General features: G+C 60.1%; 46 protein-coding genes and 5 tRNA genes (1 of these 51 only partly in view). 37 read left to right on the top strand and 14 right to left on the bottom strand.

The annotated features are described in order from the left end of the window. Positions 1–129 precede the first annotated feature (129 nt). Positions 130–2,772, top strand: coding sequence for an ATP-dependent Clp protease ATP-binding subunit (locus DXD77_RS02580; RefSeq protein ID WP_117563800.1), 2,643 nt, complete (start codon positions 130–132; stop codon positions 2,770–2,772). A 214-nt stretch (positions 2,773–2,986) separates the two neighbouring features. Next, a complete protein-coding gene (locus tag DXD77_RS02575) occupies positions 2,987–4,444 on the top strand; it encodes an aminoacyl-histidine dipeptidase (RefSeq protein WP_117563799.1) in 1,458 nt (485 codons plus the stop codon). An 80-nt stretch (positions 4,445–4,524) separates the two neighbouring features. Here DXD77_RS02575 and DXD77_RS02570 read toward each other — a convergent pair whose 3' ends face one another. Then, positions 4,525–5,103: a manganese efflux pump MntP family protein gene (locus DXD77_RS02570; protein ID WP_117563798.1), complete on the bottom strand. Its 579-nt coding sequence runs from the start codon at positions 5,101–5,103 to the stop codon at positions 4,525–4,527. Between the two features lie 358 nt (positions 5,104–5,461). On the opposite strand from DXD77_RS02570, the gene disA reads away from it, so the two are divergent. From disA to DXD77_RS02535, 7 genes are all read left to right on the top strand, one after another. Next, positions 5,462–6,529: a DNA integrity scanning diadenylate cyclase DisA gene (gene disA, locus DXD77_RS02565; RefSeq protein WP_089572525.1), complete on the top strand. Its 1,068-nt coding sequence runs from the start codon at positions 5,462–5,464 to the stop codon at positions 6,527–6,529. Continuing rightward, positions 6,529–7,257: a 2-C-methyl-D-erythritol 4-phosphate cytidylyltransferase gene (gene ispD / locus DXD77_RS02560; RefSeq protein WP_117563797.1), complete on the top strand. Its 729-nt coding sequence runs from the start codon at positions 6,529–6,531 to the stop codon at positions 7,255–7,257. The genes disA and ispD overlap by 1 nt, the downstream gene beginning before the upstream one ends. Continuing rightward, positions 7,247–7,741 (top strand): 2-C-methyl-D-erythritol 2,4-cyclodiphosphate synthase, encoded by a 495-nt coding sequence (ispF, locus tag DXD77_RS02555; protein ID WP_006234975.1) that lies wholly within the window; start codon positions 7,247–7,249, stop codon positions 7,739–7,741. Before ispD ends, ispF begins: the two co-directional genes overlap by 11 nt. Before the next feature lie 3 nt (positions 7,742–7,744). Next, positions 7,745–9,211: a cysteine--tRNA ligase gene (gene cysS / locus DXD77_RS02550; RefSeq protein ID WP_117647641.1), complete on the top strand. Its 1,467-nt coding sequence runs from the start codon at positions 7,745–7,747 to the stop codon at positions 9,209–9,211. Positions 9,212–9,354: 143 nt separating this feature from the next. After that, positions 9,355–10,275, top strand: coding sequence for a 23S rRNA (guanosine(2251)-2'-O)-methyltransferase RlmB (gene rlmB, locus DXD77_RS02545; protein WP_117647639.1), 921 nt, complete (start codon positions 9,355–9,357; stop codon positions 10,273–10,275). 3 nt (positions 10,276–10,278) lie between these two features. Then, the gene (locus tag DXD77_RS02540; RefSeq protein WP_117647637.1) at positions 10,279–10,956 is read left to right on the top strand and encodes an NYN domain-containing protein; all 678 of its coding nucleotides are present in this window, start codon (positions 10,279–10,281) and stop codon (positions 10,954–10,956) included. A gap of 223 nt (positions 10,957–11,179) precedes the next feature. Continuing rightward, positions 11,180–11,254 (top strand) — tRNA-Thr (locus tag DXD77_RS02535). A gap of 547 nt (positions 11,255–11,801) precedes the next feature. Here the strand turns inward: DXD77_RS02535 and DXD77_RS02530 are convergent. Continuing rightward, positions 11,802–13,202 (bottom strand): PTS transporter subunit EIIC, encoded by a 1,401-nt coding sequence (locus DXD77_RS02530; RefSeq protein ID WP_117647635.1) that lies wholly within the window; start codon positions 13,200–13,202, stop codon positions 11,802–11,804. 9 nt (positions 13,203–13,211) lie between these two features. Next, positions 13,212–14,630: a glycoside hydrolase family 1 protein gene (locus tag DXD77_RS02525; protein ID WP_117647633.1), complete on the bottom strand. Its 1,419-nt coding sequence runs from the start codon at positions 14,628–14,630 to the stop codon at positions 13,212–13,214. Between the two features lie 151 nt (positions 14,631–14,781). Here DXD77_RS02525 and DXD77_RS02520 point away from each other — a divergent pair, with 151 nt between their 5' ends. The 11 genes from DXD77_RS02520 (at position 14,782) to rplA (ending at position 20,427) form a co-directional block, all read left to right on the top strand. Continuing rightward, positions 14,782–15,615 carry a MurR/RpiR family transcriptional regulator gene (locus DXD77_RS02520; RefSeq protein WP_158548907.1) on the top strand — a complete coding sequence of 278 codons (834 nt, stop codon included), beginning with the start codon at positions 14,782–14,784 and terminating at the stop codon, positions 15,613–15,615. A 430-nt stretch (positions 15,616–16,045) separates the two neighbouring features. Further along, positions 16,046–16,127: transfer RNA gene (locus DXD77_RS02515), tRNA-Tyr, on the top strand. A 10-nt stretch (positions 16,128–16,137) separates the two neighbouring features. Continuing rightward, a tRNA-Thr gene (locus DXD77_RS02510) sits at positions 16,138–16,213 on the top strand. A 3-nt stretch (positions 16,214–16,216) separates the two neighbouring features. Next, positions 16,217–16,293, top strand: a tRNA-Met gene (locus tag DXD77_RS02505). Positions 16,294–16,389: 96 nt separating this feature from the next. After that, complete coding sequence (gene tuf, locus DXD77_RS02500) at positions 16,390–17,580, top strand: elongation factor Tu (protein ID WP_117563790.1); 1,191 nt, start codon at positions 16,390–16,392, stop codon at positions 17,578–17,580. Between the two features lie 279 nt (positions 17,581–17,859). After that, positions 17,860–18,009, top strand: a complete 150-nt coding sequence (gene rpmG, locus DXD77_RS02495) for a 50S ribosomal protein L33 (RefSeq protein WP_022093895.1) — start codon at positions 17,860–17,862, stop codon at positions 18,007–18,009. 13 nt (positions 18,010–18,022) lie between these two features. After that, positions 18,023–18,098: transfer RNA gene (locus DXD77_RS02490), tRNA-Trp, on the top strand. Between the two features lie 76 nt (positions 18,099–18,174). Next, entirely contained in the window at positions 18,175–18,513 is a 339-nt protein-coding gene (gene secE / locus DXD77_RS02485; protein WP_089572519.1) for a preprotein translocase subunit SecE, read from the top strand. 3 nt (positions 18,514–18,516) lie between these two features. Beyond that, positions 18,517–19,053, top strand: a complete 537-nt coding sequence (gene nusG / locus DXD77_RS02480) for a transcription termination/antitermination protein NusG (RefSeq protein WP_006234984.1) — start codon at positions 18,517–18,519, stop codon at positions 19,051–19,053. Between the two features lie 120 nt (positions 19,054–19,173). Then, complete coding sequence (gene rplK / locus DXD77_RS02475) at positions 19,174–19,602, top strand: 50S ribosomal protein L11 (RefSeq protein ID WP_022093893.1); 429 nt, start codon at positions 19,174–19,176, stop codon at positions 19,600–19,602. Between the two features lie 117 nt (positions 19,603–19,719). Continuing rightward, entirely contained in the window at positions 19,720–20,427 is a 708-nt protein-coding gene (gene rplA, locus DXD77_RS02470) for a 50S ribosomal protein L1 (protein ID WP_022093892.1), read from the top strand. 125 nt (positions 20,428–20,552) lie between these two features. Here rplA and DXD77_RS02465 read toward each other — a convergent pair whose 3' ends face one another. From DXD77_RS02465 to DXD77_RS02420, 10 genes are all read right to left on the bottom strand, one after another. Beyond that, positions 20,553–21,263 (bottom strand): metallophosphoesterase, encoded by a 711-nt coding sequence (locus DXD77_RS02465; protein WP_117563789.1) that lies wholly within the window; start codon positions 21,261–21,263, stop codon positions 20,553–20,555. Then, a complete protein-coding gene (locus DXD77_RS02460) occupies positions 21,260–23,176 on the bottom strand; it encodes a BMP family ABC transporter substrate-binding protein (RefSeq protein WP_117563788.1) in 1,917 nt (638 codons plus the stop codon). The genes DXD77_RS02465 and DXD77_RS02460 overlap by 4 nt, the downstream gene beginning before the upstream one ends. A gap of 93 nt (positions 23,177–23,269) precedes the next feature. After that, entirely contained in the window at positions 23,270–24,037 is a 768-nt protein-coding gene (locus DXD77_RS02455) for a mechanosensitive ion channel family protein (protein WP_117647631.1), read from the bottom strand. Between the two features lie 128 nt (positions 24,038–24,165). Continuing rightward, positions 24,166–26,184 (bottom strand): bifunctional UDP-sugar hydrolase/5'-nucleotidase, encoded by a 2,019-nt coding sequence (locus DXD77_RS02450; protein WP_117647629.1) that lies wholly within the window; start codon positions 26,182–26,184, stop codon positions 24,166–24,168. Positions 26,185–26,341: 157 nt separating this feature from the next. Then, positions 26,342–27,136, bottom strand: coding sequence for an ABC transporter ATP-binding protein (locus tag DXD77_RS02445; RefSeq protein ID WP_117647628.1), 795 nt, complete (start codon positions 27,134–27,136; stop codon positions 26,342–26,344). Then, the gene (locus DXD77_RS02440; protein WP_099432089.1) at positions 27,129–28,052 is read right to left on the bottom strand and encodes an ABC transporter permease; all 924 of its coding nucleotides are present in this window, start codon (positions 28,050–28,052) and stop codon (positions 27,129–27,131) included. Before DXD77_RS02440 ends, DXD77_RS02445 begins: the two co-directional genes overlap by 8 nt. A gap of 204 nt (positions 28,053–28,256) precedes the next feature. Then, positions 28,257–29,237, bottom strand: coding sequence for an ABC transporter substrate-binding protein (locus DXD77_RS02435; RefSeq protein WP_117563784.1), 981 nt, complete (start codon positions 29,235–29,237; stop codon positions 28,257–28,259). A 160-nt stretch (positions 29,238–29,397) separates the two neighbouring features. Next, a complete protein-coding gene (locus DXD77_RS02430) occupies positions 29,398–30,183 on the bottom strand; it encodes a hypothetical protein (protein ID WP_117647626.1) in 786 nt (261 codons plus the stop codon). Positions 30,184–30,432: 249 nt separating this feature from the next. Beyond that, positions 30,433–31,836: an asparagine--tRNA ligase gene (asnS, locus tag DXD77_RS02425; protein ID WP_117563868.1), complete on the bottom strand. Its 1,404-nt coding sequence runs from the start codon at positions 31,834–31,836 to the stop codon at positions 30,433–30,435. A 180-nt stretch (positions 31,837–32,016) separates the two neighbouring features. Then, positions 32,017–32,580 (bottom strand): PTS glucose transporter subunit IIA, encoded by a 564-nt coding sequence (locus DXD77_RS02420; RefSeq protein WP_117563782.1) that lies wholly within the window; start codon positions 32,578–32,580, stop codon positions 32,017–32,019. Positions 32,581–32,826: 246 nt separating this feature from the next. Here DXD77_RS02420 and DXD77_RS02415 point away from each other — a divergent pair, with 246 nt between their 5' ends. The 6 genes from DXD77_RS02415 (at position 32,827) to DXD77_RS02390 (ending at position 40,023) form a co-directional block, all read left to right on the top strand. Then, positions 32,827–33,726, top strand: coding sequence for an alpha/beta hydrolase (locus DXD77_RS02415; protein ID WP_117563781.1), 900 nt, complete (start codon positions 32,827–32,829; stop codon positions 33,724–33,726). 47 nt (positions 33,727–33,773) lie between these two features. Beyond that, complete coding sequence (locus DXD77_RS02410; protein WP_117563780.1) at positions 33,774–34,094, top strand: hypothetical protein; 321 nt, start codon at positions 33,774–33,776, stop codon at positions 34,092–34,094. 121 nt (positions 34,095–34,215) lie between these two features. Beyond that, complete coding sequence (gene feoB / locus DXD77_RS02405) at positions 34,216–36,576, top strand: ferrous iron transport protein B (protein WP_117647625.1); 2,361 nt, start codon at positions 34,216–34,218, stop codon at positions 36,574–36,576. Positions 36,577–36,700: 124 nt separating this feature from the next. Next, positions 36,701–37,897, top strand: a complete 1,197-nt coding sequence (locus DXD77_RS02400) for an MFS transporter (protein WP_117563778.1) — start codon at positions 36,701–36,703, stop codon at positions 37,895–37,897. A 182-nt stretch (positions 37,898–38,079) separates the two neighbouring features. After that, the gene (locus DXD77_RS02395) at positions 38,080–39,456 is read left to right on the top strand and encodes an alpha-amylase family glycosyl hydrolase (protein ID WP_117647623.1); all 1,377 of its coding nucleotides are present in this window, start codon (positions 38,080–38,082) and stop codon (positions 39,454–39,456) included. Between the two features lie 3 nt (positions 39,457–39,459). Further along, positions 39,460–40,023, top strand: a complete 564-nt coding sequence (locus tag DXD77_RS02390) for a DNA-deoxyinosine glycosylase (protein ID WP_117647621.1) — start codon at positions 39,460–39,462, stop codon at positions 40,021–40,023. A 1-nt stretch (position 40,024) separates the two neighbouring features. Here DXD77_RS02390 and DXD77_RS02385 read toward each other — a convergent pair whose 3' ends face one another. Then, entirely contained in the window at positions 40,025–40,696 is a 672-nt protein-coding gene (locus DXD77_RS02385; RefSeq protein WP_117647619.1) for a hypothetical protein, read from the bottom strand. A 93-nt stretch (positions 40,697–40,789) separates the two neighbouring features. Here DXD77_RS02385 and DXD77_RS02380 point away from each other — a divergent pair, with 93 nt between their 5' ends. The 11 genes from DXD77_RS02380 to fusA form a co-directional block, all read left to right on the top strand. Beyond that, positions 40,790–41,926: a pyridoxal phosphate-dependent aminotransferase gene (locus tag DXD77_RS02380; RefSeq protein WP_117647618.1), complete on the top strand. Its 1,137-nt coding sequence runs from the start codon at positions 40,790–40,792 to the stop codon at positions 41,924–41,926. A 505-nt stretch (positions 41,927–42,431) separates the two neighbouring features. Continuing rightward, positions 42,432–42,953: a 50S ribosomal protein L10 gene (gene rplJ / locus DXD77_RS02375; RefSeq protein ID WP_089572500.1), complete on the top strand. Its 522-nt coding sequence runs from the start codon at positions 42,432–42,434 to the stop codon at positions 42,951–42,953. A 102-nt stretch (positions 42,954–43,055) separates the two neighbouring features. Further along, positions 43,056–43,433: a 50S ribosomal protein L7/L12 gene (rplL, locus tag DXD77_RS02370; protein WP_006235005.1), complete on the top strand. Its 378-nt coding sequence runs from the start codon at positions 43,056–43,058 to the stop codon at positions 43,431–43,433. A 314-nt stretch (positions 43,434–43,747) separates the two neighbouring features. Then, a complete protein-coding gene (locus DXD77_RS02365) occupies positions 43,748–44,656 on the top strand; it encodes a UTP--glucose-1-phosphate uridylyltransferase (RefSeq protein WP_035137509.1) in 909 nt (302 codons plus the stop codon). A 571-nt stretch (positions 44,657–45,227) separates the two neighbouring features. Continuing rightward, on the top strand, positions 45,228–48,656 hold the full coding sequence (locus DXD77_RS02360; RefSeq protein WP_006235007.1) for a DNA-directed RNA polymerase subunit beta: 3,429 nt from the start codon (positions 45,228–45,230) through the stop codon (positions 48,654–48,656). A 6-nt stretch (positions 48,657–48,662) separates the two neighbouring features. Further along, positions 48,663–53,138 carry a DNA-directed RNA polymerase subunit beta' gene (locus DXD77_RS02355; RefSeq protein ID WP_199408986.1) on the top strand — a complete coding sequence of 1,492 codons (4,476 nt, stop codon included), beginning with the start codon at positions 48,663–48,665 and terminating at the stop codon, positions 53,136–53,138. Positions 53,139–53,446: 308 nt separating this feature from the next. Then, entirely contained in the window at positions 53,447–53,965 is a 519-nt protein-coding gene (locus DXD77_RS02350; protein ID WP_187361806.1) for an RNA polymerase sigma factor, read from the top strand. Continuing rightward, positions 53,916–54,992 carry a DUF4179 domain-containing protein gene (locus DXD77_RS02345; RefSeq protein ID WP_117647614.1) on the top strand — a complete coding sequence of 359 codons (1,077 nt, stop codon included), beginning with the start codon at positions 53,916–53,918 and terminating at the stop codon, positions 54,990–54,992. The genes DXD77_RS02350 and DXD77_RS02345 overlap by 50 nt, the downstream gene beginning before the upstream one ends. A 451-nt stretch (positions 54,993–55,443) precedes the next feature. Next, the gene (gene rpsL, locus DXD77_RS02340; protein WP_006235012.1) at positions 55,444–55,821 is read left to right on the top strand and encodes a 30S ribosomal protein S12; all 378 of its coding nucleotides are present in this window, start codon (positions 55,444–55,446) and stop codon (positions 55,819–55,821) included. A 73-nt stretch (positions 55,822–55,894) separates the two neighbouring features. Further along, a complete protein-coding gene (gene rpsG / locus DXD77_RS02335; protein ID WP_006235013.1) occupies positions 55,895–56,368 on the top strand; it encodes a 30S ribosomal protein S7 in 474 nt (157 codons plus the stop codon). A 19-nt stretch (positions 56,369–56,387) separates the two neighbouring features. After that, on the top strand, positions 56,388–57,671 hold the 5' portion of the coding sequence (gene fusA / locus DXD77_RS02330) for an elongation factor G (RefSeq protein WP_022094183.1). Its footprint extends 816 nt past the window's final position; 1,284 of the gene's 2,100 nt are visible here — the first part of the coding sequence; the start codon lies at positions 56,388–56,390; the stop codon falls past the right edge of the window.

Here is a 57,671-nt window from a genome sequence, read left to right as displayed (position 1 = left end):
TTGTCGTATGGCTGCATGCGGAAAAGGCCCCAGCGGTTAACATATACTCCATATGGGTAAAGAGACCAAAGCGCCGCCACGAGTGGCGCTTTGCGTTTGAAAAAACTAGCTCGTCTAAGAGGAACTAGCATGTTAGACCGTTTTACCGATCGCGCGCGCAAGGTCATGTCCATGGCCAAGCAGGAGGCGCTTGATCTTCATTCAAATAAGGTGGGTACCGAGCATCTGTTGCTCGCGCTCGCCAAGGAGGACGAGGGCATTGCCGCTGAGGCGCTGCGCTCGCTCGATATCTCCTACGACGACATCATGGATACCCTCAAAGAGGTCCAGACCACGGTTCCCGAGCCCAGCGAGGAGACCGAGGCTGCCAAGCTTGCCTTTACGCCGCTCGTCATTAGCGTGATGGAGCGCTCCTTCCGCGTGGCGCGTGAGAACAACCAGACCTACGTGTCGACCGAGCACTTGCTGATCGGCATCGTCGAAGAGGGCAGCGGCATGGCCATGGACATCCTCATGCGCCTGGGTGTGTCGTCCGCCTCCATCAAAAAGGCTATCGAGAAACTCACCGCCAAGGATCAGGACAAGAAGCGTCCGCTCGCCGGAGCCGGCGCCGGTCGCCCCGGTGCGGGCTTGCCGTTCTTTAGCGGCTCGGATGCCTCTCAGCAAAGGGGGGGCGGCACCGACACGCTCAAGCAGTTCGCCACCAACCTCACGCAGAAGGCGCGCGACGGCGAGCTCGATCCCGTGATTGGCCGCGAAAAGGAAGTCCAGCGCATGATGGAGATCCTTTCGCGCCGCACCAAGAACAATCCGCTTATCCTGGGCGATCCCGGCGTGGGCAAGACGGCTATCGTCGAGGGCCTGGCGCAGCAGATTGCTGCTGGCAATGTGCCCGAGAATCTTATGAACCAGAATATCTGGACGCTCGATCTGCCGGGTCTTGTCGCGGGTGCCAAGTATCGCGGTGAGTTTGAGGAGCGCCTCAAGAACGTGATCCAGGAGGCAACCGAGGCCGACGACGTCATCTTGTTTATCGATGAGATGCACACCATCATCGGTGCCGGTTCTGCCGAGGGCTCCATCGACGCGAGCTCCATGCTCAAGCCCGTGCTCGCGCGCGGTGCCTTCCAGATTATCGGCGCCACCACGGCCGAGGAGTTCCGCAAGTACCTCACCAAGGACCCGGCCTTCGAGCGTCGCTTCCAGACCATCGATGTCGAGGAGCCGAGCGTCGAGGACACGGTCAAGATCCTGACCGCGCTCAAGCCGCGCTACGAGGAGCACCACCATGTGCGCTATACGCAGGGTGCTATCGAGGCCGCCGCGAACCTTTCCAACCGCTACATTCAGGATCGCTTCCTGCCCGATAAGGCCATCGACCTCATTGACGAGGCCGGTGCCCGCGCCCGAATCGCCGCCAACCGCGCGCCCGAGCCGGTGCGCGAGGCCGAGCATCGCATAGAGGAGCTCAAGGCCGCCGCGCAGGAGGCCACCGAGAGCGACGACATGAACAAGGCCGCCGAGATCACCGAGCAGCAGAAGGCTGCCGAGATTGAACTCGCCGAGGCCAAGGCTGCCTGGACCGCCGAGCTCGACGCCAGCCCGCTCACCATCGATGTGAGTCAGATCGCCGATATTGTGTCCGTGACTTCGGGCGTGCCGGTATCCTCGCTTACCGAGAGCGAGAGCCGGCGCCTGCTGCAGACCGAAAGCGTGCTCAAGACGCGCATCATCGGCCAGGACGAGGCCGTCGAGGCCGTCGCCAAGGCCGTGCGCCGCAGCCGCTCGCCGCTCAAGGACCCGCGTCGTCCCGGCGGCAGCTTTATCTTCCTGGGTCCCACCGGCACGGGCAAGACCGAGCTCGCCAAGACGCTCGCCGAGTATCTCTTTGGCAGCAAGGACGCGCTCATCAGCTTCGACATGTCCGAGTTCGGTAGCGAGTTCGAGGTCTCCAAGCTCATCGGTAGCCCTCCGGGCTACGTCGGTCACGACGAGGGCGGCCAGCTCACCAAGGCCGTTCGTCGCCACCCGTACTCGGTCGTGCTGTTCGACGAGATCGAGAAGGCGCACCCCGATATCTTCAACATCTTGCTGCAGGTGCTGGAGGAGGGCCGCCTGACCGATAGCCAGGGCAAGACGGTCGACTTCCGCAACACCGTGATCATCATGACGTCCAATGTGGGCGCCCGCGAGATTGCGCAGGATGCGAGCGTGGGCTTTGGCACCACCGGCGAGCAGGGTCTCACGTCGAGTGAGATCCGCGGCCGCGCGATGGGCGAGCTCAAGCGCCTGTTCCGCCCCGAGCTGCTCAACCGCATCGACGACATCGTGGTGTTCCAGAAGCTCTCGGGCGAGAATCTCACCAAGATCGCGCACCTGCTGGTGGACGACCTGCGCCAGCGTCTGATTGCCAACGGCATGAACATCAAGCTCACCGATGCGGCCTATGACAAGATCGTGGCCGAGGGCACCGACCTCACCAACGGTGCGCGTCCGCTGCGCCGTGCTATTCAAAAGCTCATCGAGGACCCGCTGTCCGAGGAGCTGCTGGCCGGCGAGTGGGGCGAGGGCGATACCGTCCTGTGCGACGTGGCCGATGGCAAGTTTGTCTTTAGCCACGGCACGGGCGAGATCCCGGCACCGCGTCTGGCGGGCACGCTCGGTGGTGATACCGCCCCGGCGGCACCGCACACTGGCAACGCCGCGCCCGTGAGCGGCGGCGTGACCTCGGGCCCCGGTGGCATGATGCAAGCCGGTTCCGGCGCGCTGTAGGGCGTGGCGACAATTTGATACGCGCAATCGAGGCGCTCCGGAAAGGGCGCCTCGATTTGTAGAGCTGCGGTAGTTGTGACCGTTACGCTATGCGGTCCACCGTTAGCCGATGATGCAAGGGCGCTCGGCGTTTTCGACTGGTTTATGCACGCAAAGTCTGGGAATATACAAGGCGCATGTCTTACTGTCTAACCAGTTGCGCCAAGGAGGCACCATGGATTACAAGATCACCGGCTACGAGCCCGCCCAGCTGTTCCATTTCTTTGAGGAGGTCAGCGCGATCCCCCGTGGGTCTGGCAACGAGAAGGGCATCAGCGATTTCCTGGTTGCGTTTGCCAAGGAGCGCGGCCTCGATGTGTACCAGGACGAGGTCTACAACGTCATCATTCGCAAGCCCGCTTCTGCCGGCGCCGAGAATGCCCCGACCGTGATGCTGCAGGGCCACATCGATATGGTGTGCGACAAGTTGGGCTCTGTTGAGCACGACTTTACGACCGACGGTATCGACCTGGTCGTCAAGGACGGCGTCCTCACCGCTAACGGCACCACCCTGGGCGCCGACAACGGTATTGCTGTCGCTCTGATGCTTACTGTGCTCAACGACGATTCGATTGCTCACCCCGCCCTCGAGTGCGTATTCACCACCGACGAGGAGACTGGCCTGGTCGGCGCCGAGACGCTCGACAAGTCCCAGATTAGCGCCCGCACCATGATTAACCTTGACTCCGAGGAAGAGGGCGTTGCCACCGTCAGCTGCGCCGGCGGCGTCGTTGTTACCTACACCTGCCCCATCGTGCGCGAGCACAAGACCGGCAGCACCCTCACGCTCGACATCTCCGGCCTACTGGGTGGTCATTCCGGCAACGATATCAACCTGGAGCGCGGCAACGGCAACCTCATCATGGCCCGCATCATCGACCGCCTGATGGTCGCCGGCGAGCCCGCCATCGTTAGCTTTAACGGCGGCACTAAGGACAACGCCATCAACCGTGAGTGCAAGGCCGAGCTGGTTTACGCCGACCACGCTGCCGCCGAGGCCGCGGCCCAGATCGCAAAGGACATCATCGCCGACGTCACTGCCGAGCTCGAGGTCTTCGACCCCGGCTTTACCTGCACCGTCGAGATTGCCGACGACGCCGAGGTCGAGGCCATGGATCAGAAGTCCGCGCTTGCCCTCATCCGCGCCCTGCGTCTTGCCCCTAACGGCGTGATTCGCCGCAACGTCGCCACCGACGGCTCCGTCGAGGTTTCCTCCAACATCGGCGTGGTCGCCACTTCCGACGACCAGGTCAAGATCATGCTGTCCCCGCGCTCCTCGATCACCTCGCTGCAGAACGAGTTCAAGGACCGCCTGCAGACGCTGGCCGATGTCTTGGGCTTCGACGCCAAGTTCGAGTTCGAGTATCCCGGCTGGAGCTATGCCGAGCATTCGCCGGTCCGCGACGTTTTTGTCGAGAGCTATCGCGAGCTCTTTGGCTCCGAGCTGCGCATCGAGTCCATTCACGCCGGCCTTGAGTGCGGCCTGTTTGCTGAGGCCCTGCACGGCCTGGACGCCATCGCCGTGGGCCCGACGCTCTCCGATGTCCACACCCCGGACGAGAGCATGGAGCTCGCTTCTGCCGAGCGCTTCTACGAGCTGCTCATCGACGTCCTCAAGCGCCTCGCTGCGTAAAGGTTGCTTTGGCTAAGCCGCTCTAAAACGGCTGGCTATGAAAACGGCCGCCTGGCGTAATGCCGGGCGGCCGTTATTCGCTACAGTGCGAGGATCCCAAGGTGCTCAAGCAAGATCTTAAGCCCGATGAGGATGAGCACGATGCCGCCCACGATGGTGGCAGGTTTTTCGTAGCGCGCGCCAAAGGTGTGGCCGATCGCTACGCCGGCGACGGAGAAGATAAACGTTGTGACGCCGATAAGCGATACAGCGGGAACGATGTCAACCGAGAGCGCCGCAAATGAGATGCCTACGGCTAGGGCGTCGATTGAGGTGGCGATGGCGAGGATCAGGTACTCGCCCAGGTCAATCTTTTCGGCATCCTTGCCGTCGCCTTCATTCTCGTCCTCGGTAAAGGCTTCCCACAGCATTTTGCCGCCGATAAAGGCCAAAAGGATAAAGGCGATCCAATGGTCGATGGGTCCGATGATGCCCATGAATTGACTGCCAAGCGCCCATCCGATTACGGGCATGCCGGCCTGAAAGCCGCCAAAGAACAGGCCGAGCACCGCGGCGACTTTAAGGTCGATCTTCTTCATGCCAAGGCCCTTGCAGATGGATACGGCAAAGGCGTCCATCGAAAGGCCAACGGCGAGCAGCACGAGCTCTGCGAGTCCCATAGTCTGACTCCCTCTCTGCGGGCGGGCCCGCGTGTACCTCTTGGGGGAGTAACAAAAAAGACCCGTGGCGTACGCGTTGCGCGCACAGCCACGAGTCTCGTTCATTAAGGCAAGCCAGGCCGCATCGGCCAGTGTGTTGACTTGCCGCGTCACCGGAGGCGAACCCGATCACGCGACTACTCCCTCATTTATGCGAATCCCGATGCTACCACATAAGCAGCTCATTTGGGTTGGGGCTCTTTTGACTACCCCAGCGGTGTTCGCTCATTCTGTAAGCATCGGATTTCGCAAGCGCTGCGGGGGCAAACCGTGAGAAACTATTTAGCGTTTATGGAGCGTATACGATGGGAGCGATGCCTTGGATAAGAACGAGCTGCAAAAGCGTATGGAACAGGCCATCCGCCTGACGGCACCTGGTCAGCCGATCCGCACCGCCCTCGACATGATCATCGCCGGTCACCTGGGTGCCCTTATCTGCGTCGGCGACACCGAAAACGTGCTCGCTGCCGGTAACGACGGCTTCCCACTCAACATTTCGTTCACCTCGAACCGCCTGTTCGAGCTCTCCAAGATGGACGGTGCCATCGTTATCGACGGCGACCTCACCCAGATCCTGCGCGCCAACTTCCACCTCAATCCCGATCCCTCGCTTGCCACGAGCGAGACGGGCATGCGTCACCGCACTGCCGCTCGCATGTCGGTGCTCACCGATGCCATCGTGATCTCGGTCTCGGCCCGTCGTGCCGTCGTCAACGTGTACGTTCACGGCAAGAGCTATGAGATCCAGCCCGTCACCACCATCATGAGCTCGGTCAACCAGCTCGTCGCCACGCTCCAGACTACCCGTCAGTCGCTCGACCGCTCCCTACTGCGCCTGACGGCCCTCGAGCTCGACGACTACGTTACGCTCGCCGACATTACCGGGATTTTCTCGAGCTTCGAGATCATGCAGCAGGCAAAGACCGAACTTAAGGATTGCATTGTCAAGCTGGGCAACCAGGGCAAGCTCGTGCAGATGCAGCTCGAGCAGCTCGCCGGCTCCAGCATGGATACCGAGTACGACCTGATGATTCGCGACTATGCGAGTGATTCCTCCGAGGCCAATGCCGAAAAGATCCGCGCCAACCTGAGCCGTATGACGCCTAAGGACCTGTCCGACCCACAGCATGTGGCGGCGGTTCTGGGTTACGACGACCTGGACGAGGACTCCGTCATGACGCCGCTGGGCCTGCGCACGCTTTCGCGCGTGTCCGTCGTGCGCGACGGCGTGGCCGAGAAGATCGTCGACGAGTACGGCTCGCTGCAGGAGCTCATGGATGACATCAGCGAGGATCCGGAGCGCCTGGGCGACTTTGGCGTCAACAACCCTGCCATTCTTGCGGACTCCCTGTACCGCATGAAGGGTACCAAACAGGGGAACGCATAATGGCGCCCGTATGCGCCGTGGTCGTTGCCGGTGGCAGCGGCCAGCGCTTTGGTAACCCCGGTGGTAAGCAGCTCGTCAATGTAGCGGGCCGTCCGCTTATGAGCTGGTCCATCCGCGCATTTGACCGTAGCAATAAGGTCGGCCACATCGTCGTGGTTTGCCCTGCCGAGCGTCGCGCCGAGATGCGCCGCCTGGCCATCGACCCGTATTCGTATAACACGCCCATCAGCTTCGCCGATGCCGGCGATACCCGTCAGGATTCCACCCGTGCCGGCGTGCATGCGGTTCCGGCGGGTTTCGAATATGTCGCCATCCACGACGGCGCCCGTCCGCTCATCACGACCGAGGCCATCGATCATGCGATCGACGTGCTTGTGGACGACCGCGCCCTCGACGGTGTCGTATGCGGTCAGCCCGCGATCGACACGCTCAAGATCGTCGACGGCGACAATATCGTCGAGACGCCGCCGCGTGAGCTCTACTGGGCCGCGCAGACACCGCAGATCTTTAGCGTCGACGCCATGAAGCGCGCCCACACCGCAGCTATCGCCGAGGGCTTTATCGGGACCGACGATTCTTCGCTGGTCGAGCGCATGGGCGGGCGCGTCCGCTGTGTCCAGAGCCCGCGCGATAACCTTAAGGTGACGGTGCCCGAGGACCTGCGTCCCGTAACCGCGATTCTGCTTGGTCGCATGGCCGAGGGAGAGGACCTTCCCCATGTTCAGTAACCTGCGCATTGGCCACGGCTACGACGTCCACCGTTTGGTGGAGGGGCGTCGATGTATCATCGGCGGGGTTGACATTCCCTACGAGCGCGGCCTGCTGGGCCACTCGGATGCCGATGTGCTCGCGCATGCCTTGGCCGACGCCATTCTGGGCGCCTGCCGCGGGGGAGACATCGGCAAGCTATTCCCCGATACCGACCCCGCCTATGAGGGTGCCGATTCGATGGTGCTGCTCGCTCGCGTGATGGACTACGCGCGCGAACTGGGCTTCGAGTTTGTCGATGCCGATTGCACCATTGCCTGTCAGCAACCCAAGATCACCCCGCACCGCGATGCCATGCGCGCCAACCTTGCCCATGCCCTGGGCGTCGACGTCGAAAACGTGGGCGTCGCCGCCACTACGACCGAAAAGCTCGGTTGGGAAGGTCAAGGCGAGGGAATTGGCGCCTGGGCCGTCTGCCTGCTACAGAAAACTGTTAAGGAGTAACGAATGCGTATCTACAACAGCGCTACCCATAAAAAGGAAGAGTTCCAGCCCATCGAGTCCGGCAAGGTCCGCATGTACGTGTGCGGCCCCACGGTCTACGACAACATCCACATCGGCAATGCCCGCACGTTCATCAGCTTTGACGTGATTCGTCGCTGGCTCATCGCGAGCGGCTACGAGGTCACGTTCGCCCAGAACCTCACCGATGTCGATGACAAGATCATCAAGCGCGCCAACGAGCAGGGCCGAACGGCCGCCGAGGTCGCGACGGAGTTCTCTGACAAGTTCATCGGCGTCATGCGCGCCGCCAACGTGCTCGATCCCGATGTGCGCCCCCGCGCCACCAAGGAGATCGGCCCCATGATCGCTATGATCAAGACGCTTATCGAGCAGGGCCACGCTTACGCAGCCGATAACGGCGATGTGTACTTTGCCGTGCGCAGCGATCCCAACTATGGTCAGGTCTCGGGCCGCAACATCGACGACCTTATGGTTGGCGCGCGCATCGAGGAGAACGAGGACAAGAACGACCCGCTCGACTTTGCCCTGTGGAAGGCCGCTAAGCCCGGCGAACCCAGCTGGCCGAGCCCCTGGGGCGAAGGCCGTCCCGGTTGGCACACCGAGTGCGCCGCCATGGTGCATCGCTACCTGGGCACCCCGATCGACATCCACGGCGGCGGCTCCGACCTTGCCTTCCCGCATCACGAGAACGAGTGCGCCCAGGCCACCTGCGCCTGGCACCAGGGCTTCTCCAACACCTGGATGCACACGGGCATGCTGCTGGTCGACGGCGAGAAGATGTCCAAGTCGCTCGGAAACTTCTTTACGCTGGCCGAGGTCCTCGAGCAGCACTCCGCTGCTGCCCTGCGCCTGCTGATGCTGCAGACGAGCTATCGCTCGCCGCTCGACTTTTCTTGGGAGCGCCTGGAGGGTGCCGAGAACTCGCTCACGCGTATCGCCGGTACGGTCGAGAACCTGCGCTGGGCCGCGAACCATGCGACGGCCGATGCCGATGAGGCAGCATCCGAGGCGTTTGCCGCCAAGGCCGCCGAGACCCGTGCCACCTTTAAGGAGTGCATGGACGACGACTTTAACACTGCCGGTGCCATGGGTGCTGTCTTTGGCTTTGTGACCGAGTGCAACCAGTACCTGGAGCAGGCGGGCGATGCTGCCGACAAGGCCGCAGTCCTGGCTGCCGCCGATACGCTGGCCGAGCTGCTCGATACGTTTGGCGTTGAGCTCCCCGAGCCCAAGGTCGAGCTGCCGCTGGGTCTGCTGGGCGTTGCCGCCGGCCTGGTCGCCTACACGGGCGACGACGTGGACGAGGCCGCTGCCAAGATTCTCGAGGCCCGCGCCGAGGCCCGTGCCGCCAAGAACTGGGATCTGGCCGACGCCATCCGCGACCAGCTCAAGGACCTGGGCCTGACGATTGAAGATACTGCCGCGGGTACTCGTATTAAGAGTCTCTAGTATTTGTCGACCGTTCGAGGTGCGGCAGATTGCCTTGAAAGAGGAGGGCATAGACCTGGTGGTCATGCCCGACGATTGAAAGGCAAAGCGCCGTGGCTCGGACGGTCGATTCTTGTTCGTTATCTATTTAAGGAGGTCGCTTTATGGCCGACAATCGCAAGCGTGCGCCTCGTGGTGGCAAACAGGCTGCTTCTGGCTCGCGCCCGATTCGCCGCAATGACCGCGCTGCCGCTTCCAAGGGCCAGCGCGAGCGCTCCCAAGCCCAGGCTGCGCGTCCGCAGCGAGATCGTAACCGCGACACTGTCCAGGCTCCCAAGGGCGAGTTTATCGAAGGTCGTCGTGCTGCCGCCGAGGCGCTGCGCACTGGTTTTCCCATCAAGTGCGCGCTCATCGCCGAGGGCGGGGAGCGCGATGCTGCTTTGTCTCGTCTGGTTGATGACCTCAACGCCGCGGGTGTCCGCATTAAGTATGTGCCGCGCGCGCAGCTCGATGTGCTGTCGAGCCATGGCGCTCACCAGGGTATTGCGCTCGAGGTTGGCAACTTCCCCTATGCCGATGTCGCCGATATCCTCGACCGCGCAGGCGAGGGCCCGGCGCTCGTCGTCGTGCTCGACCATGTGACCGACGATGGCAACTTTGGTGCGATCGTGCGCTCCGCCGAGGTCGTGGGCGCGGCGGGCGTCATCATTGCAAACAAGCGCGCCGCCGGTGTGACCGTGGGCAGCTACAAAACCTCTGCTGGTGCCGTCATGCACCTGCCCATCGCGCAGGTTCCCAATATCGCCCGAGCGCTTGACGACCTCAAGGCCGCCGGCTTTTGGGTGAGCGGTGCTTCCGAGCACGCCAAGGGCAGCTGCTGGGATGCTCCCTTTGAGGGCCGCGTTGCGCTCGTCATGGGCTCCGAGGGCGACGGCATCTCGCGCCTGGTGCTCGAGAAATGCGACTTTTTGACCAAGCTTCCCCAGCGCGGCATGACCGAGAGTCTCAATGTGGCCCAGGCGACCACCGCGCTGTGCTTTGAGTGGCTGCGCCGCAATGCCGGCGAGCTCATGGGGGAGGAGTAGCGCATGTCCAAGAAGAACCGCGCCAAGTCCAAGGCCAAGCGCTTTGGCGAGGGCTCGGCCAAGCCAATTGTTTCGGCCGCGACCTATGGCGTGGGCGGCAATGCGTTTGCGCAGGCTATCGCCGACCCGGTCTCGACGGTGCACTCCAATAAGCCTGAGCTTTTGGTGGTCGACGGCTACAACGTGATTCACTGCACGCCGCGCTACGAAAAGCTCGTCTACGACCATTCCGACGATCCATATTCCAGCGACGTCCACGATATGGCTCGTACTGCGCTTATCAACGATGTCGCGGCGTTTGCCCAGGGCCGTTACGAGGCCGTGATCGTGTTCGACGGCGCGGGCAACATCTCCAACGAGCGCCCCAACCTACCGGCCCGCGGCGTGCGCATCGAGTTTTCTCCGACGGGCGTATCGGCCGATACCGTGGTGCAAAAGCTCTGCATCGAAGCGCGTGAGGAAGGCCGTGCGTGCTCGGTGGTGTCGAGCGACGGCACGATTCAGGCCGTCGTGATGGGCAAGGGCGTCACGCGCATTTCGAGCCGCATGCTGGTGGACGAGCTTAAGCAGATCGACAACGACGTACACGAGGCCGAGGAAGCTCCGCAGATCAAGATGACCCTGGGCAGCCGCCTGAGCCCCGAGGCCTTGGCCAAGCTCAAGGCCCTGCGCGGTCGATAGGTAGACCTTCTATGGGGGCTGCTTTCTCGATTGACCAACAACCGGTTTGTAATCAATGGGTTGCGGGTCGGCATCGCCAAAACGAATAGTTTTTGGTTCTGGCGAACAGATAAAACTATTCGTTCTGACGAATAGTTTTGAGATGTGGTAGGTCGAAGGGTCTGTTGCGCCCCGTCCGTAATTCCTTTATTCTTAACAGGCTTCGCGCGAGAGCGCCAAGCGTGCCAGTGTGGCGCAACGGTAGCGCAACTGATTTGTAATCAGTGGGTTGCGGGTTCGATTCCTGTCACTGGCTCCATGAGAGTTTCGGGCTCTGTCTCCAAGAGGGACAGGGCCCGTTTCTATTTAGGTGGTGCGCCATCGGGTTAGCGCCCATCCCGTTTTTGGTTTGTCTCGTCCTCCAGTTTGTCTAAATCTGTAACACCAAGACCGATATTCGGCATCTAACTGTTACAGATTGAGATGAAACTTAGGGTGTTTTAGGAATATCTTGATCTGTAACATGTAGAAGCGGAATAGGCCTCTTGCTGTTACAGATCGAGACAAGGGTGGGCGCGGATCTGGATGTCCTGCTCGAGCGTGGATTTCTGGACACGCGAGCGAAGAAAATCTCCCGACCGGAGAACGAGCGTGGATAATTAACTTGGATAGGGAGCTAAGGTAAACACCGATTGTCTATCGACCATTGTCTATCGACGGCTTTAGAAACAACGACCCCGATTTCATTGTGGAATCGGGGTCGTTTGTGCCTCAGGAATCCGAATGGATTAATCGAGCTCCTAAGGAACTTCTTGGGTTCTTGCTAATGGTCTGCCGAGGATGTCCCCAATGCAAACAGCGGGCATTTACTCAATATAGCTGGGGTTCTTCTTGATGATCACGCGTGCAGCGATGAAGGAGACGACGATGGCGATGATGGCGACAACGCATGCCAGCACGAAGTTGCCCATGGACCCATCGGGAGCGATAAAGATGAGTGCCGAAAGAAGGCCGGGGCATGCTCCCGCAACATACTCTTTCAGAACAAAGATGCCTGCAGGGAGTCCAGCGCAGAGCGCGCCGATTGCCGTGCCGACAAGCAGGCGGGGACGCTCGATGAGGCAACCGTAGAACGCGGGCTCGGTTACGCCACAGAGTGCGGTGACGGCAACCGTGGTGACCATACCCCTCTTCTCTTTGTTTCCCTTCATGGCAGTTGCCAGGGCGAGGCTCGTGCCGCCAATGCAGAGGTTCGAGATGAATCCAAAGATAATGGGTGCCCAACCGAGCTGCGCCAGGCTCGTAACTTCGATTGCGATGTAAGCCTTATCGAGACCGAGCATGACGAAATAGGGGTTAAGGGCTGCCAGGATCGGAGTAGCGATAAATGCCACGTTGTCCATAAGCCACGTGACGGCATCGCTCAGCGCGTAGCCCATCATGCTGCCGGCGGGGCCAAGGATAATCAGCTCGACGGGCACGACGATGATCATGGTGAGCAGCGGCTTCAAGAACAGTTTGGTAACGTCGGGAATGATCTTCTGAAGGCCGCGGTCGACAAAGTACATGAATACAACGCCCAGCACGATGGGCGCTACCGTACTCGAATAGTCGTTCGTCGGGATGGGAATACCAAGAAAGTCGAGACCCTCGGCACCGCTAATGGACGAGCTGATCATGATCGCGCCCAGCAATGCGCCCATGATGGGCTGCATCTTCATGACGGCTGCGAGCTGATAACCAAGATAAACGGGCAAGAAGCTAAACGAAGCGCTAAAGATGGCCAACAGGACCTGGGCGGTTCCGCTATCGGTGCTCAATCCGCAATAATTGACCAGGAGATTCTTGATCGAAAGAATGAGTCCGCCAACGATGAGCGCCGGGACGATGGGCATGAATACCTGTGCAGAGACGTTCCCGAATTTCTCAATCAAGCCCATGGCGGTGTTACCGCTTTTAATGCCTTCTGCAAGGTCTTTGGCGGTTTGGGCATCGTCGGCAACCGTGCCACCGCCGACTTCGATTCCCGCGAAGTCGAGGAAGTCGTTGTAAGCCTCGGTGACGTTGGGGCCGATGATCACCTGAAGCTGGCCACCGCTGACTACTGCCCCGAGCGCCTGATCGGCCGATTTGGCGAGCTGGAGATCGATGATCGAGGTGTCTCGTGCGTCGATGCGAAGGCGCGTCGCACAATGAGTTACCGATGTAATGTTCTCTTTGCCGCCAACAGCCTTTAGGACTGTTTCGGACATTGCCTGATATTTCATCTCTTTCTCCTAACCTTCCTGCTCCTGATACTTCGAGATAAGGTCTCGGTACCAATACCAGCTCTTTTTGGGGGTGCGCTCCAGATTGTTCTCGAAGTCGATATGGACAAGTCCGTATCGTTTTTCGTAGCCGTTGATCCAGCTATACAGATCCATCGTCGACCAGAGGTAGTAGCCCTCAACGCGCGCGCCGTCGCGCTTAGCCCTCATCATGTGCTCGATGAACTGGCCTAGAAGCTCGATGCGGTCATCATCGTGGATCATTCCGTCTGCGTCTGGTTGCTCATAGGCGCCATGTCCGTTTTCCGTAATAAAGATGCGGGGCGCGTCATAGCGCTCGTGGACATCCATGATGGTTGAATACATGCAACCTGGGAGTATTTCGCGGCCCCATTTATTGCGGGGAACATTGCTGTCGCGGGCGCTTTCAAACAAGGGCGCAATGCATTTTCCTTCGACCTTTTTGCTCGAACCGCCCTTATTGTTCGCCGAAACGGCAAGCTCTCCACCGTGCCAGTCGGTTACATACTCTCGGCAATACACGTTGAGTCCAATAAAATCGACTTTACCGTCTCTGAATTCTTCTACGTCATTTGGGGATCGATAGAGCGAGACGCCAAGTTTTTCAAGGATTTCGTCCATTTCTGGCGGCAGTTGACCCTGAAGCGCTGGTGCCAGAATCATGCGATTGGCGAAAAAGTCTGCGTATCGAAATACGTCATCAGGTTGCTCGGTTGCCGGGTCGAGTTCGACAACGCCGCCATCGTGGACGGCGCCGATGATGCCGTCGTAGCCCATTTGACGATATGTTCGGACTGCGAGTGCGCTTGCGCGCATCAGGTTGTACTGAAACTGCATGTACGACTGAACGTCGAGCGATCGATTGGGGGGATAGTTGCCCAACATGTTTACGCAGTAGCTGTAGAAATGCGGCTCGTTAACGGTAGCCCAGATTTTGACGCGGTCTCCAAAGCGCTCAAAGCAAATCTTGGCGTATTTGCAGAACCACTCTGCCATGTCGTTGTTCAGCCATCCGCCTTTGCAAGCAAGCGTGAATGGTAGATCGTAATGGAACAGCGTAACGTTGGGCTCTATGCCATTTTCGAGGCAACAATCAATGACCCGATTATAAAAATCGATGCCCTCTTCATTCACTTCGCCGATACCCGTGGGGATGATTCGACTCCATGAAAGAGAGAAGCGATAGGTGTTTTGTCCGCCTTCTTTCATCATGCGGATATCTTCTTCATAGCGATGGTAGAAGTCGCAAGATACATCACCGTCAACATGGTTGATGTTCTTATTGCTTGTGTGGCTAAAGAAATCCCACTCGCCAAGGCCTTTGCCGTCTTCGTTCCAGGCACCCTCGCACTGATAAGACGCTGTGGCGGAACCCCAGAGAAACGGCATGTTGTTCACGTTGCCCATGAATCCCCTTTCCATCATTCAACACGGTGGATACGTGTGGCGGAATTACGATTAAGATGACGTCAACTGATTTGAATCATAGGAGAACGACCAAAGCTGTTTGATTCAATAAATGAACCATGATTTCGAGGAGAGCGGAAAGAGGGATCATGTGAATATCAATGACTTCGATGTGCTCAATCGCATTAGCTCCATCATCAACAGCGAGTTTGGGTCAAACGATGCCGCCATCGCTCGATATCTCATCGCTCACATTAGGCGTTCGAGCGAAATCAATGTTGCCGCTATAACCCGCGATGCATTCGTGACCCGTTCCGCTGTTCGTCGTTTCTGCAATCGATTGGGCTACCAGTCTCTTAGCGATTTGAAAGAATCATTTACTCAATCAGTCTTTCCAAGCGACTTAAGCCATCGAGAGGAGGAATTTGGCTACGAGGAGTACAGGGCAGAGCTCGACGTTCGCATGATCGAGATGTTCGCTGAGGTTGAAAGCGGCGTGTCCGATATCGCTATTAAGCACCTTGCCGACGAAATTGATGGCCATAAAAACGTTGAAATCTGGTGCACCAATAATGTGAGCGCCAATCTCGTACGATTTCAGCAGGAAATGTTTTATGCGGGCAAGATAGTTCGCATAGTTGCTGGGGCTAACGTCGCGGAATTGAAAAACATGGGAGACGCTTCGCAGTCATTGATAATTCTCGTATCGGTCTCCGGGCTATTTGCGTCACAGGCGCGTGAGTATCTTGATTGCCGTTCGGGCAGGAAGATTCTAATTACTGCGTTTAGCAACGATGACAAATCGAGCTCTTTTGACCGTGTATATCGTCTTGGTAATGCGGGAAACGGAATTGACCGACTCGGCGTTTATTCGAAATATGCCATGACTTATTTCTTCGACTTGCTATCGTCGTGTTACTTGAGTCGCTACCCCTGCACCAAGGGGGAGCCGCTCTATGGGTCTACTTTGGCCTGGCCCGAGTAGTTCGGCTCTATAGTTCTCCCGCTTAGTGAATGATCGTGGAAAATCTGCCACTTTGGCCTTGGAGACACGCCAAAAGTGGGAGATTGTCCACGCTCGATTTCAAACGGAAGAAAATCCACGATCGAATCTGCCGCGGAAGCCCGATCTCGACCTATATATAGGTGTAAATAAGCCGGTATCGAAGGTCGATGCTGTAGGCGTACTCCACTACGCCAAAGTGTTACCTTGGGAAATGTCACCTCTGTATCCAAAACCACTGTCCTTCACATCCAAACTCAATAAAACCGCAGGTCACGGCTATATAGATACGCCCGGAACCGTGTATCTAGAGGTTTTCGTTGACAGCCCCCAAGGTTGCATCGTATTATCTTTTTCGTTCGCGGGGGCGGCGGTCCAAAAGACCAAAGAACCTGCGGATACTTGAACGATTGGGAGTTTGCCCGAGTGGTTAATGGGGACGGGCTGTAAACCCGTTGGCTCTGCCTACATAGGTTCGAATCCTATAGCTCCCACCCGTCAAGTGCCTGTATAGCTCAGTCGGTAGAGCACTTCGTTGGTAACGAAGAGGTCACCAGTTCAAGTCTGGTTGCAGGCTCCATCCGGCGGTGTAGCTCAGTTGGTTAGAGCACACGGTTCATACCCGTGGCGTCACTGGTTCGAATCCAGTCACCGCTACCATAGGTAACACGGTGGCTTCTCAATAGTATGTTGAGAGGCCACTATGGTATAAAGGCAAAGTCCCGTCCGGGGACGACCTGTTTAGAGGAGGGCTTTATGGCCAAAGAGAAGTTTGAGCGCACTAAGCCGCATGTTAACATCGGCACCATTGGTCACGTCGACCACGGCAAGACCACGCTGACCGCTGCCATCACCAAGGTTCTCTCCGAGACCGAGGGCTGCAAGGCTGACTTCACTGCGTTCGAGAACATCGACAAGGCTCCCGAGGAGCGCGAGCGCGGCATTACGATCTCCGTCTCCCACGTCGAGTACGAGACTGCTGCCCGTCACTACGCTCACGTTGACTGCCCGGGCCACGCTGACTACGTCAAGAACATGATCTCCGGTGCTGCTCAGATGGACGGCGCTATCCTGGTCATCGCCGCTACCGACGGCCCCATGGCTCAGACCCGCGAGCACATCCTGCTCGCCCGTCAGGTCGGCGTTCCCTACATCGTCGTCTTCCTGAACAAGTGCGACATGGTTGACGATGACGAGCTCATCGACCTCGTCGAGATGGAGACCCGTGAGCTCCTCTCCGAGTACGATTTCCCCGGCGACGACATCCCCGTCATCCGTGGTTCCGCTCTGGGCGCTCTCGAGGGCGACGCCAAGTGGATGGACGCTATCCGCGAGCTCATGAACGCCGTCGACGAGTACATCCCGACGCCTGCTCGTAACAACGACCTCCCGTTCCTGATGGCCGTTGAGGACGTTATGACCATCTCCGGCCGTGGTACCGTTGCTACCGGCCGTGTCGAGCGCGGTGAGCTCAAGCTCAACGAGCCCGTCGAGATCGTCGGCATCAAGGATACCCAGAACACCGTCGTTACCGGTATCGAGATGTTCCGTAAGTCCATGGACTTCTGCGAGGCTGGCGACAACGTCGGTCTGCTGCTCCGCGGCATCAAGCGCGAGGACATCGAGCGCGGCCAGGTTCTCTGCAAGCCCGGTTCGGTTACCCCGCACACCAAGTTCACCGGTGAGATCTACGTTCTGACCAAGGAGGAGGGCGGCCGTCACACCCCGTTCTTCGATGGTTATCGTCCTCAGTTCTACTTCCGTACCACCGACGTTACCGGTACGGTCAAGCTCCCCGAGGGCACCGAGATGGCTATGCCTGGTGACCACATCACCATCGAGGGCGACCTCATCCACCCGATCGCCATGGAGGAGGGCCTGCGCTTCGCTATCCGCGAGGGTGGCCACACCGTCGGTTCGGGCATCGTCTCCACGATCATTGAGTAAATTAGCTCTCTGATATAGTTGACTTAGAGAACCCGGCACTTATATGGGTGCCGGGTTCTTTTCTGCAATGGATATTGAGCCGTTGCTGGTGTCGAGAGGATCGATAATGGTCCTGGATGCACCGTCGATTAGCTTTCGATGGCTTCATTGATGTGTTCCTAATATGAATGGATCCACCGAGAACCAATTGACTCGAGGTTTTCATTGACAGCACTTACGTGGAGCTGATAAAGTAACAACTCGTGCCCGTACGGGGCGGAAATGAAAGGTTCAGGATACATGCGTACTCTAGTTACTCTTGCGTGCACTGAGTGCAAGCGCCGCAACTATACGACCACCAAGAACAAGTCGACCATGCCTGATCGTATGGAGATCAAGAAGTATTGCCCCTGGTGCCGTCACCACACGCTGCACAAAGAGACTCGCTAGTCTCTAGTCATATACGCCAGTAGTTCAATTGGTAGAGCATCGGTCTCCAAAACCGAGTGTTGAGGGTTCGAGTCCTTCCTGGCGTGCCAGTCATTATTCCGTAAGCTCCCAGTTGGGGGCTTACGGTTTACTCATGTATAAGCGCATTGCGCGGAGGTAACCCAAATGGCCAACAAGAAGAACAAGAAGAAGGCACAGCAGCAGGCGCCTGCCAACAACGCTGCCGCCAACTCCAAGGTTGAGGCCAAGAAGGCCGTTGCCAAGAAGAGCGAGAAGGCTGCGAAGTCTAAGAAGAACGAGAAGCCTGGTTTCTTCGCCCGCACCAAGAAGTATTTCGCTTCGGTGAAGTCCGAGATGAAGCGTGTCACGTGGCCCGATAAGAAGGAGCTCGTGAACTACTCGGTCGTCGTTTGCGCTTCTCTGATCGTCGTCGGCGTCGTCATCGCTCTGCTCGATGCTGGCTTTGGCGAGGCTCTTGCTCTGTTCTCTGGATTGAGGGGCTAAACCATGTCTAAGCGTTGGTACGTCGTTCACACTTACTCTGGATACGAGAACCGCGTTAAGTCCGATCTCGAGCATCGCATCGAGACTATGGGCATGCAGGACCGTATCTTTGATATCGAGATTCCTATGGAGCGCGTCACCGAGATTAAAGAGGGTGGCAAGCGTGAGACCAAGGATTCCAAGATCTTCCCGGGTTATGTCCTGGTCCGCATGGAGATGGATGACGATGCTTGGACGTGCGTTCGTAACACGCCTGGCGTCACCGGTTTCCTGGGCGGCAACGGCAAGCCCGCTCCGCTTTCCCGCGACGAGTACAACAAGATGACTCGTCGTCCCGGTAAGGGTGATTCGCCCAAGCGCACCTCGGTTGATATTCAGGTCGGCACGTCCGTCCGCGTCACCGATGGCCCGCTTACCGACTTTGATGGCAAGGTCTCCGAGGTTAACACCGAGGCTGGCAAGCTCAAGGTCACGCTGATGATCTTTGGCCGCGAGACGCCGGTCGAGCTCGACTTTAACCAGGTCGCTGTCATCGCTTAAGTTTTCGTACGTTCGCGCGAGCGTGCTTCTTCTGTGACTGCTCATCTCAGGAGTGCTTCTAACACGTGCGTGCTTACGATATAGCAAGTACTTCACACTCGTGATTCGAAAGGAATGACCATGGCTGAGAAGAAGGTTGCCAACGTCATTAAGCTCCAGATTCCTGCTGGTGCAGCTAACCCCGCTCCTCCCGTCGGCCCCGCCCTGGGCGCTGCTGGCGTGAACATCATGCAGTTCTGCCAGGCCTTTAACGCCGAGACGCAGGACAAGAAGGGCGACATCATCCCCGTTGAGATTTCTGTCTACGAGGACAAGTCCTTCTCCTTCATCACCAAGACCCCGCCGGCGGCTCACCTCATCAAGAAGGAGCTGAACCTCAAGTCTGGTTCCGCTAAGCCTCAGGCCGACAAGGTCGGTCAGCTCTCCCAGGAGCAGCTCACCAAGATCGCCGAGATCAAGATGCCGGACCTCAATGCCAACGACATTGACGCCGCCAAGAAGATCATCGCCGGTACCGCCCGTTCCATGGGCGTCACCATCGCTGAGTAGCGATTTCTTTAGGTAATGACGGGTGCTCCGACCGGGGCGACCGTTATATGTGTGCAATAGGGCACACGATACGATGTGGGAGGGCTCACGCCCGTTTAACCACAGGAGGTAATGCACATGGCTAAGCATGGTAAGAGCTATAACGCCGCTGCCGAGAAGATCGACCGCGCCACGCTCTACACCCCCCTTCAGGCTGCCAAGCTCATCAAGGAGCTCGACACCGCCAAGTTCGACGAGACCGTCGAGGCCCACTTCCGTCTGGGCATCGATACTCGTAAGGCTGACCAGAACATCCGTGGTTCCATCTCCCTGCCCCACGGCACCGGCAAGACCGTTCGTGTTGCCGTCTTCGCCGAGGGCGAGAAGGCCCGCGAGGCCGAGGCCGCCGGCGCCGACATCATCGGTTCCGACGAGCTCGTCGCCCAGATCCAGAAGGGCGAGATCAACTTCGACGCCGCTATCGCTACGCCGAACATGATGGCCAAGGTTGGCCGCATCGGTAAGATCCTTGGTCCCCGTGGCCTTATGCCGAACCCCAAGCTCGGCACCGTGACCATGGACGTCGCCAAGATGGTCTCCGAGCTCAAGGCCGGCCGCGTTGAGTATCGCGCTGACCGCTACGGCATCTGCCACGTGCCCCTGGGCAAGAAGTCCTTCTCTGAGCAGCAGCTCGTTGAGAACTACGCTGCCCTGTACACCGAGATCCTGCGCGTCAAGCCCTCTTCTGCTAAGGGCAAGTACGTCAAGTCCATCTCCGTGTCTTCCACCATGGGCCCTGGCGTCAAGGTCGATCCCGCTGTCCAGCGTGACTTCCTGGCTGAGTAACTGCTAGTTACTGCCTGAGCAAAGCAAGCATTGCTAAAGAAACCCGGTTCTGCCCTGCGCAGGACCGGGTTTCTTGCTATCGCGTCAAAACCACCACAAAGGGGACAGTGTCCCCTTTGTGGCGGTTACCAGGGGGTTCTGGCGGTCGAGGACTCGATGGCCTCGTGGCGTTTGAGCTCGCGGCGCATGGTTTGCGAATTGAGCCAGGCTGCCTGCCAGCCACGGATGGGGTAGCGCGTCTGGTCGAGCTCAAACTGCGTATAGCCGCAGGCGTTGATGATCGTCGTTCCACACACATGCTGCCGCTCGCGCTGAAAATCGTAACCGTAGCTTTGGTGTACATGCCCATGCACCATGTAGTCGGCCCCCCAGGACTCAAGCGCCGTGTTAAAGCACTCAAACCCTCGATGCGGCAGATCGTCCAGATCACCCATACCGGCGGCGGGTGCATGGGTAAGCAGAATGTCGCACCCGCCGACCATCCTAACCTTACGCGACAGCTTACGCATGCGCTTGGACATCTCGCGTTCGGTGTACATGTTGGCGCCGTCGCGATAACGCATGGACCCGCCAAGGCCCGCAATGCGAATCCCTCGGTACGTGTACACGCTGTCTTCCACGCAGATACATCCGCCCGGTGCATGACGTGCGTAGCGGTCATCGTGATTGCCGCGCACGTAGATGAGCGGTTTGTTGATGACCGTAACCAAAAACTCAAGATAGTCCGGGTCCAGATCGCCGGCGGACAAAATCAGGTCGACACCCTCAAAGCGTTCCTTGCGAAAGCACTCCCAAAGGCATCGTTCTTCGGTATCGGCTATGGCAAGGATTTTCATAGGGCAGGGACTTTCGGCTCATCGTCGAGCTGCGGAATGGTGCCCACCACGTTGTCCGCCAGCCAATTCATCTCGACAATCTGCGTGCTCGGCAGCGGAGGGAAGCCTTCGATCTGTACCACGCCGTTCTGGCTGTGGAGCTCGCCGCCAAAGGGGTTGATGGAGCCCTCGACAATGCCGTTGCGGAGCAACTGCACGAGTTTGCGCGTCTGGTAGGGTAGGCCCGGAGCGTAACGGATGTCGATAACGCCGGAACTCATTCCGTACCAGTAGTTGACGGCGCGCACTTGGTTGTCGTCGCTGGTCTCGTCCCACGTGCCGTGCAGAAGGCTGCGAACGATAAGCTCGTAGTATCGGCCCCAGTTCCAGACCGGCATGGCGATGCCGACGACCTTGCCATCGACCAGGCGATGGAGTCCGTAGGCCGTAGGGTCTACGAGCGACTTTGACATGTCAGCGCCGGTCATGACGCTCACGCCTTCGCGACACATGGCTTCGGCAAGACCTCCAGCGGGCACATCGCCCCAGGTCAGGATAATTTGCGCACGGGGGTCGAGCAGCGAGGCGCCAATCGCAAAGGCGTTGATCTCGCTGAGTGCGCCCGAGGCGAAGACCGACGCGTGGTAGCCGATGCGGTGGTTGTCCGCCATGCTGGCGGCAAGGGCGCCCAGGAGGAACTTGGCCTCGTACATCTTGCCAAAGTACGAACGGACGCTTTGGTGGGGAAGGCCGATAGAGCAGTTAAGGAACCGCACCTGGGGATACTCAACGGCAGCTCTGAGCGTGTATTCCATCAGGCGGTGCGAGGTCGAGAAGATGACGTTAGCTCCATGTTTGACAGCCGTTTCCACGGCGGCGTAGAACACATCCGGATTATGACAGTCCTCGAACGCCTCGGTGCGCACGATACCGCCAAAGTGCTCATCGAGATACTGACGCCCTTGGTCGTGCAGGCTGTCCCAGCTCGACGTCGCACAGGGGAACTCATGGATAAAGGCGATGCGCAGGGGGCTGGCCGCCGAGTAGACGGTCTTGCCCATAAAGAAGTTGAGCACGCCGGAGGTGGACTTGGCGGGCGCCTCTTCCTCATCGACACTCGGTGCCTCGACAAGATCGACCTTCTCCTCATCACTTTTGCCGGCAATGACCAACTCGCGCCAAATCTTGCACAGGCGGTTTACGACGATATCCGTCGGCGTATCCAGCAGGCGGTCCTGGTTGTACACATTGAGGTAGACGAGCATAGCGTCGGCGGGCGTAATGTCCAGATGGTCGCCGCCGGCGCGCAGGTAGGCGCGCTTAAAGAGCAGGAAGGTGTGGCGCAGGTAGTCGACCTTTTTCTGCGGCCATTTTTCGATAAGGTTCTGACCGAGCATCTTGGCGAGCGTTTCGTAGCTTCCCTCACGCGAGAACTCGATCTCGTATAGGGGGCAGACGCGCCAAAACGCGCAGAACTCGCCATAGAGGCGGCTTTCGACGGAATCCCATTTTCCGGGGTAGAGGCGGGTGACCTTGGCCGAAACCGTCGGGGCGTCCAGGAATTTGAGGACGCTGACGCGCTTGTTGCCCTCTTGGACGTAGAAACGATGCATGAACTCGGTGACGATGATGGGGTCGCGATAGCCCTCGGTTACCTGGATGTCGTAGAGGTTGGACCACTTGCGGGCGAACTCGGTGCTAAATGGCAACAGGGGCATAAAGTTGCACGAAAAGGCAGACTGACGGCCCTTGGTAACCGTGCCGACGACCATTTCGAGCGGAATATCCCGCAGGCCGACGCTCTCTCGCTGACCTAAGGGGAGCTGGGCAACCAAGCTGTCGAGGTCCGTAAGGTACGGGTGCTCGCTTTGGCTGATGGCGCGACGGCGTCCCTGCTCGCCGCGCTTGCGTGCTTGACGATAGGCCTCTTCCATGGTGTCTACTCCCTTAGTCGTTTAAACAACGATATGAACCATGGTACCACGATGCGAAACTACCACAAAGGTGCCTGTCCCCTTTGTGGTAGTTTAGGCGATGATGGGGGCGATGGCACGAATGCAGGCGTCGGCTGCCGTGAAGGTGGTGCTATCGTCGCTGACGATAAAGATGATTTTGCCCTTGACGCCAAAGTCGCCGATCTCGCTAAAGAGCACGTACGGCTCCTTGTCAAAGCCAGAGATGGGAAGCACCGCGGCCTTGGTGGCGTCGGTAAGCTCATCTGCCAGCGCGTCCAGCGAGGCCCACTTAGACGTGTCCTTTACGGCAACGGGCACGGCCACACGCCCAAAGGGCATCAGATGCACGAGCGTGTTCTTGGAGATGTTGGAGTTGGGCACAATGATGGTCTGCCCGCAGGCATCCTCGATGGTCGTGTGGCGCCAGGTGATGTCTTGGATCACGCCCGACACGCCGCCGACCTCGATATTGTCGCCGGGCTTGATGATGCCCATGAAGGTCACCTGCATACCGCCGATAAGGTTCGACAGCGTGTCCTGAAAGCCGAGCGAGATGGCGATGCCGCCGACGCCAAGAGCGGCGACGAGGGCGTTTGCGTTGATGCCAAAACAGTTGTCTAGGATAAAGCTGCCGCCGATCATCCAGATGACGGCGCGCGCGATGTTGATGAAGATGCTCGATGCTGGGAGCGGGTTATCATCGCGGTTAAGCAGGTGGTGCAGGGTCTTGGACGCGATTTTGGCGGCAACGGCGGTGCCGATGGCCAAGATACCGGCCCAGATGATGTTGTGGACCCATCGTTGTGCAAAGAAATGAAGAATTGGCTCAAACAATTCCATGTAGGGAAACCTCCTCATGATCATCCAACCATGATACCCACCAAGAAGCCCGTCCGATCAAATTCGGACGGGCTTCTGTGCTCGATATAAGGTTTACGCGGCGGGGCTGCAAGGCCCGGCGGTGTAGCTTAGCGTCGACGCTTCCAGATAATGCCGAGAATGATGATGACGATACCGCCGATGAGGCATGCGCCGATCACGGCTAGCGTGCGGTCTCCCGTTGCGGCGAGCTTGCCGGTCGTCTTCTTGGTGATGACCTTCGTGGTCGTCGCGTCCGTCTTAGGCGAGGGTTCAGGCGTCGGGGCCGGTGTGGGCGTGGGGTCCACGGCAGCGGAGCCAAAGCTGATGGTGCCCGCGAGCGAGGCCATCTTGCTCTCCCAGCCGTTCTGCCCAATTAGCGCCCTTAGCGCTGACTCGCAGGTACCCCACTCGGTGTGCTTGGTGGCGTTTGCGAAGGTGGGGAAGTCGGTCGTGTTGGTGATGATGTAGTTGTTGGTGGCGACGGTGTAGGTCTTGGCGGGGTCGAGCGTGCTGCCATCCTTGGTGAGCGTGGCGCTCACGATGCGCTTGCCTTCGGGCTGCGTCCAATCGATTGTCACGTTGATTCCGCCGAAGGAAAGGACGCTGCCGGAGTCGTCGCGCCACTTGTACATGTCTTGCGCCTCCTGCTCGGTGTGGCCGGCCGCTACGTAGGCTTGCTGAAGCTCGTAGCTGTGATTGCACTCGTCGCTGATCTGCAGCGAGTGCTCGAGCGCTGCCAGGAAGTCCGCACCGGTCATGGTCCAGGTCTCCACGGTGTTGCCGTAGGGCGAGATAGCGATGACGTTGCCTGCGGTCACATCGCCTGCAGCGATGCCGCCGCGGATGCCACCCGCGTTCTCGATGGCAAGGTCTGCGCCCGTCAGGTCAAGATAGGAGCCGCAGATCACATGGCCGATGGTCTGGGCCTTGGTGGTGTCGCCCTCCTTGCTGGGGCGGAAATCGGTGGTGCGCACCATTTCCCAGCCGTGCGTGCCAGATGCGTTCTCGCCGTAGAAATAATTGGTAGAGCTCGTGCCGATCACCTCGCTCGATGCGGCGCTAAAGGCATCGTCGAGCGGCTTGATCTTGTTGTCGTGGACCTCATCAAGGATGCTCTGATAGGTGGAGCCCTTGTTGGGATCGGTCAAAAGAACGTTTACATCCTTGGCGGTATAGAGCTTCTCGTCGCTTTTGTCTGCGTATACTGCCACCGTGTCATCGTCGGTGCTTTCGGTGCCCTTGGTGTCGTACTCGTAGGGGACGGAAAGCAGTCCCACCTCGGCAAAGGCGCTGCCCGCCTCGACGACGCGGACCGACTTGCCGTCAGCCCCCGTCACGTTTTCGTCTAAGTTGATGTGCTCGTGGCCCGCGACCAGAGCATCGACGCCATTGAGCTGTGCGGCAAAGGTCTTGGCGTTGAGCGTGTGCGCGATGCAGACGATAACGTTGCAGTCCTCGTCCTCGCGCAGTCGCTTGGCCTCGGCATTGATGGCGTCCACCGCACCCGAGAACGACGTGCCCTCGATCAGGTCCGCGCGCAGCGAGGAGCCCAGCGACTCATCCATGGCTCCGACGACACCGACCTTAATCTTGTAATCAAACGTGGAACTGCCCTCGTCGTCCTTCCAAGTGCGGTTGAGCGTCTTGGTGATGCTCGAGCTCCATACGCCGCTCGTAGACTTCGCGTTCGCGCAGAGCATGGCGAAGGGCGTGCCGGTGGTGCTGTAGCCGGTCATGGTGCGGAGCTTGTCTGCGCCATAGCTCCAGTCGTGGTTGCCCGGTGTGGTCGCATCGTAGCCGTCGGCGTAGAAGGTGTCCATGAGCTCGGCGATGCTCTTGCCCTCGCTCATGGTGGCAAAGGACTGCCCGTGGAAGGTGTCGCCTGCATCGAGCAAAAGATCTGGGCCGTTGCCCTGGGCGCTGTAGAGAACCGCCAGTCCGTCAAAGCCCACAGTGCCCGCGTTGTAGCTGTACTTGTAGCTGCCGTGGATATCGTTGGTGTGCATGACGGTCACAGAGCCGTCAATAGCGGCGGGCAGGTTCCCCGCGAAAGCGAGGCTTGGGATGCCTGCGAGCGAGCCGGCAAACAACGCGGCGGCTAACGCAAGGCGGGGGAGTCTTTTCATGGCAGTTTCCTTAGTCCTTAGCCAGAAAGTCTGGTTGAATATCGGATTATCGACATAATATGCGAAAACCGCCGCAAGGGCGTCTGTCCCTTTGCGGCGGTTTTGACGTTTGCGCAGATAAAACCTGCCAAAATAAACCTGTCCCTTTTTGGTAGGTTTAGCTCAGCAGCATGCGGTCGTTGGCGAGCTCGCCGCCCGAGACCTCCTCGAACTTCTGCAGCAGGTCGGCCACGGTGAGCGACTTCTTCTCGTCGCCGGCCACGTCGTAGATCACATGGCCCTCGTGCATCATGATCAGACGGTTGCCCAGACGGATGGCGTCGTTCATGTTGTGCGTGACCATGAGCGTGGTCAGGCGGTTCTCGTCGACGATCTCCTCGGTCAGGCTGAGCACCTTAGAGGCCGTCTTGGGGTCGAGGGCCGCCGTGTGCTCGTCGAGCAGCAGCAGGCGCGGCTTGGTGAGCGTGGCCATCAGCAGGGTGAGTGCCTGACGCTGGCCGCCCGAGAGCAGGCCGACCTTGGCGTTGAGGCGTGTGTCCAGGCCAAGGTCCAGGCGCTTGAGCAGCTCAACGTACTCGTCCTTCTCGGCCTTGGTGACGCCCCACGAAAGGCCGCGACGCTGGCCGCGACGCTTGGCGAGGGCCAGGTTCTCGGCGATCTGCATATCGGCAGCGGTGCCGCGCATGGGGTCCTGAAACACGCGGCCCAGGTACTTGGCGCGCTGCGACTCGCTCAGACGCGAGATGTCGGTGCCGTCGAGCTCGATAACGCCCGAATCGAGCGGATACACGCCGGCGATCATATTGAGCAGCGTGGACTTGCCGGCGCCGTTGCCGCCAATCACGGTTACAAAGTCGCCGTCATTCAGGGTGAGGTCGACGCCGGTGAGCGCGCGCTTCTCGGTGACGGTGCCCTTGTTAAAGGTCTTCTTGACGTGCGAGAGCTTAAGCATCTGCCTCATCTCCCTTCGTGTAGGAGCTGCGGAGCTTATAGCGCTCCCAAACCACAGGCACGCACAGGGCCACGGCGACAATCACGGCGGAGAGCAGCTTCATGTCGTTGGCGTCCATGCCCAGCTGCAGCACGATGGCGCGGATAAGGAAGTACACCACGGAGCCAAAGACGGCGGAGGCAAGACGGACGCTAAACTGCGTGAGACCGCCGGGCAGCAGGCGACCGAGCACCTCGCCGATGACGATGGCGGCAAGACCGATAACGATGGCGCCGGTGCCCATGCCAATGTCGGCATACTTCTGGCTCTGGCAGATGAGCGCACCCGAAAGGCCAATGAGGGCGTTGGAGAGCACGAGGGCGATCATTTTGGTGGTGTTGGTGTTAACGCCCAGGGCGCGGATCATGTACTCGTTGTTGCCGGTGGCACGCAGCGCCGAGCCGATCTCGGTGCCAAAGAACCAGTACAGGATGGCGACGATGGCCACGGCCAGCACAATGCCTAGGATAATGGCAACAGTGGACTGCGGCAGGCCCGTCATGTTGCTGACGGATGAGAAGATAGTGCCCTTGGCAAGGATGGGCGTGTTGGACTTGCCCATGATGCGCAGGTTGATGGACCACAGACTGATCTGCGTAAGGATTCCGGCGAGGATTGCGGGAATCTCAAAGACGGTGGTCAAGATGCCCGTGACGGCGCCCGCGATGGCGCCGGCGCACATGCCGGCCAGCACGGCGAGCAAGGGGTCGACGTTATTGTTGACGATGAGCACGGCGCAGACACAGCCGCCGAGGGCAAAGCTGCCGTCGCAGGTCATATCGGGGATGTCGAGCAGGCGGAACGTGATAAACACGCCAAGCACCATAATGCCCCAGAGGACGCCCTGCGAAACGGCGCCCTGCAATGCAATGAGCATGCTTCATACCTCCTAGGATAGGGTGGACACGTGATTTTCCATAATAGCGGTACCAATGCATAAAAGAGCTGCGGACGGATGTTTTGTCTCATCCGAAACAAGCAGGGCGAACGCCGGTCTTTAGCGTTCGCCCCAAGGACTCAGATATTGAATAACGCGGCTGTGGCGCGCGTGCGGGCCCTAGACGCGTTACCGCGCATGGCGCTACTCGTCCAGAGCGGAAAGGTCGATGCCCAGGGCCTCGGCCGTCTCGTCGTTCTTGACGACGACCAGGTCCTTGCTCGAGAGGTGCTTGATCGGCATATCCTCGGGCTTGGCCTCGCCCTTCAGGATCTTAACGGCCATCTCGCCCGCGGCGTAGCCCAGGTCCTTATAGTTGATGGAGAGGGTGAACAGGCCGCCGGCCATGCACATACCCTCCTCGCCGGTCACGAAGGGGAGCTTATTCTCCTTGCAGATCTGGCCCACCTGCGAGGCACCCGCGGCAATCGTGTTGTCGGTGGGGGAGTACAGCGCGTCGACCTTGCCCACGGCGGACTCGACGACGGACTGAATCTCGTTGGAGCTCGAGACGGTGAAATCGGTGTACTCGAGGCCCAGCTTGTCGAGTTCCTTCTTGGCGGCCTTGATCTGGACGTCGGAGTTGGACTCAGCGGTGCAGTAGAGCAAGCCGACCTTCTTAACGTCGGGCAGGACCTTCTGCATCATCTCGAGCTGCTCGGCGACCGGGGTGAGGTCGGAGGCGCCCGTGACGTTGGTGCCGGGCTTGTCGTTGTCCTGGACCAGGCCGGAGGCGGCGTAGTCGGTGATGGCGCAGCCCACGATGGGGATATCGGCCGTGGCACCGGCGGCAGCCTGCGCGGCGGGCGTGGCGATGGCATAAATCAGGTTGACGTTGTCGCCCACAAACTTGTCGGCAATGGACTTACACGTGGACTGGTCGTTCTGGGCGTTCTTCTGGTCGATCTTGACCTTAAGGCCGCTCTCCTTGATGGCCTTGACAAAGCCGTCGTTGGCGGCATCGAGTGCGGAGTGCTCGGTGAGTTGCAGAACGCCGATGGTGTAGTCGGAACCGGCGGCAGCAGAGCCGGAACCAGAGTTGCCGCCGCATCCGGCGAGCGGGGCGAGCGCGAGCAGACCGGCGGAGACCAGAAGGCTCCTGCGGCTGATGGTGATGTCCTTCATATCATTACCCCCAGTATAAAAATGGCTGGAAACACTGCACTGGGACAAAGTGCAAGTGGAACTATAGTAGCGCTGATGTCCATTTTTACAACAGCCTGGCGGGTTTTTTAATACAGAATCGGATGGGCGGTACGGGTAGTCGAATGGGCGGCGGAGGGTCTTATGCGGCGGAGGAGGCATCGTCCTCGTCCAGGACGGCGAAGAGCTTCTTGCCGTCAAGGAGACGTGTGGTGACGTTTCTCATGCGGCCGATCTCAACGGTACGCAGCGTGTCGTCGGCGCCTCGCGCGTCATAGACCGTTCCCAGCAAATACGAGATGCCGTCTCGTTGCTTGATGGCAAAGGGCCGGAGTGTCATCCGCGCCACTTCGACCTCTCCGCGTGCCGTGACACTCGAAATATCAGAACTCACCGTGGTTCCGTGGTCGATGGCCTGCTCGATGAGCTCGCAGGCATCGATGCGCTTGACGGGCGTGCGTGTGGCCTTGGTGGATTTGCCGCCTGCGCTTGGAGCAGGCTCGGGTGCATCGAGGTAGCCGCGAACGTCGGCACTCGCCATGGCGACCAGGTGCTGCGCCATGCTTTTTCGAATGGCGATGGGCGTAGAGCGGTTGCGCATGACCATGCCGTGGAGTCGGATGATTTCTTCGTCGGTGAGCGGACGGGTCAAGAGCCGATACCCCACGCCGCGCTTGTACTCAATTTCGTATCCAGCATGGCGAAGTGCGGAGATGGCGGTGTAGATGCTGCGCCGCGCCGCCGAGATGGGCATGCGGGCGGGGTCGTCGGGATGGGCGAGGCGCCGGATCAACTCATCGGAAAGCATGGCCTTGTCCTCACCGGTGTTTTCGCTCAATAGTTGCAGGATGCGAACGGCGCGATAGGCTGCCATCGAGGCGGCGCCCCTCGTCGTGGTCTCGTAAGTTTCAACAGCGGTTTCGGTCATGGCGCCCACGTCCTTTCCGTTTTGGGTGGCGACGGTATGGAGCCTAGGACGAGGGGCTTTCCCAGGGGCGCAGGACGCCCTGGGCGGTCGGTAGCCGTCGGCAAGCGGCGGGTCGAGTTTTCAACAGCCCTGCCCAACTGACCAAAAACTTGCCAAAAGCTTGACGGATGCTGTTGAAAAAAGCGCCCCTCGGCTTGCCGAGAGGCGCTGGCGTGATGCGCTGGAACGCGTTTGGTGGCGCTGTGGCGATTAGAAGTCGGCGTTGCCCACGGTGCGCGGGTGCGGCAGGACGTCGCGGATGTTGCCCACACCGGTCAGATACATGACCAAGCGCTCGAAGCCCAGACCGTAGCCGGCGTGCTTGCAGGAACCGTAGCGGCGCAGGTCAAGGTAGTACTTGTACTGCTCGGGATTCATACCCAGATCCTTGATGCGGGCCTCGAGCAGATCCAGGCGCTCCTCGCGCTGGGAGCCGCCGATAATCTCGCCGATGCCCGGCACCAGGCAGTCGGCGGCGGCGACGGTCTTGCCGTCCTCGTTCATGCGCATGTAGAACGCCTTGATCTCGGCCGGGTAGTCGGTCACAAAAGTCGGTCGCTTAAAGTGCTCCTCGGTCAGGAAGCGCTCGTGCTCGGTCTGCAGGTCGATGCCCCAGCTGACGGGGTAATCAAACTGGTGGCCAGCAGCGACTGCCTGCTCCAGGATTTCGACAGCCTCGGTGTAGGTAACGCGGGCAAAGTCGGAGTTTGCCACATGGTCCAGGCGCTCGATCAGGCCCTTGTCCACAAACTTGTTGAGCATATTGAGCTCGTCGGGGCAGGTGGCCATAACGTCCTTAAGGACGTACTTGAGCATGGCCTCGGCGTTATCCATGTAGTCGTTCAGGTCGGCAAAGGCCATCTCGGGCTCGATCATCCAAAACTCGGCGGCGTGGCGCGTGGTGTTGGAGTTTTCGGCGCGGAAGGTGGGGCCAAAGGTGTACACGTCGCCAAAGGCCATGGCAAAGTTCTCGGCATTGAGCTGGCCGGACACGGTAAGGCTCGCGTGCTTGCCAAAGAAGTCCTGGCTCCAGTCGACCTCGCCGGACTCGGTGAGGGGCGGGTTTTTGGGGTCAAGCGTGGTCACGCGGAACATCTCGCCGGCACCCTCGCAGTCACTCGTGGTGATGATGGGGGTGTTGACGTAGACAAAGCCTTGCTCCTGGAAGAAGCGGTGGATGGCGGCAGCCGCGACAGAGCGGATGCGGAACACGGCGCGGAACAGGTTAGTGCGCGGGCGCAGGTGCTGCTGGGTGCGCAGGAACTCGACGGTTGCGCGCTTCTTCTGCAGCGGGTAATCCGGGGCGCTGACGCCCTCGACCTCGATGGAGGTGGCAGAAAGCTCGAAAGGTTGGGGCGCATCGGGGGTCAGCTTGACGGTGCCGGTGCAAATGAGTGCGGCCGAGACGTTTTGATGGGCGATCTCGTCGTAGTTGTCGAGTGCCTCGCGGTTCATGACGACCTGCAGGTCGCGGAAGCAGCTGCCGTCGTTGAGCGTAACAAAGCCAAAGTTCTTCATGTCGCGGATGGACTTGACCCAGCCGGCGACGGTGACGGTCTGGCCGCCAAGCGACTCGGCATCGGCGTAAAGCTGCGCGATTTTGGTGCGGTTCACGTATCCTCCCATAACGGTTGAATGATAGTTATCCATACAGTTCGATATTCTAGCAGCTCGGCTCATTTGGGCTATACAGATAAGGCATTGGCGGGATGGTTTTTCAAACGAAAAGCGCCCACGGCAAATGCTCGTGGGCGCTTTTCGTGTTGCCTTTTGGCTGTGTGGCGCGGGGCCTGGCTACTTGGTCTTGGCTACCAGCAGCGGGTCGCCCAGCTTGACGAGCGGGTTGCCGCCGATAAGCGTTCCGGACTCGCCGACATGGTCGATGCTCTTAAGACGATCGAGCTCGGAGATGATGACGGTCACGATGTCCTCGTGGCCGGCGGCCTTGATGGCCTCGCGATCGAAGCTGATGAGCGGCTGGCCGGCCTTGACCGTGTCACCCATCTCGACAAAGCGGGCAAAACCCTTGCCGTTCATTTCCACGGTGCCCAGGCCAACATGGATGAACACGCGAAGACCGTCCTCGGTGATCATGCCGATGGAGTGGTTGGTGACGGTGGTGGCGCCGATACGGCCGTTAGCGGGGGCGTAAATGGTGCCGGTAATGGGCTCGATGCCGTAGCCCTGGCCGAGCATGCCCGAGGCGATGGTCTCGTCGGGAACCTCACCCAGATTGACGAGCACGCCGTTGACAGGAGCGTAGATGACGCCTTCGCGGGTGGCGAAGCTTGCTGCGGGCGGAACGGACGCCTCGCCCGACGAAGTGAACGTGGACTTGAGCGAATCGAGCAGACCCATAGATGCCTCCAACGTATCAGGCGCGCATGTTGCACGCGTGTGGTTTGCCGGAAACGTTTCGTACGTGTTTCCCAGCACGGTCAGCGCTCCTATTTTACGCTGTCCAACGATACCTCTGAACAGCGATTTTGTGATATATCAGTTGAAGGCCAACTTATTGCGGGGGTGTTTCTGCGCCGCGGGCTCAAGTGGGGTACGCTAAGGTGCGAAAAACGAGTGCGCACGAATCGCACGGGGGGAGCACCTATGATTATTGAGAACCATGCGCTGTGGGGCGAGGAGCCGACCGAGGATTATCCGGCGACGTTTACGTATCTGGGTGCCGAGCCGCTGCCCGACAAGCCCAATGGCCGCCGCCCCGCGGTGATCATCTGCGGCGGAGGCGGGTTTACGCATATCGCTCCGCACGAGCAGGACCCGGTGGCGTTTGCGTTTTTGGACCGCGGCTACCAGGCCTTTGTGCTCAACTATGTGACGAGCGCCACGGGCGACGTGAGCTTTCCGCACCCGCAGGCGGACCTCGCCAAGATGGTCGCTACCGTGCGCGCCAACGCCGACGAGTGGCATGTCGATCCCAAGCGCGTGTGCATCGTGGGTTTCTCGGCGGGCGGCATGATCTGCGCCTCGTTGGCAACGCAGTGGAAGACCGGACCTTTCGCGGGCCTTGCCGGGGCTCGTCCGGAGGATATTCGTCCCGACGCCGTGGTGCTGGGCTATCCGTTGCTCGACCTTGCCTATGTGCGCGATATGCAGACGCGCGACCCGCGCATCGACCTGCGCGTGCCCAAGACGGGTGGCAAGACGGGGCGCGATTTGCTCAACGACTATCTGTCGATGGTGACGGGCGGCGAGGCGACCGATGAGCACCTGGCCGACATTTGCCCTACCACGCACGTTTCGCGCCAGATGCCCCCGACCTTTGTGTGGGGCGTTTCGGACGACAAGACGGCGCCGATTGCGCAGGTCTATCCGTTTGCGCAGCGCATGGCCGAGGAAGGGGTCGCATGCGAGATGCACGTCTTTGACCAGGGTGGCCACGGCCTTTCGCTCGGCAACGCCAATACCGCGGTCGACAACGAGGACAAGCAAGTGGCAGTCCGTCCTTGGATCCGCCTGGCCTTCCGCTTCCTGGAGCGCCATATGTAAAAGTAGACTACTTGCCCGTTTCAAAAAGTCTGCTTAGAGGAGGAGCCATGCTTGAGGGTACGTATGTGGTTTTGGCCCAGACGCCGGTGGGGAGCAAACGCGGCGAGGTGACGTTTTCACATGGGGTGAACGGCGCGCTCAGGGCAGTACTAAACGTCAGGGGTCTCAATATCGCTCTCTCGGGTGCCCGCGCTGAGGGCGATTTCTTTGAGCTCTCGGGTACTATCTCCCACGTCTTGATGGGCAAGGCGCCCTTTACATGCACGGGGTCGGTTGAGGGTGATCGACTCACTGCTACCGCGCGGTCGGGTTCCATTTCGATCTCGCTGAGCGGTATGCGCAAAGAGCTTTCGGGGCGCACCGCATAAAGTTTGCGCAGGTAAACATCGGTATTTGACTTTATAAAATAGTTCAGAGCGCTATCATTTGTCGTTACGAGTTGGTTAGCCCCGGTAAACGGTTAACCGCGTCTAACGAAAGGATGAGCGCGTGAAGCTCGATACACTCGAGATTGGAAAGGACGCCGTTGTCGCATCGGTGGCATCGGACGATCAGGCACTCCGACAGCATATTTTGGACATGGGCCTAACGCCGGGCACCGAAGTCACCATGATGAAGTGCGCCCCCATGGGCGACCCGCTCGAGATCCGCCTGCGTGGCTACGAGTTGACACTGCGCAAGGACGATGCCGCTCGCATCGAGCTTGTGGGTATTCACGACACCGATACGGGTCCGCGCGCTAACGCTGCAATCGGCACGACGGAGCATCCGGCCCTGGGCGAGGGGACGTATTCGCCCCGTGCGGCAAAGACGGCCGTGCCCGAGGGCGCGCCGCTGCACTTTGCCCTCGCCGGCAACCAAAACTGCGGCAAGACCACGTTATTCAACCAGCTGACGGGCTCCAACCAGCATGTCGGTAACTTTCCCGGCGTGACGGTCGACCGCAAGGACGGCACTATCCGTAACCACCCCGAGGCGAGCGTTACCGACTTGCCCGGTATTTACTCGTTGTCGCCGTACACGGGCGAAGAAATCGTCAGCCGCCAATTCATCTTGGACGAAGACCCCGACGCCATCATCGACATCATCGACGCCACCAACATCGAGCGTAACCTGTACCTGACGCTGCAGCTTATGGAGCTCGATCGTCCCATGGTCATCGCGCTCAACATGATGGACGAGGTGACGGCCAACGGCGGCGCCGTGGACGTCAACCTGCTCGAGAGCCTGTTGGGCGTGCCCGTTGTCCCCATTAGCGCTGCCCGCAACGAGGGTATCGGCGAGCTGGTGGATCATGCCTTGCACGTGGCGCGGTTCCGTGAGCGCCCCGGTCGCCTGGACTTCTGTGCGCCCGATGGTCCAGACGGCGGTGCACTGCATCGCTGCATCCACGGCATTGCCAACCTGATCGAGGACCATGCCGCGACGGCGCACATTCCCGTGCGTTTTGCGGCGACCAAGCTGGTTGAGGGCGACGAGCTGGTGACCGAGGCACTTCATCTGGATCGCAACGAGCTTGACGCCATCGAGCACATCATTACCCAGATGGAGGGCGAGGCCGGCACCGACCGTCTATCTGCGCTGGCCGACATGCGCTTCGGCTTTATCGGCCACGTGTGCGGGCGCTGCGTCGTAAAGCCGCACGAGAGCCGCGAGCACGTGCGCTCCGTCAAGATTGACCGCATCCTGACAGGTCGTTACACAGCCATTCCGGCGTTCCTGGTGATCATGGGCCTCGTCTTTTGGCTGACGTTTGGCGTGATCGGCGCGGCGTTGCAGGGACTTATGGAGGACGGCATCGCTGCCATCATCGCCTCGACCGATGCGGGTCTCAAGGCGTTCGGCACCAACGACGTGGTGCGCTCGCTGGCCGTCGACGGTGTTCTCACGGGCGTGGGCAGCGTGCTGACCTTCCTGCCGATCATCGTCGTGCTCTTCTTGTTCCTCTCCATTCTGGAAGACTCGGGCTACATGGCGCGCGTGGCCTTTGTCATGGATAAGGTATTGCGTCGCTTTGGCCTGTCGGGCCGCAGCTTTGTGCCCATGCTCGTCGGTTTTGGCTGCACCGTGCCGGCTATCATGTCGACCCGTACGCTCCCATCCGAGCACGACCGCAAGATGACGGTCATGCTCACGCCGTTCATGAGCTGTTCGGCCAAGTTGCCGGTCTACGGTCTGCTGTGCGGGGCGTTTTTCTCGCAGGCGACAGTTCCCGCCATGGTCTCGCTCTATCTGATTGGCATTACGGTCGGATGCATAGCGGCTTTGGTGCTCAACCGCACGGCATTTAAGGGCGACCCGGTGCCGTTTATCATGGAGCTCCCCAATTACCGCCTGCCGAGCGTTAAGACGACGGTGATGCTGGCATGGGATAAGGCCAAGGACTTCATCACCAAGGCCTTCACCATTATCTTTGCCGCTACGGTGGTCATTTGGTTCCTTCAGACGTTCGACATCCGCTTTAATGTGGTCGCCGATCAGTCGCAGAGTCTGCTTGCCGGTCTGGGCAGCATTATCGCTCCGCTGCTGGCGCCGCTCGGCTTCGGCGACTGGCGCGCCTCGACGGCGCTCGTCACCGGACTTATCGCCAAGGAGAGCGTCATTTCGACCCTCACGGTGCTTTTGGGCGCAACGTCGCCCGCGGTGCTGTCAACCATGTTTTCGCCGTTTACCGCTTACGTGTTCCTGGTCTTTACGCTGCTGTACCCGCCCTGCGTGGCGTCCATCGGCGCCGTCAAGAGCGAGCTGGGCGCGCGCTATGCCGTTGCCGTGTTCGCGTTTCAGGTGGCAGTCGCCTGGATTGTCGCGTTTGTCGTGCATTCGGCGGGTATATTGCTGGGGTTGGCTTAGCTATTTATTGATGGCGTAACCTCTGCGCATCGAGTTGATTTCGGCCTCGCATCTGTTGCTGACGGATGCGGGGCCGTTGCTATATAATCGCCCCCGCTCAAAACGAATCGGAGAGGTTCTTTGTATGACTCAGGCAAGGCAAGACGGCATCACGCTCAGGCAGTGGCTCCCGCTTATCGGGCTCGCCTGTTGCGCGTTCGTATTCAACACGTCGGAATTCATGCCCATTGGCCTTCTGATTGATATTGCCGCATCGTTCTCGCTCACCGAGGCCCAGGCAGGCATCATGATCTCGGTCTATGCTTGGGGCGTCATGCTGCTGTCGCTGCCGCTCATGGTGTTTGCCTCACGTTTTGAGTTCAAACGGATGCTGTTGGGCGTGCTTGCCGTGTTTTCGCTGGGCCAGTTCCTGTCCGCCGTGGCGCCCACCTATCCTATTTTGGTCTGCGCGCGCCTGGTGGTCGCCTGCGCGCATGCCGTGTTCTGGTCGGTCGCCTCGATTATGGCCTCGCGCCTGGTCGATACCCGCCACGGGGCGCTCGCCATCAGCATGATTGCCACGGGCTCGTCCATCGCGCAGATCTTTGGCCTGCCGATCGGCCGCGCCATCGGACTGGCCGTGGGCTGGCGCATGACATTCGCCGTGGTCGGGGCCCTCTCGGCTGTCGCGGTTGTCTACCAGGCCGCGGTGCTCCCGGCCATGCCGGCGGGCGAGCGCTTTACCGTCAAACAGCTGCCCGAGCTGCTCAAGAACCCGTTCCTGATAGCGCTCTACGCGGTCACGGTCTTTATGGCGACCGGCTATTATGCGGGTTACAGCTATATCGAGCCGTTCCTGGCGCAGGTCGCGCACGTCGACGCAAGCGCTATTACCATGACGCTGACGGCGTTTGGCTGTTCTGGTCTGCTCGGAAGCTGGCTGTTTGGCCGCCTGTTCGATGGGCATCGCTTCCCGTTCTTGGCTATCACGCTCTCCGGCGTGCCGGTGGCTCTGCTGCTCGTGGGTCCGGTCGCATCGTCGCTCGTAGCAGTGCTTGCCGTCTGCGCGCTATGGGGCTGCTGCTCCACGGCCTTTAACGTGGCGTTCCAGGCCGAGCTCATCAAGTACACGCCGGCAGACTCGTCGGCCGTCGCCATGTCGATCTTCTCGGGCCTGTTTAACCTCGGTATCGGCACGGGCACCGCGGTCGGCGGCGCCGTGGTGTCGGGTCCCGGCATCGCCTGGATCGGTTGTGCGGGCGGGGCGATTGCCGTCGTGGGTGTCATTCTCGCTATCACGGTGCTATTCCCGGCCATACACCGCGCAAAGCCTGTCGCCTAATCACGTCTCCTCATCAGTTGCGGTGAAATACGGACTGCTGAGCCCAATAAACCCGGCAAACAGTCCGTATTTCACCGCAACTTAGAAAGGGGCTGGGGTAGCTAAAAGAGCCCCGTCCCAAAATAGCTACCCTGCTGGGCATACAATGGATGTCGTTGTGTTGAGCTTACCGGGAGGTTGCTATGTGGGCATACGAGACGACGTTCTATCAGATCTATCCGCTGGGCTTTTGCGGAGCTCCGCGCGAAAACGCCGCGCCCGTTGCCGAAGATGAGCTCGCCCAGGCTGCCAACGCAGCGCCCAACCCCGATGCGCCCATCATGAAGATCGCCCAATGGGCCGACTACCTGCAAGAGCTCGGCATCGGTGCTGTGCTCATTAACCCGCCGCTCGAATCCGACAGCCATGGCTACGACACGCGCAGCCTGCGCCATATCGACCGTCGCCTGGGTGGGGATGCCGATTTTGCCGCCGTGTGCGAGACGCTGCACGCCCATGGCATCCGCGTGGTGCTCGATGCGGTCTTCAACCATGTGGGCCGTGGCTTTTGGGCCTTCCGCGATGTGCAGGAGCGCAAGTGGGACTCGCCCTACAAGGATTGGTTCCACATCAGCTTTGACGGCGACTCCTGCTATGGCGATGGCTTTTGGTACGAGGGCTGGGAAGGCCATTTTGAGCTCGTGAAGCTCAACCTGCAAAACCCCGCCGTGGTCGATTACCTGCTCGAGTCCGTGCGCCGTTGGGCCGAGGTCTTTGGCGTCGACGGCCTGCGCCTGGACGTTGCCTATATGCTCGACCGCGACTTTATGCGCCGCCTGCACGCCTTTGCCCGTGAGCTCAAGCCCGACTTTGTGCTGATTGGCGAGACGCTCCACGGCGACTACAACCAGATCGTCAACGACGAGATGCTCGACTCCTGCACCAACTACGAGTGCTACAAGGGCCTGTACTCCAGCTTTAACTCGGTCAATATGTTCGAGATCGCGCACTCGCTGCACCGCCAGTTTGGCGGTGACCCGTGGTGCATTTATCGCGGCAAGCATCTGCTGTCGTTTGTCGACAACCACGATGTGCCGCGCCTGGCGAGCATCCTTACCGACAAGTCCTGTCTGCGCCCCGCTTATGGCATGCTCTTTGGCATGCCGGGCATTCCGTGCGTCTACTATGGCAGCGAGTGGGGGATTCCTGGCGAAAAGGGCGGCCCCGATGGTGACTGGGCGCTGCGACCTGCGCTCGATGAGCCTGCGCCCAACGAGCTGACGGCCTTCATCAAGCAGCTCGCGCACCTGCGCTCAGCAGACGACGCGGCGGCCCGTGCCCTCAACTATGGTGCCTATCGCAACGTGGTGATTCAGAACAAGCAGCTGCTGTTCGAGCGCGCCTGCGACGACGCGACGGTGCTCGTGGCGGTCAATGCCGTGGGCGAGCCTTACACCTTTGGCGCCGGCGAGCTCAATGGGTCCTTTGCCGACCTGCTGGCCGACGGCGTGCCCACGGTCGAGCTGGCGGGCTCCCTTGAGCTTGCGCCCTACGAGGTGCGCTATCTGCTGAGGGCTTAGCTCGTGGCCGCGCCGGACGAGGGCTATCAACATATTGAGCATGGGTTTGAACCCGTGTTTGACGAGCACTCGCGCGTTTTGCTGCTGGGGTCGTTTCCCTCGGTGCTTTCGCGCGCCAATGCCTTTTATTACGGCAACCCTCAGAATCGCTTTTGGCGCGTGATGGCCGCGTGCCTCGGTTCGCCTGTGCCGCCCAACGAGGGCGACGCTTTGGCAGGTAACGAGCCAGCGACGCTCGACGCCTCGATTGCCGCCAAGCGGGCTATGCTGCTCAACGGCGGCGTGGCCCTGTGGGACGTGATCGAGAGCTGTGACATCAAGGGCTCAAGCGACGCGAGCATCAAAAACGTCGTTCCGGCGCATGTCGAGCGCATTACCGATGTCACGCCGATTGAGGTCGTTATCTGCAACGGCGGCGCGGCCGGGCGGCTCTACAAACGCTATCTACAAGAGCGGACGGGGCTACCCGCCATCGTGCTGCCGTCGACGAGTCCTGCCAACGCGGCGTGGCGTTTGGAGCGGCTTGTCGAGCGTTGGAGTGAAGCCGTTGACTGGGCTGTTATTTAATTTAGATTTTTGTTTGAGCGTGGGCGCCCAGACGTTTCAGAACGCCTCGCCAGATCGGCGCGGGCACGGCTGGCTCGGTGCAAATCATGCCGTCGGCGTCGACGTCCTCGGCATTACCACCACCAAGTCGCTGCGCATGCTCAACCGAACAGCCCATACGAACGGCGCCTACGAGCTTGTCCATCGCTTCCGAAAACGGTCGCCGCAAGAGTCCCATGCGCGGTGAGTGACGAAGCGCCGCGAAGCCGCTGCCGGTACAGACGACAACGCCGCCGCACCATGACAGCCCACGAAGGTCGCACGTCGCTCGCAGACGCACGACGAGCCCGTGTGCTCGCTCGAGGCCGCCGACGTCGGCCTGGACAACAACATAGGCACGCGTCCCTGCGCCGCCAAAGCGGTCGAGCATCTGCTTAATGGGCGCCATCGCTTCATCATTGGGTGCGTCTTCAATGGCGAACACAATGCCATCGGCGGCACCGGCAACGCTGCCGGAATCATCCGCCTCCAAAACGACCGGGCGGGGGAGCGTGGTGCCAGAAAGCTGAGCATAGGCCGCGATGGCATCCTGCAGGTCCCAGAGCAAAAACTCAAGATCGGCGCTATCGGGAATGCTGATATACGCAATGGTTCGCAACGTTTTTGGCTTATTGGCCTGCTGGTTCGCCTCCATACCATCTCCTTTCCGGTTCGTTTCCGTTTAGGTTACACCGTCTGGCGGCGCGCGGGCGCGCTATCCTAGTGCAACCCTTACGAAAGGAACGCCATGCGCCTGCCCATGAATACCTCGCTTGCCACGCTCAAGCCCTCCGGCATCCGTCGGATTAACGCGCTCGCTGCCCAGCACCCAGGATGCATTGCGCTCGCGCTCGGCGAGCCCGATTTTCCTACACCCGATGTGATTAGCGCCGAGGTGACCGCCGCGCTGGGCCGCGGCGACACGCATTATCCGCCCAACAACGGTCGCCCCGCCCTGCGCGAGGCGCTGTCTGCCTACATGGGGGACGCGGGCCTTGCGTTTTCGGCCGACGAGGTCATCCTGACCGACGGCGCGACCGAGGCCCTGTCGGCAACATTCATGGCTATGCTCAACCCCGGCGACGAGGTCATCATTCCCACGCCGGCCTTTGGCCTGTACGAGAGCATCGTCGTGGCCAACCACGCCAAGGCGGTCTTCTTGGATACGGAGCCTGCGCAATTCCAGATTGACGAGGATGCGCTTCGCGCCTGTGTGACCCCGGCGACCAAGGCCGTCGTTATCTGCTCGCCCAACAATCCCACGGGCTGCATTCTCAACGCGGCCTCACTCGATGCCGTGGCGCGCGTGGCAGAGCGGGCGGGTATCTACGTGATCTGCGACGACGTGTACAACCGTCTGGTCTATGCGGATGGCTACGAGCGCTTTGCCCAGCGCCACCCGGAGCTGCGTGAGCAGACAGTAGTCATCGAGAGCTTCTCCAAGCCATGGGCTATGACCGGCTGGCGCCTGGGTTGGCTCGCAGCAGCGGCACCCGTCATCGCCGAGATCGCAAAGGCTCACCAATACTTAGTATCGAGTGCTGTCTCCTTCGAAATGGACGCCGCAGCCCGAGCCCTCACCGTCGACCCAACCCCCATGCTCAAAGTCTACCGAGCCCGCCGCGAACGCGTACTCGCAGCCTTAGACGCCATGGATCTCGACGTAGTGGAACCAGCCGGCGCCTTCTACGCCTTCCCCAGCATTAAACAGTACGGCCTAACCAGCGAAGACTTCTGCATTAAAGCCATCGAAGAGGCCAACGTAGCCCTAGTCCCAGGCGACTGTTTCGGCACCGAAGGTCATATCCGCCTAAGCTACTGCGTCTCCGACAAAGACCTAGACGAAGGCCTCCGCCGCCTGTCCACCTTCCTTTCAACCTTGTAGCCATCAGGGACGCAACATATCAGCCCACCGACTTAAGGCTTATGAGTGGGGGCGCCGGCCAACGGGAAACCGGGCTGCCCCAAAGTCACCGCAGGCCGCGCCGCCGAAGGCCAGGCGCAAGGTTTTCGTAGATTCCGCACGAGCCGAAGAGCACTTAATGTGCTCTTCGTGCGAGCCCAGGACCTGACCGAGCGAAAACCTTGCGCCTGGCCTTCGGCGGCGCGGCCGGATGGTGGAATTGTGTGCAGCCCGGTTTCCCGTTGACCGACGCCGGGGTCCCCGCCATAATACTTTCGGTTCACGCACGAATCCGCTGCCAGAGACAGCCGGTGCAAACGGGCATCGCCCGCGAGCTTAATGGGATATCCCGCCAGCCGAGGTGGTCGAGTAGATATGTCTTCTCGCCCCCGTCGCTCATGCAGCGCGGGGGCTTTCTTTTTGGACATGCCCCCGTCACGTCCTTGTGGCGGACCGTGCCCGGAAAGAATTCGAGGAGGTGTAATTCATGCCCCAGCAGTACAAAATCGACAAGGTTGCAGAGATCGAGTCCCGTATCGCCGAGAACGCCGGTCTGTTCGTCGTCAACTACAACGGTCTGACGGTTAAGCAGGCTCAGGAGCTGCGTCATCAGCTTCGCGAGTGCGGCGCCGAGATGAAGGTCTACAAGAACAACCTGGTCAAGATCGCTCTCAAGAACCAGGAGCAGCCCGAGCTCGACGAGATCCTCGCCGGCCCCGTCGCTTATGTGTTCTACGAGACCGAGCCGGTCGAGGCCGCTAAGGCCCTCAAGGACTTCTCTGCTAAGTCCAAGGGCGTCCTTGAGATCAAGGGCGGTATCTCCGACGGCAAGGCCGTTTCCGCTGATGATGTTAAGGCTATTGCCGAGCTGCCCACCAAGGATCAGCTTCTCGGCCAGATCGCCGGTCTCATCTCCGGTTTCGCTCGCGACATCGCTGTCTGCGTCAACGGCGTTTCCTCTGGTCTCGCTCGTTCGATCCAGCAGGTCTCCGAGCAGAAGGCAGCCTAGTCGCTGTTTTCACCCGCGGCGGCAACGCCGCACCCCTGGCGCATTCGCGCCGTGTTTTAACTGATCTCCGTGCACAGACACGGAAACCGAAAGGACTTAGAAATGGCTAAGCTTACCACCGATGAGATCATCGATGCTCTTAAGGAAATGACCCTTCTCGAGGCTTCCGAGCTCGTTAAGGCTATCGAGGACACCTTCGGCGTTTCCGCCGCTGCTCCTGCCGCCGTTGTCGCCGCTCCCGCTGCTGGCGCTGCTGAGGCCGAGGAGAAGACCGAGTTTGACGTCGTGCTCGAGGGCTTCGGCGACAACAAGATCCAGGTCATCAAGGCCGTCCGTGAGCTCACCAACCTTGGCCTGAAGGAGGCCAAGGAGGTCGTCGAGGGCGCTCCCAAGGCTGTTCTCGAGGGTGCCAAGAAGGAGGACGCCGAGGCTGCCAAGGAGAAGCTCGAGGCTGCTGGCGCTGCTGTCACCCTCAAGTAATCAGGCTTTCTCGCCAGATTTCTTTGCAGACGGGGTTCGCATTGCGAGCCCCGTCTTTTTTGTTATGACCCCTCTTTTTTGCTGGCTCGGCATGCAAATTACTGCCGTTTGCAGTGCTTTGGGGTCACTACCGTTGGGCGATAAAATTGCACCGTTCGAGCAATAATTTGCGTTGACCTGCTGAAGAATGGCGTTTGCCTAGCGGTAGCGCCTGGTCCCGGCGGTAAGATACTTCGGTATCGCAATTTGGTCTGCGGCCGCCGTGCCGCACGCACAGGGCGCATCCTGCGCCTGCGAAAGGATCCTTGAATAATATGAAGGCAATCATCCCCGCCGCCGGTCTTGGTACGCGTTTTCTGCCTGGCACCAAGTGCACGCCAAAAGAGATGCTGCCGGTTCTCGATAAGCCGGTCATCCAGTATGTCGTTGAGGAGGCGCTCGACCCCGAGGAGGTCGACGACGCCATCATCGTTACCTCGCCTGGCAAGCCGGAGCTGCTGAACTACTTCCAGCCCGACCGTTCGCTCGAGAACCTGCTGCGCGAGCGCGGTAAGGACGCCTACGCCGACGCTGTCGCCCATGCGGGCGGTATGCCGGTCGACTTCCGTTATCAGTACGAGCCCAAGGGCCTCGGTCACGCCATTCGCTCTGCTGCCGACGCCGTGGCAGGGGAGAACTTCCTGGTTCTTCTGGGCGACTACGTTGTGCCCAACCGTGACATCTGCGACAAGATGCTTGCTGTCTCCAAGGAGCACGGCGGCGCTTCTGTTATCGCCGTTGCCGCGTGCGCTCCCGAGGAGGTCAGCCGCTACGGCGTGATCGCCGGCGAGCGCGTGGGTTCGCTCGAGGGCGCCGAGGATGTTGCCGATGGCGAGCCGGGTGCTGTGTGGCGCATCGGCGGCCTGGTTGAGAAGCCCGCTCCCGAGGCGGCTCCGTCCAACCTGTACATCGTCGGTCGCTACCTGCTGAGCCCGCTGGTCATGGACCTCCTGGCTGATCAGCAGGCCGGCAAGGGCGGCGAGATTCAGCTGACCGACGCCATGGCCCGCTCGCTCGACCGCGAGGCCATGTACGCCGTCGTCATCGATCCGCTTTCGGGCTACGACACCGGCACCCCGTCTGGCTGGATGGCCACCAACGCCCTCATGGCCGCAAGCGATCCTCGCTTTGCTGGCGCCTTCTGGGACGCCATCGACGAGCGCGGCGGTTTGATGCGCAAGTAAGCCTTCGGTCATCGACATTTGCGGGTGCGGACTTCGGTCTGCACCCGTTTTTTATTCGGGCAACAGCTTAGCCCCGGAAAGTGCGTCCCACAATTTGGTCGAATTCTGGGACGCACTTTCCGGTTGGAGCCCCTAGCGGAAACTGCGACCCGGAATTTCGGCTCAGAACGGGATATGCTTTCCCAAACAGGGCTCAACCGGAAACTGCGACCCAGTTTGAGGCCTCAAAACGGGATGTAATTTCCGTCCGGCCAACCCTCACCGCCATTCCGCCATTCAGCTGTCCGTATCAGCAGGCTCGTTCACAGAAAATATATGAACAGATGTTCGATACACATACATCTACCTGCGTATTTTCTGTCGAAAAACTTTGCTACTCCAAAAACTCAATTGCGTCAAGGCTTTTCTTGCTCAACGGTCGGTACCTGATAAACTATTAGGTTGCGATAACTGGCGAAGCTATGCCTCGCCAATCCACCGAGCATTTCCGTGAAGGAGGAAAAACCTGGTGACCTACGCATACACTGCCACTGAGCGCAAGCGCGTCAGCTTCGGGAAAATCCCGGAGGCCATGGAGCTCCCCAACCTTATCTCTGTTCAAAGGGAATCCTTTGAGCGTTTTAAGGACGAGGGCCTTCGTGAGGCGTTCAAGGAATCCAGCCCCATCCAGAGCCAGAACCATGTTCTCGAGGTTACCTTCGGCGAGCATCAGTTCGGCGACCCCGCGCACACCGTCGAGGAGTGCCGCGAGAAGGATATGACCTATCAGGCTCCGCTTCTGACCGACGTCCGTCTCACCAACAAGGAGACCGGCGAGATCAAGGAGCAGCTCGTCTTCATGGGCGACTTCCCCATGATGACCGATCAGGGCACCTTTATCATCAACGGTACCGAGCGTATCGTCGTCTCCCAGCTCGTCCGTTCCCCGGGCGTGTACTACAGCTCCGAGATGGATTCGGGCAAGCAGATCTACAAGGCCCAGATCATCCCGTCCCGCGGTGCCTGGCTCGAGTTCGAGGTCGACAAGCGCGACCAGCTCATGGTCTCCATCGACCGTAAGCGCAAGCAGAGCGCCACGATGTTCCTGCGCGCCCTTGGCATCGCCGTCACCAACGACGACATCATCGAGTTGCTCGGCAACTCCGATGTGATCAAGCGCACCCTCGAGCGCGATACCGCCCTTACCCGCGAGGATGCTCTTATCGAGATCTACCGTCGCCTGCGCCCGGGCGAGCCTCCCACCGTGGACGCTTCCCGCAGCCTGCTCGAGGGTCTTCTCTTTAACCCGCAGCGCTACGATCTGGCCCGCGTCGGTCGCTACAAGGTCAACAAGAAGCTCAACCTCACCACCGAGGAAGAGGTCACGGTGCTCACCGACGAGGATATCGTCGCTACGCTGCGCTACCTGCTGTCCCTCGCTGCCGGCGAGCAGGGCTTCAAGGTCGACGACATCGACCACTTTGGCAACCGCCGCATCCGTACCGTCGGTGAGCTCGTCGCCAACCAGTTCCGTATCGGCATGAGCCGTATGGAGCGCGTCGTCCGTGAGCGCATGAGCTCCCAGGACATCGACGAGATCACCCCGCAGTCGCTCATCAACATCCGCCCGATCGTGGCCTCCATCAAGGAGTTCTTCGGTTCCTCGCAGCTCTCGCAGTTCATGGACCAGGCGAACCCCCTGACCGGTCTGACCCACAAGCGCCGTCTGTCCGCACTCGGCCCTGGTGGTCTTGCCGGCCACAAGTCCGGCTCCAGCCGCCGCACCAACGTGCCGACGGCCGTCCGCGACGTTCACAACTCGCACTACAGCCGCATGTGCCCGATCGAGACCCCCGAAGGCCCCAACATCGGCCTGATCGGCTCGCTCGCCCTCTACGCCCGCGTCAACGAGTATGGCTTCATCGAGGCCCCGTTCCGTCGCGTCGAGAACGGCGTTGCCACCGACCAGATCGACTGGATGACCGCTGACGAGGAAGAGAAGCACGTCATCGCGCCGGCCAACACGCCGCTCGATCCCAAGACCAACGAGTTCATCACGACCGATGCCGAGGGCAAGATCGTCCGTCCGCACACCGTGATCGCCCGTACCCGCGACTTCGACGGCTCCTTCGGCGCTCCCGCCGACGTGCCCGTCGAGGACGTCGACTACATGGACGTCTCGCCGCGTCAGATGCTCTCCGTCGCAGCCACGCTGATCCCGTTCCTTGAGCACGACGACGCCAAGCGTACGCTGATGGGCGCTAACATGCAGCGTCAGGCCGTGCCGCTGGTTCACCCCGCCGCTCCCTATGTCGGTACCGGCATGGAGCGTCGCGCCGCTCTGGACTCCGGCGAGGTCACCCTGGCCAAGAACGCCGGCGAGGTCATCTTTGCCGACGCCGCCAAGATTATCGTCAAGCATGCCGGCGGCATGGACGAGTATCACCTGGCCAAGTATCAGCGCTCCAACCAGTCCACCTGCATCAACCACCGTCCGCTCGTGCGCGTCGGTGACACCGTTGAGCAGGGCGAGCCTCTGGCTGACGGTCCTTCGACCGATCACGGCGAGCTCGCACTGGGCCAGAACCTCACCGTGGCCTACATGCCGTGGGAAGGCTTTAACTACGAGGACGGTATCGTCGTGTCCGAGCGCCTGGTGGCCGAGGATCTGCTGACGACCATCAACATCACCCGTCACGAGATCGACGCCCGCGACACCAAGCTCGGCCCCGAGGAGATCACCCGCGAGATCCCGAACCTCTCCGAGGACATGCTTGCCAACCTCGACGAGGACGGCATCATCCGCATCGGCGCTGAGGTCGGCCCTGGCGACATCCTGGTCGGCAAGGTTACCCCCAAGGGCGAGAGCGCTCTGACCGCCGAGGAGCGCCTGCTGCGCGCCATCTTCGGTGCCAAGGCCCACGACGTCCGCGACACCTCCCTTAAGATGCCTCACGGCGCTTACGGTCGCGTCATCGACGTCGTCCGCTTTAGCCGCGAGAACGGCGACGACCTGGCCCCCGGCGTCAACGAGCAGGTGCGCGTCTACGTCGCCCAGCGTCGTAAGATCCAGCAGGGCGATAAGATCGCCGGCCGCCACGGCAACAAGGGTGTTATCTGTAACGTTCTGCCGGTCGAGGACATGCCCTACATGGCTGACGGTACCCCGATCGACGTTATCCTCAACCCGCTGGGCGTTCCTTCGCGTATGAACGTCGGCCAGCTGCTCGAGTGCCACCTTGGCTGGGCTGCTGCGTGTGGTTGGGATACCGAGCAGGCCGACTCCGACAAGTACGTCCCCGGTCCGTTCTTCACCGCCACGCCCGTCTTCGACGGCGCCAAGGAGGACGAGATCGCCGAGGTCATCCGTCGTGCCAACAAGAACATGCTCAACAAGGCCACCGCTGCCTTTGGCGATCACATGCGCCCCGAGTTCGTCACCCAGCTTGACGAGCGCGGCAAGACCCGTCTGTTCGACGGCCGCACCGGCGAGGAGTTCCGCGAGCCCATTACCGTGGGTACGTCCTACATCCTCAAGCTCGGCCACATGGTCGACGACAAGATCCACGCTCGTTCGACTGGCCCTTACAGCTTGGTTACCCAGCAGCCTCTGGGCGGCAAGGCCCAGTTCGGCGGCCAGCGCTTCGGCGAGATGGAAGTTTGGGCACTGTACGCATACGGTGCTTCCAACGTCCTGCAGGAGATCCTGACCGTCAAGTCCGACGATACCGTGGGCCGCGTCAAGACCTACGAGTCCATCGTCAAGGGCGAGAACGTCCCGGTCCCGGGTATCCCCGAGTCCTTCAAGGTTCTCGTCAAGGAGATTCGCTCCCTCGCACTGGACATCGAGCCCATGCACGATGCCGACGAGGACGCCTCCGCCCCCGTGACCGCCGAGGAGACCTCCGCTCTCGATGACCTGGCTGCGCTCGCCGGCGTTGACGCCGACGTCGAGGCTGAGGATGCCGAGACCGCCGAGGCGCCCGAGGCTGTCGCCGCCACGACCACTGATAAGGAGTAGTTGACTGTGGCAGATTTCGAAGCTACTGATTTTGACTCGGTAAAGATCTCCCTTGCCTCCGCCGACCAGATCCGTTCCTGGTCGCACGGTGAGGTCAAGAAGCCGGAGACCATCAATTACCGTACCCTCAAGCCCGAGAAGGACGGCCTGTTCTGCGAGAAGATCTTCGGTCCCGCCAAGGACTGGGAGTGCTCCTGCGGCAAGTACAAGGGCATCCGCTTTAAGGGCATCGTCTGCGAGCGCTGCGGCGTCGAGGTCACCTCGGCCAAGGTGCGTCGCGACCGCATGGGCCACATCGAGCTCGCCGCTCCCGTGTCCCACATCTGGTACTTCAAGAGCCCCACGAGCTTCCCGATGAGCCGTATGCTCGACATCAAGTCCAAGGACCTCGAGAAGGTTCTGTACTTTGCCAGCTACATCATCACTGAGGTTGACTATGAGGCCCGCGAGGCCGACGCCGACGACCTGCGCGAGGAGCTCGCCGCCGATCTGGAAGAGATCGATGCCGAGTGCGCCCGCCAGATCGAGTCCCTCAAGGAGCAGGGCGACCCCGAGAACTTTGACGAGTTCTCCGACGAGGAGCCGCTGACCCCCGAGGAGATCGCCTCTGGCATCGTCGACATTGAGGAAGAGTGCAAGGACGAGAAGCAGCTCCGCACGGACGCCTTCAACGCCTTCATGAAGCTCACCGAGCGCGACCTCATCTCCGATGAGCCGCTGTTCCGCGAGATGACCCGCTACTACTCCATGTACTTCAAGGGTGGCATGGGTGCCGAGGCCGTCCGCGACCTGCTCGCTGCCATCGACCTTCCTTCCGAGGCCGAGAAGCTCAAGGCCATCATCGCCGACGAGGATTCCCAGAAGCAGAAGCGCGAGAAGGCCGTTAAGCGCCTCGAGGTCGTTGACGCCTTCCTGAAGGGCGGCAACAGCCCCGCGAACATGATTCTGGACGTCATCCCGGTCATTCCGCCCGATCTGCGCCCGATGGTCCAGCTCGACGGCGGCCGCTTCGCCGCGTCCGACCTCAACGACCTGTATCGTCGCGTGATCAACCGTAACAACCGACTCAAGCGCCTGCTCGACCTGGACGCCCCTGCGATCATCGTGAACAACGAGAAGCGCATGCTCCAGGAGTCCGTGGACGCCCTGTTCGACAACGGCCGTCGTGGTCGCCCGGTCTCTGGCCGTGGCGGTCGCCCGCTCAAGTCGCTCGCCGAGGCCCTCAAGGGCAAGCAGGGTCGTTTCCGTCAGAACCTGCTGGGCAAGCGTGTCGACTACTCCGGCCGTTCGGTAATCGTTACCGACCCCAAGCTGCTGCTGCACCAGTGCGGTCTGCCCAAGACCATGGCGCTGGAGCTCTTTAAGCCCTTCGTCATGAAGCGCCTGGTCGAGCTTGGCAAGGTCGAGAACATCAAGGGCGCCAAGCGCGCTATCGACCGTGGTGCCACCTTTGTGTGGGACATTCTCGAAGAGGTCATCGACGGCCGCGTCGTACTGCTCAACCGTGCACCGACCCTGCACCGTCTGTCCATCCAGGCCTTTGAGCCGGTGCTGGTCGAGGGCAAGGCTATCCACCTGCACCCGCTGGTCTGCTCGCCCTTCAACGCCGACTTCGACGGCGACCAGATGTCTGTCCACGTGCCGCTGTCCAGCCAGGCTCAGGCCGAGGCTCGCGTGCTCATGCTCTCTGCGAACAACCTGCGCTCGCCGGCATCCGGCAAGCCGGTTAACATCCCCTCGCAGGACATGATCATCGGTGTGTACTACCTCACCCAGGTCCGCGACGGCCTGCCCGGCGAGAACCACGTGTTCGCCAGCTTCGACGACGCGCTGCACGCCTATGACTGCCGCTCCGAGGTCGACATGCAGGCCAAGATCCAGGTCCGCGTGTCCGCCGAGAACGCCAACGTCATCAACGAGGACGGCACCCGTATCTTCCGCGTCAAGAACGGCAAGAACGAGTTCGTCGACTACGACGTTACTGGTAACAAGACCGCGCGCTTTGAGACCTCTATCGGCCGCATCATCTTCAACCGCCAGTGTCTGCCCGAAGACTACGAGTTCATGAACTACAAGATGGTCAAGGGCGACGTGGCCAAGCTGGTTGCGGACTGCTGCGATCGTTACCCCGAGGCCAAGGTCGGCCCGATCCTCGACGCCATCAAGTACTCCGGCTTCCACTACGCTACCCGCGCCGGCCTCACCATCTCGGTGTGGGACGCTCTCATCCCTGCCGAGAAGCAGGAGCTGCTCGACCGCGCCCAGGCCAACGTCGACCAGATCAACGAGTACTTCGAGGAGGGCTTCATCAACGAGACGGAGCGCCACATCGAAGTCGTTAACGAGTGGACCGCTTGTACCGACAAGGTCGCAGCGCTCATGCTCGACTTGTTCGACGAGGAGAACCCGCTCTACATGATGGCCGACTCCGGCGCCCGTGGTTCTAAGACCCAGCTGCGTCAGCTCGGCGGTATGCGTGGCCTGATGGCAGACATGTCCGGCGAGACGATCGACCTTCCCATTAAGGCGAACTTCCGCGAGGGCCTGCTGCCGCTCGAGTACTTCATTTCGACCTACGGCGCCCGTAAGGGCCTGGTCGATACCGCATCCCACACCTCGGACTCTGGTTACCTGACCCGTCGTCTGGTCGACGTGGCCCAGGACGTCATCGTCCGCGAGGAGGACTGCGGTACGCACGAGGGCGTCACCTACAACCTCATCATCCCCGGCACCACCGACCTCAACACCGACCTCGTCGGCCGTTGCTTCATTGAGGACGTCGTGGCTCCCGATGGCACCGTGCTCTTTGAGCAGGACGGTTACATCGAGAAGGTCGCCGACATCCAGAAGATGGTCGATGCCGGCCTTAAGAAGGTCAAGCTTCGCGCACTGCTCACCTGCCGCTCCAAGTACGGCGTGTGCCAGAAGTGCTACGGCTGGGATCTTTCCACCCGTCGTCCGGTCGCCATCGGTACCGCGGTCGGCATTATTGCCGCCCAGTCCATCGGCGAGCCCGGTACGCAGCTTACGATGCGTACCATTCACTCCGGCGGCGTCGCTGGCGTCGACGATATTACGCAGGGTCTGCCTACGGTCAGCCGTATGTTCGATATCGTCGGCAACGTCAACGAGAAGATCCTGGGTCGCGAGGCCGAGCTGGCTCCGTACTCCGGTCACCTCTCGATTAAGCCCGAGAAGTCCGAGTACGTGCTGACGCTCACCGACTCCGAGGATCACACCCGTGTCCTCGACGAGCGTCGCGTCCCCGCTTCGGTGCGCTTCATGCCCGAGATCGAGGACGGCTGCGAGGTTCGCGCTGGCGACCAGATCACCAAGGGCTTCGTCAACTTCCGCAACCTGCGCAAGCTGACCGACATCGAGTCGACGATGCACACCTTCGTCGAGAGCGTCAAGGACGTCTACACCAGCCAGGGCGTCGACCTGAACGACAAGCACATCGAGGTGCTCGCACGCCAGATGCTGCGTCGCGTTCAGATCACCAACCCCGGCGACTCCAAGTACCTGCTTGGTCAGTACGTCGACCGCTACGAGTTTGCCGACGAGGTCGAGCGCGTTGCCCGTCTGGGCGGTCAGGCTCCTGTGGCCGAGCCCGTCATCCTGGGTACGCTCAAGGTCGCGTCCAACATCGACTCCTGGCTGTCGAGCGCTTCGTTCATTCGTACCGCTGGCGTCCTTACCGAGGCTGCCATCGAGGGCAAGGTCGACCACCTGCTCGACCTTAAGTCCAACGTCATCGTCGGTAAGAAGATCCCGGCTGGTACCGGCCTCAAGCCGTACGCCAACGCCAAGCTGACGTATCGCACGGCCGACGGCTACGTGGACATCGACGGCCCGGCTTCGCCCAACGCCAAGTCGCTGCCCGAGTGGGCTCCTGTGGAGCTCAAGGACCTGGACGAGCAGCTCCCGCAGCAGCTCGACTGGGCCGGCTACGACGAGTTCGGTGGTGCTGACGGTTCGTTCACCCGCAACGGCCACACCATCTCCGCCGAGAAGGCTCGTCTGTACCTGTTCGACGATCTGGGCGTGTCGCAGCGCTGGACCAACAAGTTCAGCGAGGTTGGCATCGAGACGGTCGGCGACCTGGTTGGCAAGTCCGAGGAGGATCTGCTGCGCATCGATGGCATCGGCGCCAAGGCGATCGAGGAGCTCCGTGACGGCCTGGAGGCCCACGATCTGCTCTACATCCTCGAGAACAACGACGACGTTGCCGACGAGGAAGACCTCTCGCAGCTGCTGCAGATGGTCTTTAGCCCCGACGGTCCGGACGATATCCTGCTGGGTACCTCCGCTCCGACGCATCACGCCGACGCCGACGAGGAGCTCCTGGGCGCCCCGATCGACGACAAGAAGGCTCCCGCCAACGGCGCGATCAACGAGGACATGGCTTCCCTCGACGAGCTGCTCAACCAGCTCGTGGACACCGACGACGCCGAAGAGGCCAAGGACAACGACGAGGAGTAATTAGTTCCGCCGTTCTAACGAACGGCGGCGACCTCCGTCGCTGCGCGGCCCCCAGAGCTACAATCTGTCATTCAAAAGGCAGGGCATGACCAAAAGGTCAATGCCCTGCCTTTTTCATGCCACCTTGTACGCTCTGGGGGCCGCTCGCTTGCGTATGCTCAACTTGTTGCGTTCCGTTGATCACTTGCAAAAAAGGACAGGTTTATTTTGGTAGTTTTTCCTGCTTGAATTTGAAACATTCCGTTTGGTCAAAGCGTATCTATGGTGAGGGCCCCATCAAGAACCATCAGTGTCACCGGGAGGTGATTATGGAAGAACAAGCTTTTAGACAGGCGGTCGAGGATCACCGAGATGTCGTGTTCCGAATCGCCTTGACGTATCTGCGTGATCGCGCTGACGCCGACGATGTCGCTCAAGACGTCTTTCTAAAGTTACTCAAAAGCGATACGCATTTTGAAAGCTGGGAGCATCTTCGTCGATGGCTCATCCGGGTCACGATCAATGAATGCAAATCTCTCTTTCGAAAGCCGTGGAGGCGCGTGGAGGATATTGAAAGTCTGACCGATTCGCTCTTGACGGCGCAGGACGAGACCAAGGCCGTCCTATTAGACGTCATGCGGCTTCCGGAACGATTCCGTATCTCCATCGTGCTCTATTACTATCTGGGCTTCTCGACTTCAGAAATTGCCGAGTTACTGCATGTGCCAGCCGCGACCGTTCGAACGCGTTTAGCTCGCGGCAGATCGAAGCTCAAGTTCATCCTAGAGGAGGGCGACCGTGAAATCCAACCAGATCAAGCAGGCCTTCGAGTCCGTCCAAGCCGATAGCGATCTTGCTGACCGTGTTCTTTATGCCGCTGCTGGCGAGCCGCTTCGCCGAAAGGGTCACGCGAAGCCTCTGTATGTTGCCGTAATCGGATGTCTTGCCGGAGTGCTGGCGACCGGAGGGGTCGCCTACGCTGTTGTCAATTCCAGTTATTTTGCCTCTGCCTGGGGAAACCATGGCAACGGAGAGTCCGTTACCTGGACAAATGGCGGCTCGTCGGGGACGAAATATACCTACACCAGAGAGTTTGGTGATGGTATCGCGCCCCAAAGCCTGGAGGGTGCAGTCCAGAAGGTCAATCTGTCCGTCGAGGGCAACGGCTATACGCTCGACATTCATGAGATGGCAATCGACGAGAACGGTTGCGGTGCTGTGACGTTTACATTGTCCAATCCGAATGGCGTTAGCTACTACAAGCCGGCGGCAGAGCTTGGCGAACTTGTTCTCTATGGTGAAGAAGAAGGGGGCGTCAGTACACCCAGCATGAACTTCGGCGAGGAATGGGCTGATACACGCTGCACCATTGATAAAGACACATCAAGCGACACGGTCATTAACGGCACGATGTACTTTGCATCTTGGAATCGCGATCGAGATTTACGACATGCGGTCACCTGGAATATCAGTTGGACGGAGGGCAAAGGTGAGGATGCGAAGGTGATCGAGGTATCGACGCCAGAGTTTAACGTCGGAGCGCACGTCGATACAAAGGAGCTCCGCTCCGACGACTCGCCTCTCGAGATCAGCCCGTTTTCCATCCAGACGCACATCGATGATCTGGGCTATGAAGCAGTTGATCATAAACTGACCGTCAGCTACAAGGATGGATCGGAGCAGATTATCGAAGATGACGACGCAGGGGCGTACAACTTCTATGTTTCGATGGGACGCAATAGCGGAGAGAACATCTGGGTTCCGACAAGGCTCATCAATGTCGATCAGGTTGTATCGGTAACCCTTGAGGGAACGAGGTGCACATCAACAGGGGAGACTCAAACGGAAGAACCCTTTACCATCGTCTACTCGTAAGGCTTGAGGCCGCTTCCCACTAGGGGAAGCGGCCTTTTCCCAGATAAAACCTGCCAAAACAAACCTGTCCCTTTTTGGCAGGTAACGTTGCCCCGACGAGCGCGTCGGATTCCCGGCCCGGGCGGCGCGGGGGTTAAGTTTGTCGCGAGTTCCGCACGAGCCGGAGGCCACTTAATGTGGCCTCCGTGCGAGCCAGGACTGTAGAGCAGCAAACTTAACCCCCGCGCCGCCCGGTCCGGGAATCCGCCCCCGTGCACAGGAGGGGATTCCTTTTGTGTAGGCTTTGCGGAAATGTGCCTATTTTAGGATACGCCCGGCGGCGTGGTCTGTTGACGGCACAGCTAACGCCACGTATCCTATCGAACTGCGTGTTTCGTAGGGGGATGCTGACCCCTCGATTCAAGCCGTTGCACTTTACAGAAAGCTGGAATCATTCGAGAAGGAGTACGCTTTGCCTACTATTAACCAGCTGGTTCGCCAGGGCCGTCGTTCCGTGCCCAAGAAGTCCAAGAACGCTGCTCTGCAGCACAACTCCCAGAAGCGCGGCGTGTGCACCCGCGTCTTCACCACGAGCCCCAAGAAGCCGAACTCGGCTCTTCGTAAGGTTGCCCGTGTTCGCCTTGTCAACGGCATCGAAGTTACTGCTTACATCCCGGGTGAGGGCCACAACCTGCAGGAGCACTCCATCGTGCTCGTCCGCGGCGGTCGTGTCCGTGACCTCCCTGGTGTCCGTTATCACGTCATCCGTGGCGCCTACGACGCTGCTCCGGTCCAGAACCGTATGCAGGCCCGTTCCAAGTACGGTGCTAAGCGCCCCAAGGCTAAATAAGCCAGATAACGTTTTGATACTTTCGTCGTGCGCCGCCTAAGCGCCGCACGGTAGACACTTAAGGAGATTTCACATGCCGCGTCGTGCAGCAGCTAATCGTCGTGAGGTTCAGCCTGACGCCGTTTACAACAACCGCCTGGTGACTCAGCTCATCAACAAGGTCCTTCTTGACGGCAAGAAGGCCACCGCTGAGCGCATCGTTTACACCGCTTTCGAGATCGTTGCCGAGAAGTCCGAGGGTGGCGACGCTCTCGCTACCTTCAAGAAGGCTATGGACAACGTCAAGCCCACGCTCGAGGTTAAGCCCAAGCGTGTCGGTGGCGCTACCTATCAGGTCCCGATGGAGGTCAACTCCCGTCGTTCCACCGCTCTGGGCATCCGCTGGATCGTCAACTTCTCCCGCGCTCGCAAGGAGAAGACCATGGCCGAGCGTCTCGCTAACGAGATCCTCGACGCCTCCAACGGTCTTGGCGCTTCCGTCAAGAAGCGTGAGGACGTCTTCAAGATGGCCGAGGCCAACCGCGCGTTCTCTCACTATCGTTGGTAAGTTAAGGTAAGGAACTAACATGGCTAAGCCTAAGTACAAGCTTTCCGATACCCGTAACATCGGCATCATGGCCCACATCGATGCCGGTAAGACCACCACGACCGAGCGTATTCTTTACTACACCGGTAAGACCCACAAGATCGGTGAGGTCCATGAGGGCGCTGCCACCATGGACTGGATGGTTCAGGAGCAGGAGCGCGGCGTAACCATTACCTCCGCTGCTACCACGTGCTTCTGGAACAAGGACGGTAAGGACTACCGCATCCAGATCATCGACACCCCGGGCCACGTTGACTTCACCGCCGAGGTCGAGCGCTGCCTGCGCGTCCTCGATGGCGCTGTCGCCGTCTTCGACGCCGTTGCCGGCGTTCAGCCCCAGTCTGAGACCGTTTGGCGTCAGGCTTCTACCTTCAACGTCCCCCGCATCGCCTTCATCAACAAGTATGACCGCGTGGGCGCTGACTTCTTCAACGCTATCGAGACCATGAAGGATCGTCTCGACGCCAACGCCGTGGCCGCTCAGGTCCCGATGGGCGCCGAGGACAACTTCTGGGGCGTCATCGACCTCGTTACCATGACTGCATGGGACTTCAAGGCCGACGAGAAGGGCATGACCTACCCCGAGCCGATGGACGAGATCCCGGCTGAGTTTGCCGACATCGCTGCCACCAAGCGCGAGGAGCTCCTCGACGCTGCTGCCAGCTTTGACGACGAGCTCATGGAGAAGATCCTCATGGAGGAGGACTTCACCGTCGAGGAGCTCAAGGCTGCTCTGCGCAAGGGCGTTCTGGCCAACGAGCTCAACCTCGTCTTCGTGGGCTCCGCCTACAAGAACAAGGGCGTTCAGGAGCTGCTCGACGCTGTCGTCGACTACCTGCCCAGCCCGCTCGACGTTGAGGCCGTCACCGGTACCGATCCGGACACCGGCGAGGAGATCCAGCGTCATCCTTCCTTCGACGAGCCTTTCTCCGGCCTGGTCTTCAAGATCATGACCGACCCGTTCGTCGGTAAGCTCACCTACGTCCGCGTTTACTCCGGCCGCGCCGAGTCCGGCTCCTACGTGGTCAACGCTTCCAACGGTCAGCGCGAGCGTCTCGGCCGCATCCTCGAGATGAACGCCGCCGAGCGTATCGACCGTGACGACGCTGCCGCCGGCGACATCGTCGCTTGCGTCGGCTTCAAGAACTCCACCACCGGTGACACCCTGTGCGCCGAGGGCAAGGAGATCGTCCTCGAGAAGATCGAGTTCGCTAAGCCCGTTATCGACGTTGCCATCGAGCCCAAGACCAAGGCCGAGCAGGAC

This window comes from Collinsella sp. TM09-10AT (genome assembly GCF_003436275.1).
Taxonomy (GTDB): Bacteria; Actinomycetota; Coriobacteriia; order Coriobacteriales; family Coriobacteriaceae; genus Collinsella.
Note: the sequence above shows the minus strand (reverse complement) of the source record. Positions and strands in the feature narration are given on the sequence as shown.

Coding starts and splice junctions, on each gene's coding strand:
- DXD77_RS02360 (WP_006235007.1), top strand. CDS start 45,228: ATGGAGCTCCCCAACCTTATCTCTGTTCAAAGGGAATCCTTTGAGCGT.
- DXD77_RS02530 (WP_117647635.1), bottom strand. CDS start 13,202: ATGAAATATCAGGCAATGTCCGAAACAGTCCTAAAGGCTGTTGGCGGC.
- DXD77_RS02385 (WP_117647619.1), bottom strand. CDS start 40,696: ATGGAGGCGAACCAGCAGGCCAATAAGCCAAAAACGTTGCGAACCATT.
- DXD77_RS02570 (WP_117563798.1), bottom strand. CDS start 5,103: ATGGGACTCGCAGAGCTCGTGCTGCTCGCCGTTGGCCTTTCGATGGAC.
- DXD77_RS02540 (WP_117647637.1), top strand. CDS start 10,279: ATGTCCAAGAAGAACCGCGCCAAGTCCAAGGCCAAGCGCTTTGGCGAG.
- rplK (WP_022093893.1), top strand. CDS start 19,174: ATGGCTGAGAAGAAGGTTGCCAACGTCATTAAGCTCCAGATTCCTGCT.
- rpmG (WP_022093895.1), top strand. CDS start 17,860: ATGCGTACTCTAGTTACTCTTGCGTGCACTGAGTGCAAGCGCCGCAAC.
- rplL (WP_006235005.1), top strand. CDS start 43,056: ATGGCTAAGCTTACCACCGATGAGATCATCGATGCTCTTAAGGAAATG.
- rlmB (WP_117647639.1), top strand. CDS start 9,355: ATGGCCGACAATCGCAAGCGTGCGCCTCGTGGTGGCAAACAGGCTGCT.
- cysS (WP_117647641.1), top strand. CDS start 7,745: ATGCGTATCTACAACAGCGCTACCCATAAAAAGGAAGAGTTCCAGCCC.
- DXD77_RS02430 (WP_117647626.1), bottom strand. CDS start 30,183: ATGACCGAAACCGCTGTTGAAACTTACGAGACCACGACGAGGGGCGCC.
- DXD77_RS02380 (WP_117647618.1), top strand. CDS start 40,790: ATGCGCCTGCCCATGAATACCTCGCTTGCCACGCTCAAGCCCTCCGGC.
- secE (WP_089572519.1), top strand. CDS start 18,175: ATGGCCAACAAGAAGAACAAGAAGAAGGCACAGCAGCAGGCGCCTGCC.
- DXD77_RS02365 (WP_035137509.1), top strand. CDS start 43,748: ATGAAGGCAATCATCCCCGCCGCCGGTCTTGGTACGCGTTTTCTGCCT.
- tuf (WP_117563790.1), top strand. CDS start 16,390: ATGGCCAAAGAGAAGTTTGAGCGCACTAAGCCGCATGTTAACATCGGC.
- ispD (WP_117563797.1), top strand. CDS start 6,529: ATGGCGCCCGTATGCGCCGTGGTCGTTGCCGGTGGCAGCGGCCAGCGC.
- DXD77_RS02435 (WP_117563784.1), bottom strand. CDS start 29,237: ATGAAGGACATCACCATCAGCCGCAGGAGCCTTCTGGTCTCCGCCGGT.
- rplA (WP_022093892.1), top strand. CDS start 19,720: ATGGCTAAGCATGGTAAGAGCTATAACGCCGCTGCCGAGAAGATCGAC.
- DXD77_RS02455 (WP_117647631.1), bottom strand. CDS start 24,037: ATGGAATTGTTTGAGCCAATTCTTCATTTCTTTGCACAACGATGGGTC.
- DXD77_RS02420 (WP_117563782.1), bottom strand. CDS start 32,580: ATGGGTCTGCTCGATTCGCTCAAGTCCACGTTCACTTCGTCGGGCGAG.
- ispF (WP_006234975.1), top strand. CDS start 7,247: ATGTTCAGTAACCTGCGCATTGGCCACGGCTACGACGTCCACCGTTTG.
- DXD77_RS02445 (WP_117647628.1), bottom strand. CDS start 27,136: ATGCTTAAGCTCTCGCACGTCAAGAAGACCTTTAACAAGGGCACCGTC.
- DXD77_RS02415 (WP_117563781.1), top strand. CDS start 32,827: ATGATTATTGAGAACCATGCGCTGTGGGGCGAGGAGCCGACCGAGGAT.
- DXD77_RS02525 (WP_117647633.1), bottom strand. CDS start 14,630: ATGGGCAACGTGAACAACATGCCGTTTCTCTGGGGTTCCGCCACAGCG.
- rplJ (WP_089572500.1), top strand. CDS start 42,432: ATGCCCCAGCAGTACAAAATCGACAAGGTTGCAGAGATCGAGTCCCGT.
- nusG (WP_006234984.1), top strand. CDS start 18,517: ATGTCTAAGCGTTGGTACGTCGTTCACACTTACTCTGGATACGAGAAC.
- DXD77_RS02580 (WP_117563800.1), top strand. CDS start 130: ATGTTAGACCGTTTTACCGATCGCGCGCGCAAGGTCATGTCCATGGCC.
- DXD77_RS02395 (WP_117647623.1), top strand. CDS start 38,080: ATGTGGGCATACGAGACGACGTTCTATCAGATCTATCCGCTGGGCTTT.
- DXD77_RS02460 (WP_117563788.1), bottom strand. CDS start 23,176: ATGGAAGAGGCCTATCGTCAAGCACGCAAGCGCGGCGAGCAGGGACGC.
- DXD77_RS02410 (WP_117563780.1), top strand. CDS start 33,774: ATGCTTGAGGGTACGTATGTGGTTTTGGCCCAGACGCCGGTGGGGAGC.
- DXD77_RS02440 (WP_099432089.1), bottom strand. CDS start 28,052: ATGCTCATTGCATTGCAGGGCGCCGTTTCGCAGGGCGTCCTCTGGGGC.
- DXD77_RS02465 (WP_117563789.1), bottom strand. CDS start 21,263: ATGAAAATCCTTGCCATAGCCGATACCGAAGAACGATGCCTTTGGGAG.
- rpsG (WP_006235013.1), top strand. CDS start 55,895: ATGCCGCGTCGTGCAGCAGCTAATCGTCGTGAGGTTCAGCCTGACGCC.
- DXD77_RS02400 (WP_117563778.1), top strand. CDS start 36,701: ATGACTCAGGCAAGGCAAGACGGCATCACGCTCAGGCAGTGGCTCCCG.
- DXD77_RS02350 (WP_187361806.1), top strand. CDS start 53,447: ATGGAAGAACAAGCTTTTAGACAGGCGGTCGAGGATCACCGAGATGTC.
- DXD77_RS02450 (WP_117647629.1), bottom strand. CDS start 26,184: ATGAAAAGACTCCCCCGCCTTGCGTTAGCCGCCGCGTTGTTTGCCGGC.
- DXD77_RS02575 (WP_117563799.1), top strand. CDS start 2,987: ATGGATTACAAGATCACCGGCTACGAGCCCGCCCAGCTGTTCCATTTC.